At 66.7% G+C, this 54,666-nt stretch carries 61 protein-coding genes and 1 other RNA gene (2 of these 62 only partly in view); 25 read left to right on the forward strand and 37 right to left on the reverse strand.

The window, feature by feature from the left end:
• The 4 genes from glyA to hemA form a co-directional block, all read right to left on the reverse strand.
• A protein-coding gene (glyA, locus tag GYM46_RS16225) for a serine hydroxymethyltransferase (RefSeq protein WP_008261195.1) crosses the window boundary here: on the reverse strand, positions 1-383 show its 5' portion. The gene continues 901 nt to the left of window position 1, outside the view; only the first 383 of its 1,284 coding nucleotides appear in the window; its start codon is at positions 381-383; the stop codon falls past the left edge of the window.
• Positions 384-471: 88 nt separating this feature from the next.
• Positions 472-873 carry a hypothetical protein gene (locus tag GYM46_RS16230; RefSeq protein WP_040349519.1) on the reverse strand — a complete coding sequence of 134 codons (402 nt, stop codon included), beginning with the start codon at positions 871-873 and terminating at the stop codon, positions 472-474.
• A gap of 60 nt (positions 874-933) precedes the next feature.
• Positions 934-1,119 carry a DUF6898 family protein gene (locus GYM46_RS16235; protein ID WP_008260590.1) on the reverse strand — a complete coding sequence of 62 codons (186 nt, stop codon included), beginning with the start codon at positions 1,117-1,119 and terminating at the stop codon, positions 934-936.
• A 7-nt stretch (positions 1,120-1,126) separates the two neighbouring features.
• The gene (hemA, locus tag GYM46_RS16240; RefSeq protein WP_040350067.1) at positions 1,127-2,353 is read right to left on the reverse strand and encodes a 5-aminolevulinate synthase; all 1,227 of its coding nucleotides are present in this window, start codon (positions 2,351-2,353) and stop codon (positions 1,127-1,129) included.
• Positions 2,354-2,606: 253 nt separating this feature from the next.
• Here hemA and GYM46_RS16245 point away from each other — a divergent pair, with 253 nt between their 5' ends.
• The 4 genes from GYM46_RS16245 to GYM46_RS16260 are packed head-to-tail and all read left to right on the forward strand — an operon-like array spanning position 2,607 to position 4,617.
• A complete protein-coding gene (locus GYM46_RS16245) occupies positions 2,607-3,452 on the forward strand; it encodes a thymidylate synthase (protein ID WP_040350066.1) in 846 nt (281 codons plus the stop codon).
• Positions 3,452-3,763, forward strand: a complete 312-nt coding sequence (locus GYM46_RS16250; RefSeq protein ID WP_008264359.1) for a phosphoribosyl-ATP pyrophosphohydrolase — start codon at positions 3,452-3,454, stop codon at positions 3,761-3,763. Before GYM46_RS16245 ends, GYM46_RS16250 begins: the two co-directional genes overlap by 1 nt.
• Complete coding sequence (locus tag GYM46_RS16255) at positions 3,760-4,287, forward strand: dihydrofolate reductase (protein ID WP_008264016.1); 528 nt, start codon at positions 3,760-3,762, stop codon at positions 4,285-4,287. The genes GYM46_RS16250 and GYM46_RS16255 overlap by 4 nt, the downstream gene beginning before the upstream one ends.
• 9 nt (positions 4,288-4,296) lie before the next feature.
• Positions 4,297-4,617 carry a YbjQ family protein gene (locus GYM46_RS16260; RefSeq protein ID WP_008259471.1) on the forward strand — a complete coding sequence of 107 codons (321 nt, stop codon included), beginning with the start codon at positions 4,297-4,299 and terminating at the stop codon, positions 4,615-4,617.
• A gap of 35 nt (positions 4,618-4,652) precedes the next feature.
• On the opposite strand, the gene GYM46_RS16265 is transcribed toward GYM46_RS16260, so the two are convergent.
• Together GYM46_RS16265 and GYM46_RS16270 are read right to left on the reverse strand one after the other, a co-directional pair.
• Positions 4,653-5,750, reverse strand: a complete 1,098-nt coding sequence (locus tag GYM46_RS16265) for an NADH:flavin oxidoreductase (RefSeq protein ID WP_008264060.1) — start codon at positions 5,748-5,750, stop codon at positions 4,653-4,655.
• Between the two features lie 78 nt (positions 5,751-5,828).
• Entirely contained in the window at positions 5,829-6,905 is a 1,077-nt protein-coding gene (locus GYM46_RS16270; protein WP_156796427.1) for an Mrp/NBP35 family ATP-binding protein, read from the reverse strand.
• Positions 6,906-6,958: 53 nt separating this feature from the next.
• Between GYM46_RS16270 and miaA the strand changes: the two genes are divergently transcribed.
• From miaA to GYM46_RS16285, 3 genes are all read left to right on the forward strand, one after another.
• A complete protein-coding gene (gene miaA, locus GYM46_RS16275; RefSeq protein WP_050771628.1) occupies positions 6,959-7,852 on the forward strand; it encodes a tRNA (adenosine(37)-N6)-dimethylallyltransferase MiaA in 894 nt (297 codons plus the stop codon).
• A gap of 10 nt (positions 7,853-7,862) precedes the next feature.
• Positions 7,863-8,230, forward strand: a transfer-messenger RNA (tmRNA) gene (gene ssrA, locus GYM46_RS16280).
• 89 nt (positions 8,231-8,319) lie between these two features.
• A complete protein-coding gene (locus GYM46_RS16285) occupies positions 8,320-8,790 on the forward strand; it encodes an SspB family protein (protein ID WP_008262374.1) in 471 nt (156 codons plus the stop codon).
• 4 nt (positions 8,791-8,794) lie between these two features.
• On the opposite strand, the gene GYM46_RS16290 is transcribed toward GYM46_RS16285, so the two are convergent.
• Positions 8,795-9,151: a RusA family crossover junction endodeoxyribonuclease gene (locus GYM46_RS16290; protein ID WP_008262420.1), complete on the reverse strand. Its 357-nt coding sequence runs from the start codon at positions 9,149-9,151 to the stop codon at positions 8,795-8,797.
• Positions 9,152-9,256: 105 nt separating this feature from the next.
• On the opposite strand from GYM46_RS16290, the gene fumC reads away from it, so the two are divergent.
• On the forward strand, positions 9,257-10,648 hold the full coding sequence (fumC, locus tag GYM46_RS16295) for a class II fumarate hydratase (RefSeq protein ID WP_008260151.1): 1,392 nt from the start codon (positions 9,257-9,259) through the stop codon (positions 10,646-10,648).
• 4 nt (positions 10,649-10,652) lie between these two features.
• Positions 10,653-11,390 (forward strand): AAA family ATPase, encoded by a 738-nt coding sequence (locus GYM46_RS16300; RefSeq protein ID WP_008259977.1) that lies wholly within the window; start codon positions 10,653-10,655, stop codon positions 11,388-11,390.
• A gap of 2 nt (positions 11,391-11,392) precedes the next feature.
• Here GYM46_RS16300 and GYM46_RS16305 read toward each other — a convergent pair whose 3' ends face one another.
• Positions 11,393-11,779, reverse strand: coding sequence for a YccF domain-containing protein (locus GYM46_RS16305; RefSeq protein WP_008263259.1), 387 nt, complete (start codon positions 11,777-11,779; stop codon positions 11,393-11,395).
• A 229-nt stretch (positions 11,780-12,008) separates the two neighbouring features.
• On the opposite strand from GYM46_RS16305, the gene GYM46_RS16310 reads away from it, so the two are divergent.
• Complete coding sequence (locus tag GYM46_RS16310; RefSeq protein WP_008263692.1) at positions 12,009-13,253, forward strand: patatin-like phospholipase family protein; 1,245 nt, start codon at positions 12,009-12,011, stop codon at positions 13,251-13,253.
• A gap of 2 nt (positions 13,254-13,255) precedes the next feature.
• A complete protein-coding gene (locus GYM46_RS16315) occupies positions 13,256-13,432 on the forward strand; it encodes a DUF4169 family protein (RefSeq protein WP_008264174.1) in 177 nt (58 codons plus the stop codon).
• 4 nt (positions 13,433-13,436) lie between these two features.
• Here GYM46_RS16315 and GYM46_RS16320 read toward each other — a convergent pair whose 3' ends face one another.
• Complete coding sequence (locus GYM46_RS16320) at positions 13,437-14,327, reverse strand: DMT family transporter (protein ID WP_008262741.1); 891 nt, start codon at positions 14,325-14,327, stop codon at positions 13,437-13,439.
• Positions 14,328-14,434: 107 nt separating this feature from the next.
• On the opposite strand from GYM46_RS16320, the gene GYM46_RS16325 reads away from it, so the two are divergent.
• Genes GYM46_RS16325 through GYM46_RS16335 form a run of 3 tightly spaced genes read left to right on the forward strand, consistent with a single transcriptional unit; the run spans position 14,435 to position 15,817 of the window.
• Positions 14,435-14,851, forward strand: a complete 417-nt coding sequence (locus tag GYM46_RS16325) for a YbaY family lipoprotein (RefSeq protein ID WP_008263177.1) — start codon at positions 14,435-14,437, stop codon at positions 14,849-14,851.
• On the forward strand, positions 14,848-15,072 hold the full coding sequence (locus tag GYM46_RS16330) for a ribbon-helix-helix domain-containing protein (RefSeq protein ID WP_008260896.1): 225 nt from the start codon (positions 14,848-14,850) through the stop codon (positions 15,070-15,072). Before GYM46_RS16325 ends, GYM46_RS16330 begins: the two co-directional genes overlap by 4 nt.
• A gap of 25 nt (positions 15,073-15,097) precedes the next feature.
• Entirely contained in the window at positions 15,098-15,817 is a 720-nt protein-coding gene (locus tag GYM46_RS16335; RefSeq protein WP_008262204.1) for an SIMPL domain-containing protein, read from the forward strand.
• On the opposite strand, the gene GYM46_RS16340 is transcribed toward GYM46_RS16335, so the two are convergent.
• Positions 15,798-16,052, reverse strand: a complete 255-nt coding sequence (locus GYM46_RS16340; protein ID WP_040349516.1) for a hypothetical protein — start codon at positions 16,050-16,052, stop codon at positions 15,798-15,800. The genes GYM46_RS16335 and GYM46_RS16340 overlap by 20 nt on opposite strands.
• Before the next feature lie 121 nt (positions 16,053-16,173).
• Here GYM46_RS16340 and GYM46_RS16345 point away from each other — a divergent pair, with 121 nt between their 5' ends.
• The 3 genes from GYM46_RS16345 to GYM46_RS16355 all read left to right on the forward strand — a co-directional run bounded on the left by GYM46_RS16345 (position 16,174) and on the right by GYM46_RS16355 (position 19,966).
• Positions 16,174-18,531 (forward strand): ATP-dependent helicase, encoded by a 2,358-nt coding sequence (locus GYM46_RS16345; protein WP_008259571.1) that lies wholly within the window; start codon positions 16,174-16,176, stop codon positions 18,529-18,531.
• An 81-nt stretch (positions 18,532-18,612) separates the two neighbouring features.
• Entirely contained in the window at positions 18,613-19,704 is a 1,092-nt protein-coding gene (locus tag GYM46_RS16350; RefSeq protein WP_040349515.1) for a PLP-dependent cysteine synthase family protein, read from the forward strand.
• Between the two features lie 79 nt (positions 19,705-19,783).
• Complete coding sequence (locus GYM46_RS16355; RefSeq protein ID WP_008259491.1) at positions 19,784-19,966, forward strand: DUF3606 domain-containing protein; 183 nt, start codon at positions 19,784-19,786, stop codon at positions 19,964-19,966.
• A gap of 59 nt (positions 19,967-20,025) precedes the next feature.
• On the opposite strand, the gene lpdA is transcribed toward GYM46_RS16355, so the two are convergent.
• From lpdA to lipA, 14 genes are all read right to left on the reverse strand, one after another.
• The gene (lpdA, locus tag GYM46_RS16360) at positions 20,026-21,432 is read right to left on the reverse strand and encodes a dihydrolipoyl dehydrogenase (RefSeq protein ID WP_008262870.1); all 1,407 of its coding nucleotides are present in this window, start codon (positions 21,430-21,432) and stop codon (positions 20,026-20,028) included.
• 2 nt (positions 21,433-21,434) lie between these two features.
• Complete coding sequence (locus tag GYM46_RS16365) at positions 21,435-21,914, reverse strand: glutathione peroxidase (RefSeq protein WP_008258900.1); 480 nt, start codon at positions 21,912-21,914, stop codon at positions 21,435-21,437.
• A gap of 15 nt (positions 21,915-21,929) precedes the next feature.
• Positions 21,930-23,225: a pyruvate dehydrogenase complex dihydrolipoamide acetyltransferase gene (locus tag GYM46_RS16370; RefSeq protein WP_008261675.1), complete on the reverse strand. Its 1,296-nt coding sequence runs from the start codon at positions 23,223-23,225 to the stop codon at positions 21,930-21,932.
• On the reverse strand, positions 23,222-24,592 hold the full coding sequence (locus GYM46_RS16375; protein ID WP_008263423.1) for a pyruvate dehydrogenase complex E1 component subunit beta: 1,371 nt from the start codon (positions 24,590-24,592) through the stop codon (positions 23,222-23,224). The genes GYM46_RS16370 and GYM46_RS16375 overlap by 4 nt, the downstream gene beginning before the upstream one ends.
• Positions 24,593-24,595: 3 nt before the next feature.
• A complete protein-coding gene (gene pdhA, locus GYM46_RS16380; protein WP_008260859.1) occupies positions 24,596-25,624 on the reverse strand; it encodes a pyruvate dehydrogenase (acetyl-transferring) E1 component subunit alpha in 1,029 nt (342 codons plus the stop codon).
• 133 nt (positions 25,625-25,757) lie between these two features.
• Positions 25,758-26,057 (reverse strand): FtsB family cell division protein, encoded by a 300-nt coding sequence (locus GYM46_RS16385; protein ID WP_035305970.1) that lies wholly within the window; start codon positions 26,055-26,057, stop codon positions 25,758-25,760.
• 139 nt (positions 26,058-26,196) lie between these two features.
• Positions 26,197-27,474, reverse strand: coding sequence for a phosphopyruvate hydratase (gene eno, locus GYM46_RS16390; RefSeq protein WP_008261858.1), 1,278 nt, complete (start codon positions 27,472-27,474; stop codon positions 26,197-26,199).
• Between the two features lie 89 nt (positions 27,475-27,563).
• The gene (locus GYM46_RS16395) at positions 27,564-28,181 is read right to left on the reverse strand and encodes a hypothetical protein (protein WP_008259143.1); all 618 of its coding nucleotides are present in this window, start codon (positions 28,179-28,181) and stop codon (positions 27,564-27,566) included.
• A 109-nt stretch (positions 28,182-28,290) separates the two neighbouring features.
• The gene (gene rpmF, locus GYM46_RS16400) at positions 28,291-28,473 is read right to left on the reverse strand and encodes a 50S ribosomal protein L32 (RefSeq protein WP_035305966.1); all 183 of its coding nucleotides are present in this window, start codon (positions 28,471-28,473) and stop codon (positions 28,291-28,293) included.
• A gap of 145 nt (positions 28,474-28,618) precedes the next feature.
• Positions 28,619-29,143 carry a GNAT family N-acetyltransferase gene (locus GYM46_RS16405; protein WP_008263049.1) on the reverse strand — a complete coding sequence of 175 codons (525 nt, stop codon included), beginning with the start codon at positions 29,141-29,143 and terminating at the stop codon, positions 28,619-28,621.
• A complete protein-coding gene (locus GYM46_RS16410) occupies positions 29,140-29,700 on the reverse strand; it encodes a sugar O-acetyltransferase (protein ID WP_008261857.1) in 561 nt (186 codons plus the stop codon). The genes GYM46_RS16405 and GYM46_RS16410 overlap by 4 nt, the downstream gene beginning before the upstream one ends.
• On the reverse strand, positions 29,697-30,812 hold the full coding sequence (locus GYM46_RS16415) for an NAD(P)/FAD-dependent oxidoreductase (RefSeq protein ID WP_008260324.1): 1,116 nt from the start codon (positions 30,810-30,812) through the stop codon (positions 29,697-29,699). Before GYM46_RS16415 ends, GYM46_RS16410 begins: the two co-directional genes overlap by 4 nt.
• Positions 30,809-31,261, reverse strand: a complete 453-nt coding sequence (locus GYM46_RS16420) for a type II toxin-antitoxin system RatA family toxin (RefSeq protein ID WP_008260691.1) — start codon at positions 31,259-31,261, stop codon at positions 30,809-30,811. The genes GYM46_RS16415 and GYM46_RS16420 overlap by 4 nt, the downstream gene beginning before the upstream one ends.
• Positions 31,262-31,268: 7 nt before the next feature.
• Complete coding sequence (lipA, locus tag GYM46_RS16425) at positions 31,269-32,231, reverse strand: lipoyl synthase (RefSeq protein ID WP_008262283.1); 963 nt, start codon at positions 32,229-32,231, stop codon at positions 31,269-31,271.
• Positions 32,232-32,402: 171 nt separating this feature from the next.
• Here lipA and GYM46_RS16430 point away from each other — a divergent pair, with 171 nt between their 5' ends.
• Positions 32,403-33,956: an AMP-binding protein gene (locus GYM46_RS16430; protein ID WP_008263671.1), complete on the forward strand. Its 1,554-nt coding sequence runs from the start codon at positions 32,403-32,405 to the stop codon at positions 33,954-33,956.
• Positions 33,957-33,961: 5 nt separating this feature from the next.
• Here the strand turns inward: GYM46_RS16430 and ygiD are convergent, their stop codons facing one another.
• The 4 genes from ygiD to GYM46_RS16450 all read right to left on the reverse strand — a co-directional run bounded on the left by ygiD (position 33,962) and on the right by GYM46_RS16450 (position 36,714).
• Positions 33,962-34,720 (reverse strand): 4,5-DOPA dioxygenase extradiol, encoded by a 759-nt coding sequence (gene ygiD / locus GYM46_RS16435; protein WP_008263011.1) that lies wholly within the window; start codon positions 34,718-34,720, stop codon positions 33,962-33,964.
• 4 nt (positions 34,721-34,724) lie between these two features.
• Complete coding sequence (gene wrbA, locus GYM46_RS16440; RefSeq protein WP_008258668.1) at positions 34,725-35,327, reverse strand: NAD(P)H:quinone oxidoreductase; 603 nt, start codon at positions 35,325-35,327, stop codon at positions 34,725-34,727.
• A 95-nt stretch (positions 35,328-35,422) separates the two neighbouring features.
• The gene (locus GYM46_RS16445) at positions 35,423-35,881 is read right to left on the reverse strand and encodes a hypothetical protein (RefSeq protein ID WP_040349512.1); all 459 of its coding nucleotides are present in this window, start codon (positions 35,879-35,881) and stop codon (positions 35,423-35,425) included.
• On the reverse strand, positions 35,857-36,714 hold the full coding sequence (locus GYM46_RS16450; RefSeq protein ID WP_040350061.1) for a D-alanyl-D-alanine carboxypeptidase family protein: 858 nt from the start codon (positions 36,712-36,714) through the stop codon (positions 35,857-35,859). The genes GYM46_RS16445 and GYM46_RS16450 overlap by 25 nt, the downstream gene beginning before the upstream one ends.
• 136 nt (positions 36,715-36,850) lie before the next feature.
• Here GYM46_RS16450 and GYM46_RS16455 point away from each other — a divergent pair, with 136 nt between their 5' ends.
• From GYM46_RS16455 to GYM46_RS16465, 3 genes are read left to right on the forward strand one after another with little or no spacing between them, the layout of a single operon-like run.
• Positions 36,851-38,218, forward strand: coding sequence for an MFS transporter (locus tag GYM46_RS16455; RefSeq protein WP_008260614.1), 1,368 nt, complete (start codon positions 36,851-36,853; stop codon positions 38,216-38,218).
• On the forward strand, positions 38,215-39,009 hold the full coding sequence (gene mazG, locus GYM46_RS16460) for a nucleoside triphosphate pyrophosphohydrolase (RefSeq protein WP_083793354.1): 795 nt from the start codon (positions 38,215-38,217) through the stop codon (positions 39,007-39,009). The genes GYM46_RS16455 and mazG overlap by 4 nt, the downstream gene beginning before the upstream one ends.
• Positions 39,010-39,017: 8 nt before the next feature.
• The gene (locus GYM46_RS16465) at positions 39,018-39,674 is read left to right on the forward strand and encodes an HAD family hydrolase (protein WP_008259060.1); all 657 of its coding nucleotides are present in this window, start codon (positions 39,018-39,020) and stop codon (positions 39,672-39,674) included.
• A gap of 3 nt (positions 39,675-39,677) precedes the next feature.
• Here the strand turns inward: GYM46_RS16465 and GYM46_RS16470 are convergent, their stop codons facing one another.
• From GYM46_RS16470 to dusB, 7 genes are all read right to left on the reverse strand, one after another.
• Entirely contained in the window at positions 39,678-41,318 is a 1,641-nt protein-coding gene (locus GYM46_RS16470) for a Na+/H+ antiporter (protein WP_008263971.1), read from the reverse strand.
• A 3-nt stretch (positions 41,319-41,321) separates the two neighbouring features.
• The gene (hflX, locus tag GYM46_RS16475) at positions 41,322-42,635 is read right to left on the reverse strand and encodes a GTPase HflX (RefSeq protein WP_008264273.1); all 1,314 of its coding nucleotides are present in this window, start codon (positions 42,633-42,635) and stop codon (positions 41,322-41,324) included.
• Positions 42,636-42,881, reverse strand: coding sequence for an RNA chaperone Hfq (hfq, locus tag GYM46_RS16480; RefSeq protein WP_003164861.1), 246 nt, complete (start codon positions 42,879-42,881; stop codon positions 42,636-42,638).
• A gap of 106 nt (positions 42,882-42,987) precedes the next feature.
• Positions 42,988-43,851, reverse strand: coding sequence for a D-amino-acid transaminase (locus tag GYM46_RS16485; RefSeq protein ID WP_008261518.1), 864 nt, complete (start codon positions 43,849-43,851; stop codon positions 42,988-42,990).
• Positions 43,851-45,257 (reverse strand): sigma-54-dependent transcriptional regulator, encoded by a 1,407-nt coding sequence (locus tag GYM46_RS16490; protein ID WP_008261747.1) that lies wholly within the window; start codon positions 45,255-45,257, stop codon positions 43,851-43,853. The genes GYM46_RS16485 and GYM46_RS16490 overlap by 1 nt, the downstream gene beginning before the upstream one ends.
• A gap of 10 nt (positions 45,258-45,267) precedes the next feature.
• Complete coding sequence (locus GYM46_RS16495; RefSeq protein WP_008264243.1) at positions 45,268-47,535, reverse strand: sensor histidine kinase NtrY-like; 2,268 nt, start codon at positions 47,533-47,535, stop codon at positions 45,268-45,270.
• Entirely contained in the window at positions 47,532-48,587 is a 1,056-nt protein-coding gene (gene dusB / locus GYM46_RS16500) for a tRNA dihydrouridine synthase DusB (protein WP_035305946.1), read from the reverse strand. Before dusB ends, GYM46_RS16495 begins: the two co-directional genes overlap by 4 nt.
• A 93-nt stretch (positions 48,588-48,680) precedes the next feature.
• Here dusB and GYM46_RS16505 point away from each other — a divergent pair, with 93 nt between their 5' ends.
• On the forward strand, positions 48,681-49,835 hold the full coding sequence (locus GYM46_RS16505) for a bifunctional 2-C-methyl-D-erythritol 4-phosphate cytidylyltransferase/2-C-methyl-D-erythritol 2,4-cyclodiphosphate synthase (RefSeq protein WP_008258691.1): 1,155 nt from the start codon (positions 48,681-48,683) through the stop codon (positions 49,833-49,835).
• Position 49,836: 1 nt separating this feature from the next.
• Here GYM46_RS16505 and GYM46_RS16510 read toward each other — a convergent pair whose 3' ends face one another.
• Positions 49,837-52,131, reverse strand: a complete 2,295-nt coding sequence (locus tag GYM46_RS16510; protein ID WP_008260149.1) for a spermidine synthase — start codon at positions 52,129-52,131, stop codon at positions 49,837-49,839.
• Here GYM46_RS16510 and GYM46_RS16515 point away from each other — a divergent pair.
• Together GYM46_RS16515 and GYM46_RS16520 are read left to right on the forward strand one after the other, a co-directional pair.
• Entirely contained in the window at positions 52,130-52,663 is a 534-nt protein-coding gene (locus tag GYM46_RS16515) for a CinA family protein (RefSeq protein WP_008261161.1), read from the forward strand. The genes GYM46_RS16510 and GYM46_RS16515 overlap by 2 nt on opposite strands.
• Positions 52,660-52,902 (forward strand): sulfurtransferase TusA family protein, encoded by a 243-nt coding sequence (locus GYM46_RS16520; protein ID WP_008260929.1) that lies wholly within the window; start codon positions 52,660-52,662, stop codon positions 52,900-52,902. Before GYM46_RS16515 ends, GYM46_RS16520 begins: the two co-directional genes overlap by 4 nt.
• Here the strand turns inward: GYM46_RS16520 and GYM46_RS16525 are convergent.
• Positions 52,899-53,756 carry a YihY/virulence factor BrkB family protein gene (locus tag GYM46_RS16525; protein ID WP_156796544.1) on the reverse strand — a complete coding sequence of 286 codons (858 nt, stop codon included), beginning with the start codon at positions 53,754-53,756 and terminating at the stop codon, positions 52,899-52,901. The two genes, GYM46_RS16520 and GYM46_RS16525, sit on opposite strands and share 4 nt — an antisense overlap.
• A 289-nt stretch (positions 53,757-54,045) precedes the next feature.
• On the opposite strand from GYM46_RS16525, the gene GYM46_RS16530 reads away from it, so the two are divergent.
• Positions 54,046-54,666, forward strand: the 5' portion of a protein-coding gene (locus tag GYM46_RS16530) for a diguanylate cyclase domain-containing protein (RefSeq protein ID WP_040349508.1). Its footprint extends 687 nt past the window's final position; only the first 621 of its 1,308 coding nucleotides appear in the window; its start codon is at positions 54,046-54,048; the stop codon falls past the right edge of the window.

Consider the following 54,666-nt stretch of genomic DNA (forward strand, 5'->3'; position numbering starts at 1 on the left):
GCCAGGTCCATGCCCAGGAATGTGTCTCCGGGCTGCAGCAGGGTGAAGAACACCGCCTGGTTGGCCTGGGCGCCCGAGTGGGGCTGCACATTGGCGAAGGCCGCGCCGAACAGTTTCTTGGCCCGTTCGCGCGCCAGATCCTCGGTCACATCGACGAATTCGCAGCCGCCGTAATAGCGACGACCAGGATAGCCCTCGGCGTATTTGTTCGTCAGAACCGAGCCCTGCGCGTCCAGCACCGCCTGGGAGACGATGTTCTCCGACGCGATCAGCTCGATCTGCTCCTTCTGCCGCCCCATCTCGCCCTGAATGGCCTTGAAGACGTCCGGATCGGCGTCGGCCAGGGTCTTGGTGAAATAGGCGTCATGGGTGAAGGCGGTCACGTCGGAATCCCCGCGTCTGAGAAGGCCGCCTATCTAGGCCGCAGCGCGCCGAACCACAATATCTTGTGGTGAGCCCCCTTAGTCAGGCTCAAACGCCCGACGGAGGAAGGCGTATGAACCGCGCCGTAGCGTCGCCGTCCGTGGTCGCGCGAACCTCCACACTACAGGGACGGCAGCTCTTGCGATCAATCAGAACGGCTGGCCCCTCGAACAAGGCCAGCGATCCGTTGGGCAGATATTGCTGCACACGGACGGACGAGCCCATTTCGACAATCTCGAAACCTAAGTCCGGATCAAACTTGCGATTGGGGCGCGGATCGTTCGCCACCGCAACTTTTGCGGTTTCGATGAAGTCACAGCGCCTGACCTCCGGCCCTGTGCAGCCCGGCGCGGCATGGTCGGCTCCGGTCAGAAGCACCAGGCCGCCGAGCATGGCGAAGATCGAAAAGGCTCCGAACCCCAGAACCGCCGGTCCGCCTGGTTGCAGCATGATCGCCTCCCACGACACGCAGGAAATCACCGTTCGACGTTAAAGTCGATCTAGGGCGCCTTATCGACCTGTCTCTAAGGCCCGCCTCAACTTCGCGATCGCTACGCGCTCGACGGCCTTGGGCTCGTTGACCGGTCCCATGGCGCTGACCTCGCGGCCGGTGGCCACATGGATGGCCGAGCATTTGATATAGGGGCCGTTGCGCACGGTCTCGACGATCACCTCGCCGAGGTCGTCGTCCGCCACGTCTGTCTCAGGCCGCCACCGACCGGCGCGCCACATTGCAGTGGGCGAACAGGCGGTCCATCGCCTGGACGACATGGTCCATCATCTCGTCCGTGTGGTTCGGCGAGGGCGTAAAGCGCAGCCGCTCGGTCCCCTTGGGCACGGTCGGATAGTTGATCGGCTGAACATAGACGCCGTACTCGTCCAGCAGCATGTCCGAGATCATCTTGCAGTGGACCGGATCGCCGACGTGCACCGGCACGATATGGCTTTCGCTGTCCATCACCGGAATCCCGGCGGCGGCGAACCGCGCCTTCAGCGTCGCCGCCCGTTCCTGATGCTGTTCGCGCAGTTCGGGATGGGTCTTCAGGTGCCGCACTGACGCCAGGGCCCCCGCCGTCAGGGCGGGCGGCAGGCTGGTGGTGAAGATGAAGCCCGAGGCCCAGCTGCGCACGGCGTCGATGATCACGGCGTCGGCGGCGATATAGCCGCCCATGACGCCGATGGCCTTGCCCAGGGTGCATTCGATGATGTCGATCTGGTCCAGCACGCCGTCACGCTCGGCCACGCCGGCGCCGGTTTCGCCATACAGGCCCACCGCATGGACCTCGTCCAGATAGGTCATGGCGCCGTATTTCCTGGCCAGGGCGATGGTGCCGGCCAAGTCGGCGATGTCGCCGTCCATCGAATAGACGCTCTCGAAGGCGACCAGCTTGGGCGCTCCGGCCGGAGCGGCGGCCAGCAGGGCCTCCAGATGGGCCAGGTCGTTATGCTTGAAGATGTGCCGTTCGCCGCCGCCCTGGCGGATGCCGGCGATCATCGAGGCGTGGTTCAGCGCGTCTGAGAAGGTGATGAGGCCGGGCAGGATCTTCTGCAGGGTCGACAGGGTCGCCTCGTTGCCGACATAGCCCGAGGTGAACAGCAGCGCCGCCTCCTTCTGGTGCCAGTCGGCCAGCTCGGCCTCCAGATCCACCGCCGAGCGCGTCGTGCCCGAGATATTGCGCGTGCCGCCGGCGCCCGCGCCCACGGCGTCGATCTCGTCCTGCATGGCCTTCAGCACGACCGGGTGCTGGCCCATGCCCAGATAGTCGTTCGAGCACCAGATGACGACGTCCTGCTCGGACCCGTCCTCGCGGCGGCGCACAGCCTGCGGGAATTGCCCGCGAACGCGCTTCAGGTCGGCGAAGACGCGATACCGTCCTTCGCTGCGCACCTGCTCCACCGAGTTTTCAAAGGCGGCCTTATAGTCGAACACGATATTCGTTCTTTCGCTTATGGCGATCTCTGTCTTTTCTTTGCGCCCGACACCGAAGCTTGTCCATGTCCTGAGCATGGACAAAACGACCTAAAACCTTCATTGATAACGGTTCTCAGGTTTCGTCGGCAGGGTGTTCGACATTTGAAGCCGTCCAGCGACCGATTCGATTCCTGTGGACGCCCGACCGCCGCAACCGATTTGCCCGGTCACGAATCGAATTCTGGGGCAGTTTGAGGTCATGACCGTTCAGATGATCCAGGCCGACCTCCAGGCGCGCAGCGCAGACGCGCCCGCCGACCATCCGGAGCGGCAGTATCTGAACCTGCTGCGCGACATCCTGGACAACGGCGTGCGCCGCGACGACCGCACCGGCACGGGGACCCTGGGCGTCTTCGGCCGCCAGATGCGGTTCGACCTGTCGAAGGGCTTCCCCGTCCTGACGACCAAGAAGCTGCACCTGCGGTCGATCATCGTCGAACTGCTGTGGTTCCTGCGCGGCGAGACCAATATCGGCTGGCTGAAGGACAACGGCGTCCGCATCTGGGACGAATGGGCCGACGCCGAGGGCGAACTGGGTCCAGTCTACGGCAAGCAGTGGCGGTCGTGGACGGCGCCGGACGGCCGGTCCATCGACCAGATCGAGAAATTGGTTCACGGCCTGAAGACCAACCCCAACAGCCGCCGCCACATCGTCACCGCATGGAACCCCGCCGACGTCGACGACATGGCCCTGCCGCCCTGCCACTGCCTGTTCCAGTTCTTCGTCGCAGACGGCAAGCTGAGCTGCCAGCTGTACCAGCGCAGCGCCGACGTCTTCCTGGGCGTGCCCTTCAACATCGCCTCCTACGCCCTGCTGACCCTGATGCTGGCCCAGGTGGTCGGGCTGGAGCCCGGCGACTTCGTCCATACCTTCGGCGACGCCCACCTGTATCTGAACCATCTGGAACAGGCCGAGCTCCAGCTGACGCGCGAGCCCCTTCCTCTACCCGTCATGCACATCGCGCCCAAGACCGACCTGTTCGCCTTCGAACTGTCGGACTTCACGCTTGAGGGTTACGAAGCCTGGCCGCACATCAAGGCCGCAGTGGCCGTTTGATGGACCTCAAGTCGCTGCAGGCCGCCGTCCTGCGCATCTCGGACATCTACGCCGCCGAACACCAGATCGACCGCGACCGCGACTGGGCGCTGCTGAAGCTCCAGGAAGAGCTGGGAGAGCTGACGGCCGAGCATCTGCGTCTGTCCGGCCGCGCGCGAGGCACGCCCGACGCTGACGCCTTGGGCGACGAAGCGGCCGACGTCCTGGGCATGCTGCTGATCTATTGCGCGGGCGCAGGCGTTGATCTGGAAACGGCCATGCGGCGCAAATGGCTCAAATGGCTCGAACCCCAGACGGAAGACACGCCATGAGCATTCCCCTGATCTCCCTGGTCGTCGCCCGCGGGCGCAACGGCGTCATCGGCCGTGACGGCGACCTGCCGTGGCGGCTGCGCTCGGACCTTCAGCGGTTCAAGGCCATCACCGTGGGCAAGCCCTGCCTGATGGGCCGCAAGACCTGGGAGAGCCTGCCGCTGAAGCCCCTGCCCGGCCGGTTGAACCTGGTGCTGACCAAGGACGAATCCTACGAGGCCGACGGCATGTCCAAGGGCGCCCTGGTCTGCGCCACACTGGATGAGGCGATCGAGATCGCGCGGGAGACGGCCGAGGAGGACGGCGTGGACGAGATCTGCGTCATCGGCGGCACCGCCCTGTTCGCCGCCGCCCTGCCCCGCGCGCGTCGCCTCTATATCACCGAGGTGGACGCCGCCCCCGAAGGAGACGCGGTCTTTCCACCGTTCGACGAAACGGCCTGGACCGAGGTATCGTCGGAGTCGCATCCGGCAGGCGAGAAGGACGATCACGCCTTCACCTTCCGGGTGCTGGAACGCCGCTAGGAGAAGTCAATGTACGTCACCACCACCAACGACCTGCCCGGTTTCCGCGTCACCCGCCATATCGGCCTGGTGCGCGGCGTGACGGTGCGCTCGCGCAACGCCATTTCCGACGCCATCGGCGGGGTCCAGTCGATGCTGGGCGGCCGGGTCGGCGCCTATGTGAAACTGGCCGAGGCCGGGCGTCAGGAAGCCTATGACGAACTGGTCAAACACGCCGAGGCCTACGGCGCCAACGCCATACTGGCCGTTCGCTACGACGCCACCGAGATCATGCCCGGCGTGACCGAGGTGCTGTGCTACGGCACGGGCGTGATCGTCGAGCCGGCCTGACCTCCGCAGAGACCGGACCGGCTCGATTTCATCGATTAGGACAGGCTCATCAGGGCCGAACGTTCGAAGTTCTGAAGTTCGTCGGTGCGGCCCTCGCGGATCTTGGCCGCCCATTGCGGATCGGCCAGCAGAGCGCGGCCGACAGCCACCAAGTCGAATTCCTCGTTCTCCAGTCGGCGCAGCAGACCGTCGAGTGACGCGGGTTTGGACCCCTCGCCGCCAAAGGCCGCGATAAACTCGCCGTCCAGGCCGACCGAGCCCACAGTGATGGTCGGCTTGTTCATCAGTTTCTTGGTCCATCCGGCGAAATTCAGGTCCGACCCCTCGAACTCCGGCTCCCAGAAGCGGCGCTGCGAGCAGTGGAAGACATCCACTCCCGCGTCTGACAGCGGCGTCAGCCATTCGACCATCTGGTCGGGCGTTTCGGCGATCCGGGCCGCGAAATCCTGCTGCTTCCATTGCGACAGGCGCAGGATGACGGGGATGTCGTCGCCGACGCCTTCACGCACCGCCTTGACCACCTCGGCGCCGAACCGGGCGCGGTCGGCCATGGTCGGGCCGCCCCAGCGGTCCTCGCGCACATTGACGCCGCCCCAGAAGAACTGGTCGATCAGATAGCCGTGGGCACCGTGGATCTCAACGGCGTCAAAGCCCAGCTCCCGCGCCGCGCGCGCCGACCGGCCGAAGGCGGCGATGGTGTCGGCCACGTCCTCTTCCGTCATGGGTTCGTACTTGGCCTTGCCCGGCGCCGTCAGGCCCGACGGACTGTCCACCTTGCCCAGCGGCGCCCAGGCCTCGCCCTGGCCACGCGCGGAGCCGACATGCCAGATCTGCGGCGCGATCAGCCCGCCGGCGGCGTGGACCTCGTCCACCACCGTCTTCCATTGCGGCAGGGCGTCGCCGTGGAAGACCGGAACATTGGCGTCGTTACGCGCGGCAGGCCGCTCCACCACCGTGCCCTCGGTGACGATCAGCCCCACGCCGCCTTCCGCCCGGCGGCGATAATAGCCGGCGACATCGGAGGTCGGGATGCCATTGGGCGAGAAGGACCGCGTCATGGGCGCCATGACGATTCGGTTGGGCAGGGTCAGCCCCTTGACGGTGAAGGGGCGAAACAGGGCGTCGACGCTCATCGGATCTCCTTGGGTATCGGTAAGACCCAAGGTGGCGAATAGGGTTGCGTTTGAAAACCCCCGCCGTGGGGATATTTTCTAAAGCCCCAGCGCAGCCGCGATACGGTCAGCGACGATAGCGAACCGGGCGGCGATATCTCCCGACGGATCGGCGGCGACCGTCGGGACACCGGCGTCGCCCCCCGCTCTCAATGCGGCGTCCAATGGCAGATCGCCCAGGAACGGGATAGCCAAGCGCTCGGCCTCGGCCTTGGCGCCGCCCTGACCGAAGACGGCCCCGCTCATATTCTCGATCAGGCCGAGGGTCGGCACATTGACCCGCTGGAACAGCGTATGCGCCCGCCGCGCATCGGCCAGGGCCACTTCCTGCGGCGTCGAGACGATGACGGCGCCGTCCAGCGGAGTCTTCTGGATCAGGGTCAGTTGCACGTCGCCGGTGCCGGGGGGCAGATCAACCACCAGCACATCCAGCGGCGCCTCAGCCGTGCCCCAGCGGGTCTGGGTCAGCATCTGCGTGATCGCCTGCGACGCCATCGGCCCGCGCCAGATCATGGCGTCGTCCATCTTGGTCAGGAGGCCGACCGACATGGCCTTCATTCCATGGGCGACATGCGGAACAATGGCGCCGTCCTCATAGGCGGGCTGACCGCTGATCCCCAGCATGGTCGGCAGCGACGGCCCATAGACGTCAGCGTCCAGAATTCCGACCGACAGGCCGCGCGACGCCAGAGCGACGGCGAGGTTCACCGCCACCGTGGACTTGCCCACCCCGCCCTTGCCGCTGGCGACGGCCAGGACGCGACGGACATGGGCCGGACGGTCGGTGGGGACCGGCGCCTTGGCTCGCCCCTGATCCACGGCGGCCTTTGAAAGGCCAGCGGTGCGCGCCGCCGGCTTGGCGAGTCCGGGTTTGGCTTCGGCCGTCAGGATCACCGACACGCGGTTCATGCCGGGAAGGACCTTCAGCGCGGCCTCGGCCGCGTCGCGAACGGGCGCATAGGTCGCGACCAGGCTGCGATCCACCTCAAGAGCGAAGCCGGCGCGGTCCTCAGCGACCACCAATCCCTGCACGAGGCCCGAGGCGAACAGTCCCTGACCGGAGACCGGGTCCATGACGGCGTCGAGGGCGGCGATGACGGCGGAACGTTCGACCAAGGCGGTCTCCAGAAGACTTGCAGGCGACAAGGGCCGCGTTCTATCGCCCATGGATGTCGCCTGCGAGCCTCCATTTGTCCCAGCCGCCTTCAGTCACCCTGATCGCGGGTCCGACCGCCTCGGGCAAGTCGGCCCTGGCGTTGCAAATGGCGCGCGAGACCGGCGCCGTCATCATCAACGCCGACAGTCAGCAGTTATACGCCGACCTGCGCGTCCTGACCGCCCGCCCGTCGCCTGAAGACGAGGCCCAGGCCGATCACCGGCTGTATGGCGTCGCCGATGCAGCGGACGCCTGGTCGGTGGGAAAATGGAGCCGCGCGACCCTGAATCTGCTGGATATCGCACGCGCCGACGGGCGGCCGGCGATCCTGGTCGGCGGCACCGGCCTGTATTTCACTGCCCTGACACGCGGACTGGCGGACATTCCCCCTGTGCCTCAGAGCGTCCGTGACGCGGTCGAGGCGGACTATATGGCGCAGGGCGAAGCCGCATTCCGCGCCCGTCTCGCTGAAATCGACGCCGAAGCCGCCCGTTCCATCGAACAGGGCGACCGCCAACGGCTGGTGCGCGCCATGAGCGTCCATTCGGCCAGCGGCCGCGCCTTGAGCGACTGGAAGGCGGACACTCGCCCCCTGCTGACGCCGGGGTCATGGAGGGGACGGGTCATCGAGCCGGACCGTGCGGACCTCTACGCCAACTGCGACCGGCGTGTGGATGTGATGATGGAGAACGGCGTGCTCGACGAGGTGCGCGCCCTGACTGCGCGGAATCTGTCCCCGACCCTGCCCGCCATGAAGGCGGTCGGGGTGCGCGAATTGGCGGCGTATCTGGCCGGAGAGGTCGGTCGGGATGAAGCGATCGACGCCCTGAAACAGGCGACCCGAAACTACGCCAAACGCCAGCTGACCTGGTTCAGGAACCAGACCCCGGGCTGGGCGCGGGTTTGAAACGCACGCGGCGCTTGGAAAGCGTCCGCGCAACGCCTATATTGGACCTGTCCGGTTTCGGCCGGACTATAGCGATAAACGCGCTTGTAATAAGCGGACCGGACCCGGGTGCGATTCCCGGCGGCTCCACCAACCTTCTCCCCGCGTTATCGGCGGAGGCAGCATGGGGCCGACTAGCATCGACGGACGTGTAAAGAGGATTGCTTTCGCTCGTCCTGGCCCACCGTATCGGGCCATTTTCTAACTGCGAACGATAACTTCGCTGGAGAAGTCGCTCTCGCCGCGTAATGCGGTTCGGGTGATTTCGAATCTTAAGTCCTAGGGGTTCAGATCCTTGGGCGGGGCCTGTCGGGAGCCTGGCAACAGAATCCCGGCGTTTCTTCCGCACATACTGTCCGTTTACCCTATTCGCATCTTTCGCGGCGGGACCGGCGACGCTATCAGTCGCGCTGAATTGCGAGGTGACGATGACCGACCAGACCCCTCCGGTCGATGAGATGCAGTATGAGCGGCTGGCGCACGAGGCGTTGCGCGGCGTGATCCGTTCTGCGCTCGACCATGTTCTGGCCGAAGGCCTGCCGGGCGCCCACCACTTCTACATCACCTTCAAGACCCGCGCCGCCGGGGTCAGCATCCCGCCGGACATGCTGGCCAAATACCCGGACGAGATGACGGTGGTGCTGCAACATCAGTACGAGGACCTGCAGGTCGAGGCCGACCGGTTCTCCGTCAAGCTGCGGTTCGGCGGCGTGCCGCGCACCCTGGCCATGCCCTATTCGGCCGTGACCCGATTCTACGACCCCAGCGTCCAGTTCCTGCTTCAGTTCGATGAACCCGAGATCGTCGAGGCGGTCGAAGAAGCGACGCCGCCCGAGGATCCAACGCCGGGCTCCGACGGCCCCAAGGTCGTGTCGCTGGACCAGTTCCGGAAAAAGTGACGGCTCAGTCTCGACGGGGATAGGAGCGGATCATGATCCGCTCCCTCTCGCCCTCGCGTCGCTCGACCAGCAGGCGGGCGACCTGGGCGTCGTCGTGGAACAGATAGCCCTTGATGGAATCGAGCAGGGCCTTGGCCAGGTTGTCCAGATCCATCCACGGCGGCTCGCCCACATGCTCCATTCGGATCTCGACGACATGATCGCCCCAGGACGGGCGTGACGCCCATTCCTTGCGCATGAACTCATAGACCAGCGGCTTGTAGTATTTGGCCTGGGTGGTCAGGCCGTCGATGACGATCTCGACCGCCTCGCCGTCCTCGCGCGCCCGCACCTTGCCCGTCCCTATCCAGCCGGCGGTCATGCCACGTCTGCCGATGTGAGGATGTCCGCGCTCTTCTTGCCCTGCATGACCGCCGTGCTACACCCGCGCGCACACAATCGCCACGCCTGAGAGACGAGTCCGCCCATGAGCAACGTCCGTATCGAAACCGACACCTTCGGCCCCATCGAGGTCGCCGCCGACCGCTACTGGGGGGCCCAGGCGCAGCGGTCGCTGGGCAATTTCAAGATCGGCTGGGAGAAGCAGCCCCTGCCCGTCGTGCGCGCCCTGGGCATCGTCAAGCGCGCCGCCGCCGAGACCAACCGCGACCTGGGCAAGCTGGATCCGGCCCTGGCTGACGCCATCATCAAGGCCGCCAACGAGGTCATCGAAGGCAGGCTGAACGACCACTTCCCCCTGGTCGTCTGGCAGACGGGGTCGGGCACCCAGTCGAACATGAACGCCAATGAGGTGATCTCGAACCGCGCCATCGAAATCCTGGGCGGCGAGATGGGCTCCAAAAAGCCGGTCCACCCCAACGACCACGTCAATATGAGCCAGTCGTCGAACGACACCTATCCGACGGCCATGCACGTGGCCTGCGCGGAACAGGTGGTCAACGACCTGATCCCGGCGCTGAAGCACCTGCACGCCGCCCTGGACGCCAAGGCCAAGGCCTGGGCCCACATCATCAAGATCGGCCGCACCCATACCCAGGACGCCACCCCCCTGACCCTGGGTCAGGAGTTCGGCGGCTATGCGCAGCAGGTCGCCAACGGCATCGAGCGGATCGAACAGACCCTGCCTAAGCTGATGGAACTGGCCCAGGGCGGCACCGCGGTCGGCACCGGCCTGAACGCCCCTATCGGTTTCGCGGAAAAGGTCGCCGCCCAGATCGCCGAGATCACCGGGCTTGCCTTCACCACGGCGCCGAACAAGTTCGAAGCCCTGGCCGCCCATGACGCCATGGTCTTCAGCCACGGCGCGATCAACACCGTCGCCGCCTCGCTGTTCAAGATCGCCAACGACATCCGCTTCCTGGGCTCCGGCCCGCGCTCGGGCCTGGGCGAACTGGCCCTGCCGGAGAACGAGCCGGGCTCGTCGATCATGCCCGGCAAGGTCAATCCGACCCAGTGCGAGGCCCTGACCCAGGTCTGCGTCCAGGTGTTCGGCAACAACGCCGCCCTGACTTTCGCCGGCTCGCAGGGGCATTTCGAGCTGAACGTCTACAACCCCGTCATGGCCTACAACTTCCTGCAGTCGGTCCGCTTGCTGGCCGATGCGGCGATCAGCTTCACCGACAACTGCGTCGTCGGCATCGAGGCCCGCGAGGACAACATCTCGCGCGGCCTGAACAACTCGCTGATGCTGGTGACGGCCCTGAACGGCAAGCTGGGCTATGATATCTGCGCCAAGATCGCCAAGACCGCGCACAAGAACGGCACCACCCTGCGCGAGGAAGCCGTCGGCGGCGGCTATCTGACCGACGCCGAGTTCGACGAGGCGGTGCGGCCCGAGAAGATGATCTCGCCGGGCTGATGCGATGACCGCCCTGGAGCGTCCCTACTGGATCGAGGCTCTTTTCGAGCGCCGCGACGGCTGGGACGCTTCCGTCTATCCCTTCAACCTGCCGGTCGTGCGCACGCTCGACCGGCTGGCCTTCCATCCGAACGTGACCTTTCTGGTCGGTGAGAACGGCTCGGGAAAGTCCACGCTGATCGAGGCCCTGGCGGTGGCCTGGGGGTTCAATGCCGAAGGCGGCGGCCGCGAACATCGCTTTGGCACGCGCGACAGCCATTCCCCGCTGCACCGGTTCGTCCGGCCCGTTCGATCGGCGCAGCGGGTTCAGGACGGCTTCTTCCTGAGGGCGGAGAGCTTCTTCACGGTCGCCTCCTATCTGGAAGACCCCGAGGTCAGAGGCGAACGATACGGCGCCCGCCGACTGCATGAGCAGTCCCACGGCGAGTCCTTCTTCGCCCTGTTCGATAACCGCTTCATCGGCGACGGCCTTTACATTCTCGACGAACCGGAGGCCGCCCTGTCGCCTAGCCGGCAACTGTCCTTCCTCTCGCGTCTGCACGAACTGGTGATGGCGCGGTCGCAGTTGATCATCGCCACCCATTCGCCCATCCTGCTGGGCTATCCCAACGCTTGGATCTATCAGGCGTCAGACCATGGGCTCGAACGGATCGAGTACGAGGATACCGACCATTATCAGGTCACTCGCAACTTCCTTACTCGTCGCGAGATGATGTTGGACATCTTGCTGGAACTCGATTGAGCTCAGGGCTTGTCGCGGATCGTTCGTCCCACCGGCGCCAGGGCCAGCTTGGCCAGCTCCAGGTCCTTCAGGGCGAAGGGGATGCCGATGATGGATACGAACTCGGCCACCGCGATGATCAGGTGCGAGAGGGCGATGTACCAGCCGGCCACGACGAACCAGACGACGTTCAGCACCAGTCCCAAGCAGCCCGCCACCGGATGGGTGTCCTGCCAGACGATCTCCCGCCCGAACGGCCAGAAGGAATAGCTGGCGATCCGCCAGGCCGCGAAACTCCACGGCAAGCCGACGATGGTCAGGGCCAGGATCGCACCGCCCAGCAACCACAGCAGACCCGACAGCCAGCCGCCAAAAATGAACCACAGGATATTCAGGATCAGGCGGACCATCTCAGCTCTCCGGCAGGCGTGGCCATACAGATAGCCAAAACGCCCCGCCTGCGACAGCGGGGCATTCGTTAATTCGCTTTCACCCGGCTCTCCTGGCTCAGGGGGACCGGTCACCCGCTCGACGTCAAAACGCAGTGCTTAGAGACCGCCCTTGCACCCCCCGGTGATGACAAGGGGCCCGTCGCAGCGGTATGAACGCTGACGGGGATTTTCAATGAGAACGCATCGGATGAGACGAATCTGTTCGAGTCTGCTGGCGGTCGTCATGGCCTTGTCGGTGGCGTCATGCGGCACCTTGGACCGGCCGACAGGACCGCTGCGCATCGCGGACGGCTCGCTGATACCGGCGCGGGATCCGCGCATTCGCGCCAATGACGCGGCCCGGCTGGCGGCTTTCTCCCAGGAAGTGGGCGAGCGGCTGTCGACGGGGCGGCCCCTTTCGATCCTGGCCCTGTCCGGCGGCGGCGCCAACGGAGCCTATGGCGCCGGGCTTCTGGTGGGCTGGACCGAGCGGGGCGACCGTCCGGTCTTCGACATCGTCACGGGGGTCAGCACGGGCGCTCTCGCCGCGCCCTTCGCCTTCGCCGGGTCCGAATGGGATCCGCAACTGGGCTATGCCTATACGGGAGGGGGCGCCAGCAGCCTGTTGAGCTGGCGCAGTCTGGCGATCTTCCTCTACCCCAGCCTGTTCAGCGCCGGCGCCCTGCGCAAGCTGGTGGACGAGAACGTCACCCTGGACCTGTTGCAGGCCATCGCCCGTGAACACGCCAAGGGCCGCCGCCTGCTGGTGGCCACGACGAACCTCGACAGCGAGGAGACCGTCATCTGGGACATGGGCCTGCTGGCCAGCCAGAACGACGAGAATTCGCGCGCCCTGTTCAAGGAAGTGCTGGTGGCCTCGGCCAGTATTCCCGGCGTCTTCCCGCCGGTCCTCATCGCGGGGCTGCAACCGGACCAAACCGTGGTGATGGAGATGCACGCCGACGGCGGCGTGAACACCCCTTTCCTCGCCATTCCGGAGAACCTGACCCTATGGACCCGCAAGCGCGAAGAGCGGGGCGTCGGCAGCCTGTACGTCGTCGTCAATGGACAGGTCGGTCGCAATGACGGGGTCACCTCGGGCCGGCTGACGGCCATTCTGATGCGAAGCTACGACAGTATGAGCAAGGCCTCGCTGCGAACCCATCTGGCGACCACGGCGGCTTTCGCCCAGCGCAACGGCATGACCATGTCGCTGGCGGCCATCCCCGACAACGTCGAGGCGTCCAGTCTGAAATTCGACCAGCCGACCATGACCGCCCTGTTCAACCTGGGTCGCGAGCGGGGCCGGTCAGCGGACGGCTGGACCCGGCTCGACCAGGCCGCGTCGGGTCCCGTTTTCATTCCCCCCGCTGTCCTTCCGGAGGATCAAGTGCCCGAGGCCCTAAGGCCCAAGGAGCCGGAGACGCCGACTTCCGCCGCGCCGCAGCCCTAGACATGGCCGAGATCATCAATCTGAACCGGGCGCGAAAGGCGCGGACCAAGGCCGAGGACAAGACCCGCGCCGCCGCCAACCGCGCCGCCCATGGCCGCACCAAGGCTCAGAAACAGTCTGCGGACAAGGAGCGCGAGCGCGCCGCCCGGCAGCTCGATGGACAGAAGCTGGACGACTGATCCCCTAGGCCTTCGGCGCGCGGATCAACAGGACCTGGCCGCCCAGCACCAGGATCAGGCCGATCAGCATGGTCACGCCGACATGGGCGCCCTCGAACAGGACCGACATGATGACGGCGATCGGCGGGGTCAGCGCCGAAATATAGCTGGCCAGGGCATAGCCGCGTTGTCGCGCCAAGGTGAAATACAGCCCGAAGGCGATCACCGATCCAAACAGGGACAGGTGCAGCAGAGACAGAATATAGGCCGGGGTCGGCTCGATCCGCCATTCCACGCCGGTCGCGAACCCATAGACCGCCACCATGGCCGTGCCATAGGCCATGGCCCAGGCGGTCGCGGCCATGACCGGCGCGCCGGCCTGTTGGCCGCGCCAGGCGAACCAATTGCCGAAGGCCGAGGCGAGGACGGCGATCAAGGCGAAGACCACGCCCAGAACGGGCGCCACGCCTGCGGAGACGCCTGCCCCCGACAACTGTCCGAACGACAGGACGGCGACCCCGCACACCCCCAGGATCGCCCCCTGCCACGCGCCGGCGGCGGCCTTCTGGCGCTCCAGAACCCGAAACAGGATCAGGTTCACGAAGGCCAGGGCGGCGAAGATGACGGCGACGACGGCCGAGGCCACGCGTTCCTCCGCCGCATAGACGAAGCCGTAGCTGACGGCGAAGACGAAGGCGCCCTGCCCCACGGCGGCCAGATGCTGGGCGCGGGTCAGGCGCAGCGGACGCCGCGTCAGGGCGCAGAAGGCGAACAGAACGACCGCAGCCAAACCGAACCGCCAGACGATGGAGACGATCGGATCCACCACGCCCAGCTGCAGGGTGATGGCGAACCAGGTCGTGCCCCAGATCAGGGCGCAGATGGCGATGGCGAGGATGGTGATGGGGCGACTCATGGACAGGCTCCGACGGGCGAAGCCCGCTTATCATCGACGTCGCGAAAGCGCCGCTCACGTCTTGCGCCCGAGTATGACAGACTGATTTTCCTCTAGAGGAGACCGCCATGCGTTACGCCCCCCTGATCCTGCCCGCCGGTCTGGTGCTGGCCGCCTGCGCCGTCGCGCCGACCGGTCCGGAGATGAGCGCAGGCACGACCGTCGTGACGGTCACCGCCCTGTACCGCGAGCGAATCATGCTGCCGCCCGGCCATGTGCTGACGGTGCGGGTCGAGGACGTCAGCCGGGCCGACGCCCCGGCCCTGGTCCTGGCCGAGGCCAGCGAGCCCCTGACCGGCGCCCGGCCCTATCGCGTCAGCCTGGGCCTCCCCACGGCCCAGATCGACCCGCGCCATGCCTATGCCGCGCGCGCCGAGATCCGCGACGCCGCCGGCGCCCTGGTCTTCGTCACCGACACCCGTCACGCGGTTCTGACCCAGGGCGCTCCGGCCTTCGCCGAGATCGTGCTGAAGTCCGCGCGGTGAGCGGCCTGGCCAAACGGTCCGTCGTTCTGGCGGGCCACGCCACCTCGGTCGCGCTGGAGCCCGAGTTCTGGGAGGTTCTGGACCGGATTGCTCAGACCCGCAGCCTCAGCAAGGCCCAGCTTCTGGCCGACATCGACGCCGGCCGGGGACGCCGTCCCCTGGCTTCAGCCTGCCGCCTGCTGGCGCTGAACTGGGTGGCGGAGCATGGTGTAAAAGCGTAAACCTTGAGCATAAAAGGAAGCCGCCATGGACAATAGCCGTCTTATTCCCGCCACCGTCATCGGGAGCCTTCTGGCCCTGGGGCTCATCGGCGCCGGCGCCCTGGTCGGTCAGGGCGTGATCCATGCGCGGGCCGGGGACCGGACCGTGACGGTTCGCGGCCTGTCGGAACGCAATGTGAAGGCCGATCTGGCGGTCCTGCCGCTGCGCTTCACCGCGTCGGGCGATGTTCTGTCTGAAGTTCAGACACGCATCGACGGCGACCTGGCCCTGGTGCGGCAGTTCCTGACGGCTCAGGGTTATCCGGCCGACGCCGTCGATCTGGGCCGGCTGGAGGTGGCCGACACGCGGTCGCGCGAATACGCCGCCCAGAACGGCGGGCCGCGCTTCATCCTGGCCCAGACGGTCATCGTCCGCACGAACGACGTCGCCCGGGTTCAGACGACGACCCGCGCCCTGAACGATCTGGTGCGGCAGGGCGTGGTGTTGCAGGACTTCCAGGGTCCCTCCTATGTCTTCACCAAGCTGAACGATGTTCGGCCCCAGATGATCGCAGAGGGCACGGCGGCGGCGCGAACCGGGGCCGAACAGTTCACCAAGGATTCCGGCACCCCGCTTGGCCCGATCCGTCAGGCCACACAGGGCTCTTTCGAAATCCTGCCGCGTGACGGCGCAGGCGGAGACGAAGCCGCCTCGATCGACAAGAAGGTCCGGGTCGTGACCACCATCACCTATGGTCTGAAATAGGCCGGTCGGCCCGCGCCTCGCGGCGTTCCAGCGTCCTCTCCTCGGCGGATTGCGGCCGTTCGATCAACGCCGCGTCGCCGTGGGGATCGTCTGCCGCTTCGGCCATGACGATCCACAGGATGATGAGCGCGAACATGCCGATCATGCCCAAGGCGAAGGCGCGCCAACCCGCCTTCGCAGCCTTGGGGGTGCGATCCGGCGTCTCCTCGATCTTCTGGTCGTCTCGTCCCATCATCCAAGGAACCGGCCTGCGCCGAAGCCAGTTCCAAGGTTTCATTTGGGCGACGGCCCTGACATCGCCCTCCGGTCCCCTTATGTTCCGGTTTTGATTCTGCCTGCCGGATGTCTCAAAGCCTGTGACCGATCTTCCCGCCCCCCGCATCTCCGACCTGGCCCGCGCCCGAGCGCCCGACGGGGCGGGACCGCGCGACTATCTCGAAGGGCTGAATCCGGAACAACGCGAGGCGGTGGAAGCGACCGAGGGGCCGGTCCTGGTTCTGGCCGGCGCCGGCACCGGCAAGACGCGGGTGCTGACCACGCGGCTGGCGCACATCCTGGCGACCGGCCGGGCCAGGCCGTGGGAACTGCTGGTCGTCACCTTCACCAACAAGGCCGCCCGCGAGATGCGCGAGCGGATCACCCATCTGATCGGTCCCTCGGCCGAAGGGTTGCGCTGGCTGGGCACCTTCCACTCCATCGCCGCCCAGATCCTGCGTCGGCACGCCGAACTGGTCGGGCTGAAGTCCAGCTTCACCATCCTGGACACCGACGACCAGGAACGGGTGCTGAAACAGCTGCTGGAAGCCGCCAATATCGACACCAAGCGCTGGACGCCCAAGTCGCTGTCCGGCCTGATCGACCACTGGAAGAACCGCGGCTGGACGCCTGAGAAATTGCCCCCCGGCGAGGATTTCGCCAACGGCAAGGGCCAGGGCCTGTACGCCGCCTATCAGGCCCGCCTGCGCAGCCTGAACGCCTGCGACTTCGGCGACCTGCTGCTGCACAACATCACCATCCTGTCCAAACATGCGGACCTGGCGGACGAATATCGTCGCCGGTTTCGCTACATTCTGGTGGACGAATATCAGGACACCAACGTCGCCCAGTATCTGTGGCTGCGGCTGCTGACGGCCTCGACCGGCAATGTCTGCTGTGTCGGCGACGACGACCAGTCGATCTACGGCTGGCGCGGGGCCGAGGTGGACAACATCCTGCGCTTCGAGCGCGACTTCCCCGGCGCCAAGATCGTCAAGCTGGAGCGCAACTATCGCTCGACCAGCCATATCCTGGGCGCCGCCTCGGGCCTGATCGCCGCCAACCGCGACCGGCTGGGCAAGACCCTGTGGACCGAGGACGACAGCGGCGACAAGGTGCGGGTGCGCGGCGTCTGGGACGGCGAGGCCGAGGCCCGGCTGATCGCCGACGAGATCGAGACTGCGCGTCGTCCCCATGCCGGCGAACCGGGGCTGAAATACAAGGACATGGCCATCCTGGTCCGCGCCTCGTTCCAGATGCGGGCCTTCGAGGAACGGCTGGTCATGCTGGCCATCCCCTATGCCGTCATCGGCGGCCCGCGCTTCTTCGAACGGGCCGAGATCCGCGACGCCCACGCCTATATGCGGCTGATCCAGTCCGAGGACGACGATCTGGCCTTCGAGCGGATCGTCAATGTGCCCAAGCGCGGCATCGGCGACACCAGCGTACAGAAGATCCTACAACTGGCCCGCCAACACGACCTGTCGGCCCTGACGGCGGTGCGCGGCCTGATCAACACCGACGAGCTTCAGGCCCGCACCCGCACCGCCCTGTCCAACTTCGTGCGCGACCTCGACCGCTGGCGCGCCCTGTCCGAGACCACGCCCCATTGGGAGGTCATGGAAACGGTGCTGGAGGAGAGCGGCTACACCGATATGCAGAAGGCCGACCGGACCAGCGGTCAGACCCGGTTGGACAACCTGAAGGAACTGACCCAGTCGATGCAGCAGTTCGAGACGCTGCAGGCCTATCTGGAACACGTCTCCCTGGTCATGGATCTGGAGCGCGCGACCAGCGACGATCCGAACGGCGACGGCGCGGTCCAGATCATGACCCTTCACGGCGCCAAGGGGCTGGAGTTCCCCTTGGTCTTCCTGCCGGGCTGGGAGGAAGGCGTCTTCCCCAGCCAGCGCAGCATCGATGAAAAAGGCGAGAAGGGCCTCGAGGAGGAACGCCGCCTGGCCTATGTCGGCGTCACCCGCGCCAAACAGGACGCCCGCATATCCTTCGCCGCCAATCGTCTGGTCTATGGCCGTTGGACCTCGCAACTGCCCAGCCGCTTCGTTGACGAACTGCCGATCGCCCACGTCGATCCCCAGTCCGACACCGGCTACTACGGCGCCTCCACCGGGATGAAGGAGGCCAAGAGCCGCTGGGACGACGCACCCAGCTTCGGCAGCGGCTATTCCTCGCCCGGCTGGAAACGCGCCCAAAGCTTCACCGCCGCCCAGACGCCGAACAAGATCCCCGCCCGCAAGGCCGTGATCGAGGGCGACGGCCGCCTGATCGCCACCGCCGATCCCAAGTCCGGCTCCGGCTGGAAAAAGGGCGAACGCGTCTTCCACCAGAAGTTCGGCTACGGCCACGTCCGCGTCATCGAGGGCAATAAGCTGCTGGTCGATTTCGAAAAGGCCGGCGAGAAACGGGTGATCGACAGTTTCGTGGAGAAGGCAGGCTAAAAGGGGCGGGCTTCATCCGCCTTTGCCGCCGGCCAAGCTTTGGCCTAAGCCATCGCCTTCCCGTCTACGACCGAGTCCGCCATGTCCGCCCCTGCCCGTCCCACCGTTGATCGCGCCTGGCTTAGCTGGGCCATGCGGCGGATCGAGGCGGACTACAACCGCTCGGCCGACACCCATCTGATCCCGGTGGACATGCCGGCCCTGTCCAACATCGCCCTGTATCTGAAGGACGAATCCAGCCACCCGACCGGCAGCCTGAAGCACCGTCTGGCGCGGTCGCTGTTCCTCTATTCCCTCAGCAACGGCTGGATCGGCGAGGGCATGACCATTGTCGAGGCGTCCAGCGGTTCGACCGCCGTGTCCGAAGCCTATTTCGCCCGGATGCTGAACCTGCCCTTCATCGCCGTGGTGCCGCGCTCCACCGCCCAGGAGAAGATCGCCGCCATCGAATTCTATGGCGGCCGCTGCCATTTCGTGGACGTCCCGGGCCAGGCCTATTCGAAAAGCCAGCGGCTCGCCGACGAACTGGGCGGCCACTACATGGACCAGTTCACCTATGCCGAGCGGGCGACGGACTGGCGCGGCAACAACAATATCGCCGAATCCATCTTCGCCCAGATGCGACGCGAGCCCTGCCCCGTGCCCCGCTGGATCGTGTGCGGCGCGGGCACCGGCGGCACCTCGGCGACCATCGGCCGGTTCGCCCGCTTCAACCGCCACGACACCCGGATCTGCGTCGCCGACCCGGAAGCCTCCGTCTTTCACCGTCACTGGGCCGATGCGACGGTCCAGACCAGCCTCGACCGTCCGTCCCTCATCGAAGGCATCGGCCGCGCGCGGGTCGAACCCTCCTTCATCCCCAGCTTGGTGGATCGGATGATCGTCGTGCCCGACGTCGCCTCCATCGCCGCCACGCGCGTGCTGAGCCGGCGTCTCGGCCGCCCCTGCGGCGGATCGACCGGCACCAACCTGTGGGCCTGCGTCCAACTGGCCCAGGAAATGGCACGCGCGGGCGAGTGCGGCTCGATCGTGTCCATCCTGTGCGACCACGGCGACCGCTACGCCTCCACCTATTTCGACGACGCCTGGATCGCCGCCCAGGGCCTGGACACCGCCCCGTGGGAGGCCCGCCTGGACGCCTTCTTCAAAACGGGCGTCTTGCCCGACGCCTGAACCGCCTGTTTCGTCGGGGCGGACAGGTCTAAGAAGGCCCAAGCGGCCGGACCGGTCAAAACCTCAACAGGAGCCGACCATGGCGGGACTAAAGGACAAGCGCGGCTTCATCGACAAGGACCGCATCGACCTGTCGGAGCGCCAGTCGGTCGAATACTGGATGAAGCGCTGGGGCGTAACCAGGGACCAGATCACCGCCGCCCACCGCAAGGTCGGCCGCATGACCAAGGACATCGCGGCGGAGCTGGGTAAGAAGCGCTGACTGAGTTCACCTGAAGCAAATCGGCCCCGGATTGCTCCGAGGCCGGTTCAGTCTCTGACTCAGATATGCAGCACACGCCCGTAGGCGTCCAGCGCCGCCTCGTGCATGGCTTCCGACATGGTCGGGTGCGGATAGACGATGCCGTGAATGTCCTCTTCCGTCGCCTCCATGGTGATGGCGGTGACATAGCCCTGGATCATCTCCGTGACTTCGTGGCCGATCATATGGGCGCCGATCAGGGCGCCGGTCTTGGCGTCAAAGATCACCTTGACGAAGCCGTCGATCTCGCCGGCGGCCACGGCCTTGCCGTTCACGCGGAACGGGAAGCGGCCGATCTTGACCTCACGCTTCTCGGCGCGGGCGGCCTGTTCGGTAACGCCGACCGAGGCGACCTGCGGCTGGGCGTAGGTGCAGCCGGCGATGGGCGAATTGACGTTCGGGGTCTTGTAGCCGGCGATGAATTCGGCGGCGTGGATGCCTTCGTGCGAGGCCTTGTGCGCCAGCCAGGGCGCGCCGGCGCAGTCGCCGATGGCGAACAGGCCCTTGACGTTGGTCTGGCAGTGGCCGTCGGTCTTGATGTGGCCGCGGTCCAGTTCGACGCCCAGCGCCTCCAGGCCGATGCCGTCGGTGTTGGCGGTGATGCCGACCGCCGAGATGCAGACCTCGGCCTCCAGCGACTCGGCCTTGCCGCCGACCTCGATGTCCACCTTCACGCCGGCGCCGGTCTTGGAGACCTTGGTCACCTTGGCGCCGAGCTTGAACTTGATGCCGCGCTTCTCGAACGACTTCTGGGCGGCCTTGGAGACCTCCTCGTCCTCGACCGGCATGATGCGCTCGACCGCCTCGACGACCGTCACCTCGGCGCCCAGGGCGCGATAGAAGCTGGCGAACTCGATGCCGATGGCGCCCGAGCCGATGACGACGAAGGACTTGGGCAGTTTCTTCGGCGCCAGGGCGTCGCGATAGGCCCAGATCTTGTCGCCGTCGGCCTCCAGGCCGATCTGCGGCAGGGCGCGCGCCCGCGCGCCGACGGCCAGCATGACCGCCTTGGCCTCGACCGTGCGCGAACCGCCGGCCTTCAGGGCGATGACGACCTTGGGCGCCGCAGCGCCCTTCTCCAGCTTGGCCGAGCCCTCGATCACCTCGATCTTGTTCTTCTTCATCAGGAAGGCGACGCCCTTGTTCATCGTCGCCGCGACGCCGCGCGAGCGCTGGATGATGGCGTCGAAGTCAAACGACGCGCCGGACGCCGACAGGCCGTATTCCTTCAGATGGCTCAGGCTCTCGAACTTCTCGCCCGACTTCAGCAGGGCCTTGGTCGGGATACAGCCCCAGTTCAGGCAGATGCCGCCCAGGTTCTCGCGCTCGACGATGGCGACCTTCTGGCCCAGTTGGCTGGCGCGGATGGCCGCGACGTAACCGCCGGGGCCCGAGCCGATGACGACGAGATCGAATTCAGCAGCCATGATCAGATCAACTTCTCGATGTCGGCCTTGATGGCCTCGGGTTCTGTTTGCGGGGCGTAGCGGGCGACCACCCTGCCCTCGCGGTCGGTCAGGAACTTGGTGAAGTTCCACTTGATGGATTGCGAGCCGAGGAAGCCGCGCTTCTGCTGCGTCAGCCAAGCGTACAGCGGATGCCGGTTCGGCCCATTGACCTCCACCTTGTCGAACAGGGGGAAGGTCACGTCGAAACTGGTGGCGCAGAAGGCGGCGATCTCCGCCGCCCGCCCCGGCTCCTGCTCCCCGAACTGGTTGCAGGGAAAGCCCAGCACCTCGAACGGCCGGTCGGCGAACGTCCGGTGCAGCTTCTCCAGCCCGTCATACTGGCCGGTGAAACCGCACTTGGACGCCGTATTGACGATCAGCAGCGCCTGACCGCGAAAACGGTCCAGCGAAACCTCCGTGCCGTCGATGGCGCGGGCGGAGAAGTCATAGACCGAGGTCATGACCTCACCCTCCCCTTACGCCAGCATCGCGACGGGATCTTCGATCAGCGGCTTGAACGCCTGCAGGAAGCGGGCGCCGGTCGCGCCGTCCACAACGCGGTGATCGCAGGTCAGGGTCACGGTCATGACCGTGGCCGGCACGATCTGTCCGTTCTTGACGACCGCGCGCTGCTCGCCCGCGCCCACGCTCATGATACAGCCCTGGGGCTCATTGATGATCGAGGTGAACTGCTTGATGCCGAACATGCCCAGGTTGGACACCGAGAAGGTGCCGCCCTGGAACTCTTCGGGCTTCAGCTTGCGTTCGCGGGCGCGCTTGGCCAGGTCCTTGGACTCGGTCGCGATCTGCGCCAGGCCCTTGGTCTCGGCCTTGCGAATGATCGGGGTGATCAGGCCGCCGTCGATCGCCACCGCCATGGAGACGTCGGCGTTGTGGTGCATGGCGATGCCTTCGGGGGTGTAGGAGGCGTTCGCCTCCGGCACCATCTTCAGCGCCAGGGCCGCAGCCTTGATGATGAAGTCGTTGACCGAGACCTTGATCCCCTGCGGCTCCAGCATCTTGTTCACCTTGGCGCGAACCGCCATCAGCTGGTCGATCTCGCAGTCGATGAACAGCGGGAAGTGCGGCACGTTCTGGATGCTGTCGACCATGCGACGCGCCACGGCCTTCTTCATCCCGTCCAGCGGGATCAGGTCGTAGCTGCCGTCCGGGATCCCCATCTGGGCCAGCGACTGCACCTGACGCGGCGCAATGCCCGAAGTCGCGGCCGCGGCGGTCGTCGCGGCGGCGGGTTGGGCCGCGCCCTTGCCTGCGGCTTCGACGTCGCGCTTGACGATCCGGCCGTGCGGGCCCGTGCCCTTGACCGACTTCAGATCGACGCCGTTCTGGGCGGCGATGCGACGCGCCAGGGGCGACGAGAAGATGCGGTCGCCATTGTCCGACTTCGGGGCGGCCGGAGCCGGCGCGACCGGTGCGGACGCCTTGGGCGCCTCGACGGCGGCGGGCGCGGCCTTCGGGGTCTCCTCAGCCTTGGCGGCCGGCTTTTCAGATTTCTGGGGCGCAGCGGCCCCGCCCTCGTCCTTCAGACGGGCGATCGGGGTGTTGACCTTCACGCCTTCGGTACCTTCGGCGACCAGGATGTCGGTGATCTCGCCCTCATCCACGGCCTCGACTTCCATCGTGGCCTTGTCGGTTTCGATCTCGGCGATCACGTCGCCGGCGGAGACGACGTCGCCCACCTTGACGTGCCACTTGGCCAGGACGCCCTCTTCCATGGTCGGAGACAGGGCGGGCATCAGGATATCAGTCATGCCATCACCTGCTTCACGGCCGCGATGATCTTGTCCACGCCCGGCAGCGACAGGGCTTCCAGATTGGCGGCGTAAGGCAGCGGCACGTCTTCCTGGTGCACCCGCAGCGGCGGCGCATCCAGATAGTCGAAGGCGTGTTCGATGACCCGCGCCACCACCTCGGCGCCGACGCCCATCGGACCCCAGCCCTCTTCGGCCGAGACCAGACGGCTGGTCTTCTTGACGCTCTCGACGATGGTCTCGTGATCCAGCGGACGCAGGGTGCGCAGGTCCACGACCTCGCACTCGATGCCTTCCTCGGCCAGCTTCTCGGCGGCCTGGAGGGCGAAGCCGACCATGCGGCTGTGCGCCGTGATGGTGACGTCCCTGCCTTCGCGACGGACCTTGGCCTTGCCGATCGGCACGACATAGTCCTCGATCTCCGGCACGTCGAACTCGAGGCCGTACATCATCTCATGCTCGAGGAAGACGACGGGGTTCGGGTCGCGGATCGCGGCCTTCAGCAGGCCCTTGGCGTCAGCCGCGTCATAGGGCGCGACGACCTTCAGGCCCGGCACCTGGGCGTACCAGGCCGAATAGTCCTGGCTGTGCTGGGCGCCGACGCGCGAGGCGGCGCCGTTCGGACCGCGGAAGACGATGGGCGCGCGGATCTGACCGCCCGACATGTACAGGGTCTTGGCGGCCGAGTTGATGATGTGGTCGATCGCCTGCATGGCGAAGTTGAACGTCATGAACTCGACGATGGGCTTCAGGCCCGCCATGGCCGCGCCGACGCCCAGGCCGGCGAAGCCGTGCTCGGTGATCGGGGTGTCGACGACGCGCTGGTCGCCGAACTCCTGCAGCAGTTCGCGGCTGACCTTGTAGGCGCCCTGATACTGGGCGACTTCCTCGCCGATCAGGAAGACCTTGTCGTCGCGGCGCATTTCCTCGGCCATGGCGTCGCGCAGGGCGTCGCGGATGGTCGTCTTGACCAGTTTGGCGTCGGCCGGGATTTCCGGATCGCGCAGTTCGACCTTGGGGGTCGAGGTCTGGGTCGGCGCCTTCTCGGGATCGCCGGTCTTGCCTTCGGCCGTCGCCTTGGGCGCATCGGCCTCGGCATCAGCCTTGGGCGCGGGCGCAGCCGCACCGTCTTCGCCGGCCAGACGCGCGATCGGCGTATTGACCTTCACGTTCTCCGAGCCCTCGGCGACCAGGATTTCCAGCACTTCGCCTTCATCCACGGCCTCGACTTCCATCGTGGCCTTGTCGGTTTCGATCTCGGCGATCACCTGGCCGGCCGACACGGTGTCGCCTGCCTTGATGTGCCATTTGGTCAGCGTGCCCTCTTCCATGGTGGGGGACAGCGCCGGCATGAGGATGTCGGTCACGGCTCAGGCCTCCACGTAGACGTCGGTATAGAGCTCGGACGGATCGGGTTCCGGGCTTTCTTGGGCGAATTGAACGGCCTCGGCGACGATGGCCTTGATCTCGTTATCGATGGCCTTCAGCTCGTCTTCCGTCGCATTGGCGGCGGCCAGCAGGGTCTTGATGTGGTCGATCGGGTCGCGGGTCTTCTTGACCTCGTCCACCTCTTCCTTGGTCCGGTATTTGGCCGGATCGGACATCGAGTGACCGCGATAACGGTAGGTCTTGACCTCGAGGATGTAGGGCCCCTCGCCGGCGCGGGCGCGCTCGACGGCCTTCTTGACCGCATCACGCACGGCCAGAACATCCATGCCGTCCACCTGCTCGCCCGGAATGCCGAAGCTGGCGCCGCGCTGGCTGAGCTGGGTCGTGGACGACGAGCGCTCGATGCTCGTGCCCATGGCGTACTGGTTGTTCTCGATGATGTAGATGGCCGGCAGCTTCCACAGCTGGGCCATGTTGAAGCTCTCGTACACCTGCCCCTGGTTCGAGGCGCCGTCGCCGAAATAGACGAAGGCCACCGAATCATCGCCGCGGTACTTGCCGGCGAAGGCCAGGCCCGTGCCCAGCGACACCTGGGCGCCGACGATGCCGTGACCGCCGTAGAAGCCGGTCGGCACGTCGAACATGTGCATCGAACCGCCCTTGCCGCGCGACGAACCGCCGATGCGGCCGGTCAGTTCGGCCATGACTTCCTTGGGGTCCATGCCGGCGGCCAGCATGTGGCCGTGGTCGCGATAGCCCGTGATGATCTTGTCGTGGCCCTGCCTGACGCTCTCCTGAACGCCGACGGCCACGGCTTCCTGACCGATATACAGGTGGCAGAAGCCCCCGATCAGACCCATGCCGTACAGTTGGCCCGCACGCTCCTCGAAGCGGCGGATGAGAACCATCTCGCGGTAAAAGCGGAGGAGGTCCTCCTTGGACGCCGAAGGCGTGTTTGAAAGCTTGTCAGGCGCAGTGGTCTGAGCGGCTTTGGCTGGGGCTTTCGCCATCCGGCATCTCCCGGCTAGGCGTCGGGAAGCGACGCCTTCTTATCGTTACGGAAGGGGGCTTTAGCAGCCTTCCTTCCCGGAACGCAAAGGGGTGCGGGCTCGACTGTAACAATAGTTCAAGCGGCGAAGGTTTTCATCCCTGAACGGGTTGCGCCGGAACGCGGATCACATAGTCGCGCGGGTCCGAAAAGCCGAGAACGGCGCGTGCGCGCTCCTCCAGCAAGTCCTTCGACAGGCTGTCGGTGCGGAGATAGCGCACCCGCGTCTCAAGGTCGCGGCGCTGTTCTGTGAGATGGGCGAGCTGGTTCTCACGCCGCCCCATCAGGGCGTCACGCGACGATCCGCTCAGCAGGCCCCGTTCGCCCGTCAGAGCCTGAACGCCCAGATAGGCGAGCAGCAATAACAGGGCGAGGGACAGGCGGTAAGGTTTCATCCGTTCGGGCACGACCGACGCTCCTTCTGAGCGCGAAAAACACAGTTCAGGAACCGTGCCCGAAAATGCCTAACAAAATGTAGCTTGACCGTAAGGAAGTCGACGAAGAACGCTGATTCTTCGCCGACAATTCACAGGTTTAGCGCAGCAGCATGCCGTCGCCGAAATAGACGGCCTGGTCGCCCAGCATCTCTTCCAGGCGCAGCAGCTGATTGTATTTCGCCACCCGGTCCGAGCGGGCCAGCGAGCCGGTCTTGATCTGCCCGCAGTTGGTGGCGACGGCCAGGTCGGCGATGGTCGAATCCTCGGTCTCGCCCGAACGGTGGCTCATCACGGCGGTGTAGCCGGCGCGGTGGGCCATATCGACGGCGTCCAGGGTCTCGGACAGGGTGCCGATCTGGTTGACCTTGATCAGGATGGAGTTGGCCAGGCCCTCGCCGATGCCTGCGGCCAGACGCGCGGGGTTGGTCACGAACAGGTCGTCGCCGACCAGTTGGACCCGGTCGCCCAGACGCTCGGTCAGCAGGCGCCAGCCGTCGAAATCGTCCTCGGCCATGGCGTCCTCGATCGAGACGATCGGGAACCGCTCGCACAGGTCCACCAGATAGGCGGCCATGCCCTCGGCGTCGACGGTCTTGCCTTCGCCCGCCATGACGTATTTGCCGTCCTTGAAGAACTCGGTCGAGGCGACGTCCAGACCCAGGTGGAAGTCCTCGCCGGCCAGATAACCGGCCGCCTGGCCCGCCTTGGTGATGAAGCTCAGGGCTTCTTCGGCCGAGGCCAGGTTCGGGGCGAAGCCGCCCTCGTCGCCGACGTTGGTGTTATGGCCGGCGTCCTTCAGCTGCTTCTTCAGGGCGTGGAAAATCTCCGCGCCCATGCGCAGGGCGTCGGTGAAGGTCTCAGCCCCGGTCGGCAGGATCATGAACTCCTGGATGTCGATCGGATTGTCGGCATGAGCGCCGCCGTTGATGATGTTCATCATCGGCGTCGGCAGGACGCGAGCCGAGACGCCGCCGATATAGCGGTGCAGCGGCAGGCCGGCCGAAATGGCGCTGGCCTTGGCCGCGGCCAGCGACACGCCCAGGATGGCGTTGGCGCCCAGACGGGCCTTGTTGGGCGTGCCGTCCAGGTCGATCATCGCCTCGTCGATACGGCGTTGATCCTCGGCGTCCATGCCGGACAGGGCGTCGAAGATCTCGCCGTTGACGGCGTCGACCGCCTTCTGCACGCCCTTGCCGCCCCACAGATCCTTGTCGCCGTCGCGCAGTTCGACGGCTTCGTGAGCGCCGGTCGAAGCGCCCGACGGCACAGAGGCGCGACCGAATGAGCCATCATCCAGGATCACGTCGACTTCCACCGTCGGATTGCCCCGGCTGTCGAGGATCTGGCGGGCGACGATGTCGGCGATGTCGGTCATGGCTCGGCTCTTTGGCTCAGGCGGAAAACAGGTCCGAGGGGTTTAGACGTCTCCCCGCGAATCGCCAATGCCTGCGTCGCCCTTGGTCGTCAGGAACAGCCCTCGACCAGTTGAATGGACGGATCCCCGGCGTGGATCATCATCACCTTGCCGTCGGAGCCGACCTCGTAGCGAATCCCGCGCGCGGCCGGATCGGTCACATAGGTCGTCGATCCGCCGCGCGACCAGACGAACAGGTCCTCCGCCGGCGCCGACTGATACTTGTGCGATTGGGCGAAGACGGCGCCGCCATAGGCCTGTTTGATCGCCATGCCCGTGTCGCCGACGCCGAACCCGCGGTCGGTCTTGATCGTCGCGCCGCGCGCGGCGGTGATACGGGTCAGCACGCCGTTCTGGATCATGACGCGCACATCCTTGGGCGCATCGACCGGATGAAACTCGTCGCAGGTCTCCGGATCGGCCCCGCCGACGGCGTTTGGTTGGGAATCCTCGCCCCAGACCTGGACCAGCTCGGCGCGCGTCATGCCGATTCGCGCCGCCCCCAGACCATCGGCCGTCAGGGTCGAAGCATCGGCCGGCGGCGGCGGCGGCGCTTCGGCCGGCGCAGGGGCCGCAGCGGAAGGCGGCTGGGCCACGGGGTCGTCACGGCGTTCGCAGGCGGCGAGTGTGAGCAGCGCAAGTGCGCTGACGGTGGCGAAACGGATCATGGGCGTGCGTCCTTCTGAGAAGCTTCACAGCACAGAACGCACGAAAACGGCGCGCGGGTGACCGCGCGCCGTAATAAACTTCGTCCGGTCGAAACCGGGTCGTGGAAGACTAGTCTTCCTTCGGCGTGATGACCTGGCGACCGCGATAGGTGCCGGTCTTCAGGTCGATATGGTGCGGGCGCTTCAGCTCGCCGGTGTCCTTGTCCTCGACATAGACGTTCGAGCTCAGGGCGTCGTGGGCGCGGCGCATGTTGCGACGCGAGGGGGATACTTTCCGCTTCGGAACGGCCATGTCCGTCTCAATCTTCTAAGTCGGGCGCCGCCCAGAGCCGAAGCCTGATCAAGCGCGAAAACGATAGCGGCGGCCCCGGTCCCTCGTGAGAAGAACGCCGAGCCGCCACGCGAGGCGCGGCTTATGCATGAACCGCACGACGATTTCAAGGCGTCTTGAGCGACTTCCAGCGATCACGGTCCAGCCCGAAGTAAAGACTGTCCATCCAGACGCCCCCAACCTGCCAGGTCCGGCTGGCGGCCCCCGTCTGTTCGAAGCCCAAACGCCCTAACAGTCGAATGGACGCCGCATTGGAGGGGTCCACGTCGGCGGTGATCGCATCGATATCCCGCGTGACCATGACATGATCGATCACGGCGGTCAGCGCCTCCTTCGCCAGCCCTCGCCCCCAATAGTCGGGATGCAGGATGTAGCCGATCTCTGGCAGCCGCCAGAACCCCGCCTTGCCGATGACTCGACCTTGCGCCTCAATGACGAAATCGTCGCTGGTTTCCGGGGCGGCGGCGATCATGCTCTCCAGCCACTCCGCCGTCTTTTCCCTGGCCGCATGCGGCGTGGTCGACCACCACCGCATCGCTTCCGGAGATGAAAGGACCTGATGCAGATCATCGACATCGTCCGGCCTCGCCCGTCGCAGAATCAGGCGCGGCGTGACGAGTTGAGAGATCATTGCACGGCGTTCCGCGTCAGGTGTTTGACCACCTTGGCCGGGTTGCCGACCACGACAACGTCGGGCGGCACGTCCCTGGTCACGACGCTGCCTGCTCCGACGACGGCGCGATCGCTGATCGTCACGCCCGCCAGAACGATCGCCCCGCCGCCGATCCACACATCGTCGCCGATCGTGATCGGTCGAGCGGATTCCAGCCCTCGCCGCTCGACGGCGTCCAGCGGATGTTCCGGCGTCAACAACTGCACCCCTGGTCCGGCCTGAAAATTGTCGCCGATTCGGATTTCGGCGCAGTCCAGAAAGACGCTGTTGGCGTTAACGAAGGCGTTCGCTCCGAAATGGATATTGACGCCATAGTCGCAGAAGAAGCCCGGCATGATGATCGCCCTGCCGTCGGCCGCACGCACCAGTTCATTGACCAGGACGCGGCGCTTGTCGCGATCCGGCTCTGTATTGATGGCGATGGTCAGGCCCACGGCGCGGGCGCGGCCGTCGCGCAGGTCCGGGTCGCCCGGATTGTACGGCAGGCCCGCCAGCATCTTCTCGCGCTCGGTCACGACGGGCTCGTCAGGGTCTTGGCCACCGCCTCGCCTATCGCCAGCGAACTGGTCAGGCCGGGGCTTTCTATGCCGAACAGGGCCATCAGCCCCTCGATCCCGTGGTGCTCGACGCCGTGCAGTTGGAAGTCCGGCTGCGGTTCGCCCGGACCATGCAGCTTCGGCCGGATCCCGGCGTAGTCGGGCGTCAGGGCGCCGTCGGGCAGGCCAGGCCAGAAGCGGCGGATATAGGCGGCGAACACCTCCGCCTTGGCCGGATCGACCGAATAGTCCTCGGTCTCGACATAGGCCAGGTCCGGGCCGAACACGGCCTGCCCGCCCAGATCCTTGCGATAATGGGTGCCCAGGGCGCCGGGAATCGGCGGCGGATAGATCAGTCGGTCGAACGGCGCCTTGCCGACCAGCCTGAAGTAGACGCCCTTGCCGAAATGGCCGGCGGGAATGTCGCCGGCCGGATAGCCCTCGACGGCCGCCGCGACAGCCTGCGCCGACAGGCCAGGCGCCGTCACCAGCAGGCGGCTGGAGACCTCCATCGCCCCCTCCCCGCCTACGCGGATCGTGAAGCCGCCGCCCGGCAGGGGGTCTGCGCCTTCGAACGGGGCCGAGACCACCACCGATCCGCCCGCATCCTCGATCTCGCCCTGCAGGGCCAGCATATAGCCGTGGCTGTCGAACAGGCCGCTCTCGGGCGACAGGATGGCGGCGTGGGCGTTCAGCTCGGGCTCCAGCGCCCGCGCCTGAGCGCCGGTCAGGTGCGCCAGTCCCTCGACCCCATTCGCCGTCGCCTGTTCGAAGATGGCCTCGATCCGCTGGACCTCGGCCTTTTGCGTGGCCACGACCAGCTTGCCGCACTTCCGATGGTCGATCTTGCGGCTGGCCAGGAAGTCGTAAAGCGCCCGCCGCCCCTCGACGCAGAACCGCGCCTTCAGCGAACCCGACGGATAATAAAGGCCGCCGTGGATGACCTCGGAATTGCGCGACGAGACGCCCTGGCCGATGTGGCCTTCCTTCTCCAGCACCAGCACCGTCAGGCCCCGTTTCGACAACGCCCGCCCGCAGGCCAGGCCCACGGCCCCGGCGCCCACGACGGTCGCGTCGAAATCGAAACTCATCGGCCGCCGTACCTCCGCTTCGCCTCGCCCTCGAAACAACCGATCAGCTTTTCCACCGCCCGGTCGAAATTGGCCGACAGCATCAGGTCCAGCATCCGCGACTTGAAGGCGAAGTCGATCATGAACTCCAGCCGCGCGCCGTCGGGATGCGGGAAAAACTCCCACCGGTTCTTCAGATGTTTGAACGGCCCGCGCAACAGGCCGACCTCGACCTTGGGCGCATTGCGATCATGCCGGACCCAGGTGGAGAACCGCTCCTTCAGGAAGGAGAAGCCGACCCCGGCCTCGGCGTCCAGCACGGAGACGCCCTCGCCTTCGGCCCGCTCGTTCCAGACCCGCATCGACGTGACCCAGGGCACGAAGTCGGGATAGGCGCGCACGTCGGCGACCAGATCGGCAAGCTGTTCGGGCGCATAGGGAAGGATGCGCGTAACGCGGTGGACGGCCATTCGAACCTTAGCGGCGCAGCTGCGCCTCGCGCGCGGCCTTCAGCCGGGCGAAGTCGTCGCCGGCGTGGTGCGACGAGCGCGTCAGCGGCGACGAGGACACCATCAGGAAGCCCTTGGCCCGGGCGATCGCCTCATAGGCCTTGAACTCTTCCGGCGTGACGAACCGGTCGATGGCGGCGTGTTTGCGCGTCGGCTGCAGGTACTGGCCGATGGTGATGAAGTCGACGCCGGCGGACCGCATGTCGTCCATCACCTGCATGACCTCTTCCTTGGTCTCGCCCAGGCCGACCATGATCCCGGACTTGGTGAACTGTTCCGGGTCGCGTTCCTTGACCATCTGCAACAGGCGCAGGGAATGGAAGTAGCGGGCGCCGGGCCGGATCTTCAGATACAGGCGCGGAACAGTCTCGAGGTTGTGGTTGAAGACGTCGGGCTTGGCGTCGATCATCACTGCGGCGGCGCCGTCCTTGCGCAGGAAGTCGGGCGTCAGGATCTCGATGGTCGTCTTCGGCGCCTGAAGGCGAATCTGGCGCACCACTTCGGCGAAATGGGCCGCGCCGCCGTCCGCCACGTCGTCGCGATCGACCGAGGTGATCACCACATGGTTCAGGGCCATCTGCGACACCGCAAGCCCGACCTTGCCCGGCTCCTCCGGGTCCAGCGGCTGGGGCAGGCCCGTCTTGACGTTGCAGAAGGCGCAGGCCCGCGTGCAGGTGTCGCCCATGATCATCAGGGTGGCCTGCTTCTGGCTCCAGCACTCGCCGATGTTCGGACAGGCCGCCTCTTCGCAGACCGTGTGCAGGCCCTTGGAGCGGACGATGTCCTTGGTGGCGTTGTATTCCCCCGAGCCCGGCGCCTTGACGCGCAGCCAGTCGGGCTTTTTCAGAACCACCGACTCCGGGCGGTTCTGTTTTTCGGGGTGGCGCAGCTCCGACGGCTTGCGCTGAAGGGTGTCGATCAGGGTGACCATGGCCGGTATTTCGGCCTTCCGCGCCCCGATGGCAAGCCACGGCCGGTTACAGATGATGGCGCGCTTGGGAACTCACGCCGCGTAACCTATCTTTTCAAGACACCGTCGCGTCATTAATGACGGACGCCCGACAACAGAGAGGGCCTCTCGCGCCCTCCGCAGGAGACGCGTTTGCGCCAGGCCCTGGATTCCTCGCTGTACGACACCACGCTGATCGACGCGCTGATCGACGCGCGCGCCCGGTTCGGGGACAAGGAAATTCTGGAGGACCAGGATCGCCACCCCCTCACCTACACCGGCTTGATCCGCGCCGCCTTCGTCCTGGGGCGCAAGATCGCGAACATGACCGATCCGGGCGACCGGGTCGCCATCCTGCTGCCGTCGTCGATGGGCGTCGTCGTCACCTTCTTCGGCCTGCACGCCCACGGCCGCGTACCGGTCATGCTGAACTTCACCGCGGGCGAGACAAATCTGAAGGCGGCCATCAAGGCCTCGGGCGTCAAGAAGGTCCTGACCGCCAAACGCTTCATCGATCAGGCCAAGCTGGACGACCTGATCGTCGAGCTGAAGACGGTGGCCGAGGTCGTCTGGCTGGATGACGTACGCAAGACCATCGGCCTGGCCGACAAGCTGTACGGCCTCAGCGCCGGCGTTGCGCCCAAGCGGTTCCGCGTCAAGACCGACCCGGACGCGCCCGGCGTGGTCCTGTTCACCTCGGGCAGTTTCGGAACGCCCAAGGGCGTGGTGCTGAGCCAGAGGAACCTGGTCGCCAACGCCCGTCAGGTCGCGGCCCATATCGACCTGCTGCCGGAATGGGTGATGTTCAATCCCCTGCCCACCTTCCACTGTTTTGGGCTGACCGGCGGGGTCATCCTGCCGCTGCTTCAAGGCTTGAAGGCCTTCCAGTATCCGTCGCCGCTGCACGCCAAACAGATCACCGACCTGCTGCCCCAGGTGAAGGCCTCGATCCTGTTCGCGACCGACACCTTCCTGAACCAGTATGGTCGCGTCGCCGAGGCGGACGACTTCGCCACCCTGAAGTTTGTGGTCGCCGGCGCCGAAAAGGTGCGCCAGGAAACCCGCAACCTGTTCAACTCAAAATTCGGCGGCGTCGAACTGCTGGAGGGCTATGGCGCGACCGAAGCCTCGCCGGTCGTCGCCGTCAATCACCCGGATCGCAACGCCCCCGGCACGGTGGGCCAGATTCTGCCCGGCATCGACTGGAAGCTGGAGCCGGTGGAGGGCATCGCGGACGGCGGCCGCCTGTATCTGCGCGGCCCCAATGTGATGAGCGGCTACGTCACCTCGGCCGAGCCCCTGGAATGGTCCCCGGTCGAGGACGGCTGGCTGGACACCGGCGACATCGTCGATGTGGACGCCGAGGGCTATGTCACCATCAAGGGGCGCGCCAAACGCTTCGCCAAGATCGGCGGCGAAATGGTGTCGCTGACGGCGGTCGAAGGCATCGCCGGCGCGGTCTGGCCCGACCAGCGCCACGCCGTCGTCTCCATTCCCGACACCCGCAAGGGCGAAAAACTGGTCCTGGTCACTGACCACGCCGCGGCCGAGGTCGCGCCCCTGGCCGAATGGGCCCGCTCGAACGGGGCCCCCGAGCTGATCGTGCCCAAGAAGATCGTCAAGGTCGCCGAGGTTCCAGTCCTGGGCAGCGGCAAGACGGACTATGTCGCGATCCAGAAAATGGTCGAGGCGGAAAAGGCGGCCTGACCGCCCTACCCGATCCGCACCCCCGTCATTGAAATCGACCCGCCGTCGATGCTGTCGTTGAAGAAGGACACCGGCTCGCCCGCCGCCTGCTGGGCGGCGATATAGAGCACCGGCAGGTAGTGTTCGTCAGTCGGCACGCTCAGCTGGGCGTCCTCAGCCAGGCCGACCCAGTCGATCAGGGCTTCGTGGTCGCCGACCACAAAGGCCTGTTTGACAGCCTCATTGAACCCTGTCGCCCAGCTATAGGGCTCGGCCCCCGTCTCGCGCTTCCAGGTCCGCAGATTGTGGACGAAGTCGCCCGAGCCGGCGATGACGATTCCCTCGTCCCGCAGCGGCCGCAGGGCCTTGGCCAGTTCATAATGCTGGCGCGCCGTCAGTTCGCGATTCAAAGACAGCTGCACCACCGGCACGTCGGCGTCCGGCCACACATGGCACAGCACCGACCAGGTCCCGTGATCCAGGCCCCATTGTTGCGTCTGGACTGCCCCCGTCAGCTCCGCCACCCGAGCCGCCAGTTCGGGCGAGCCCGGGGCGGGATACTGAAACGCGTGAAGCTCAGGCGGAAAATTCCCGAAATCATGGATGGTTTCGGGCCGTTCCTGCGCCGTAACGCCCAGCCCGCGCGTCTCCCAATGGGCGGAGATCATCACCACCCCCTTGGGCTTGCCGATGTCTTCACCCAACCCGCGCCAAGCGGCCCCGAAGGGACCGCCAAGCGCGTTCATGGGCGAGCCGTGGCCAAAGAAAACGGCGGGCTGGCGCATCGGATCAGCCGAACTGCTTCTTGGCGATCTCGGCGATGTGCTTGCCCTGGAAGCGGGCGCCGTCCAGGTCGATCTGGCTGGGCATGCGCGAGCCGTCGCCCTTGGTCAGGGTGGTGGCGCCATAGGGGCTGCCGCCGACGATCTCGTCCATATTCATCTGGCCCTGGAAGGCATAGGGCAGGCCGACCACGATCAGGCCGTGATGCATCAGGGTCTGAACCAGGCCCATCAGGGTGGTTTCCTGGCCGCCGTGCTGGGTCGCGGTCGAGGTGAAGGCGCCGCCGACCTTGCCCACCAGGGCGCCGTTGAACCACAGGCCGCCGGTCTGATCGAGGAAGTTGCGCATCTGCGAGGCGACGGTGCCGAAGCGGGTGCCGGCGCCGATGATGATCGCGTCATAGTTCGCCAGATCCTCGACCTTGGCGATGGGGGCCGCCTGATCCAGCTTGTAGCCCGACGCCTTGGCCAGTTCGTCCGGCACCAGTTCGGGCACGCGCTTGATGTCGACGACGGCGCCTTCGACTTCGCGCGCGCCTTCGGCGACGGCTTCGGCCATGGCTTCGATATGACCGTAGGTGGAGTGATAGAGGACGAGAATCTTGGGCATGGGGAGGCTCCATTGAATGATAGGCCGTCATTCGCAACAACGACCGTTGCTAACTTGGCGTGTCCATCCTGCCCTTGCAAGCCCTCGGGCGGGTTTCACCGCACGAAGGGACAAACCGCATCATAGAATGCGCGGGTCCCGGGCGTTTCGCCGCCGCGCAGGCCGTGAAAACGATGCTCCATCACCATGGCCTGCTGCTCGATATTCAGCGAATCCCAGCGGCAGTCCGGATCGGCTGAATAGGCGTAGGCGGCGGCGCTGTCGCCCGCCTTCAGCTTGGCGAACAGCAGATTCACCCCCTGCTGCGCCTGCCAGACATGGGTCAGTTCGTGCACCAGCACGCCTTGAATCTGCTGCGACGCCTGGCCGAAGTCCGTCTGAAACGCCCGTCTGGGCCAGACGATCCAGTCGCGCCCGAACCAGCGGCCGGCGACGAAGGCGCGCCCGAAGGGCCAGGCGATCAACCGGATTCGATCCAGACGAAGCGCCGAACCGAACGCCTCACGCGCCAGGCTGGCCTCCCCTTCGGTCAAGGCGCGAATGATGGATCCCACGGTCGCACATACTCCCAATGCCAGGGCTCATAGACATAGGGTACGAACCCGAACCGCCCGGCGTTGGCGACCAGCCAGCGATAGGTCGCCGACCGCGCCATATGTTCGCGGCTGGCGGCCGCGGTCGAATCGACCCCACGCCCCGGCGCCTGACCGACATAGAGATCGACCGCCGTCCCCGTCCGATGCGGCGAACAGACGGCGCGGCGCAGGCCGTCGCAATTGCCCTGCTGGGCGCAGCGCGCGGCGTCCGCCTCTGGATCGCGGAAGCCGGAAAAAATTTGCAGCAGTTCGGGATCGGCCGCGACCTCGGGAACCTCGGCGCGGGCGGCGGCGACCATCCGGCGATAGGCGTCCAGAACGTCGCGTCGCAACAGGCGCGTCAGCCGGTCAGCGTGTTCCTCGGATTCGACCAGATAGCCCAATTGGTTGATCGGCGGCGGGTCGGGGCATTCCTGGCGGGTGCGGGCCATGACGAACGGTCGACGCTCCTGCCACAGCCCCCGCAGGACCTGAAAGGTCGACGCATCGAACAGGCCGGTCGGCGCTAGGCCATGGGTCTGCTGGAAGCCCGCTAGTTGCGAGGCGAAGATCGGCGTGCCCGGACCGCAAGTCGTGTGCAGTTCGCGCTGGATCAGGGGAACATAGGTCCGCCACCCCCATTCGGTCGCCCCGAACGGGGTCCATTCCATCGCGTAAGCCGAGGCGGCGTTGACCAGGGCCTGTCCGCCCCAGACGTCGGCATTGGTGTGACAGGGTCCAGCCGCACGCGCGCCGCCGGCCGCAGCCAGGACGAAACAGACCGACAGAAAGGCAATAAGGTTTCGCCACATGCCGAACAGCAAGCCCCAAGCCGGTCGCTGGAGCAAGCACAGAGAGACCGCAGCGCCCAAATCCGACTCCGCGTCCGTCCGTAAAGCTGCGATGGTGAACCGGCCCGACTCATCCGGGCTGTTCCGGACCCGCTGCATGACCGTCGCCGCCGCGCCCCGTCGCTCCAACGCCGTGCTCGCCGCCTTCTCCGGCCCCTGCCTGCCGCTGGCGGCCTTCGGCGTCGCCCTGCCCGTCACTCTGCCGGAATTCTACGCCACCTACGTCGGGCTCGAGCTGGGCGTGGTCGCGGCCGTCTTCATGGCCGTGCGTCTGATCGACATCGTCTTCGACCCCTTCATCGGCTGGGGCATGGACAAGACCAGGACCCGGTTTGGCCGCTACCGCCCCTGGATGGCGATCTCGACGCCGATGCTGATGCTAGCCGCCTTCATGATGTTCGTCGTGGTCCAGCCCGGCGCGCCGCCTCTCTATCTGTTCGGCTGGCTGCTGTTCCTCTACCTCGGCTTCTCCATCGGCACCCTGGGCCAACTGGGCTGGGCCGCCGTCCTCGCGCCCCAGTATGATCAGCGCAGCCGCGTCTACGGCTGGTGGCAGGTGTTCAACATCATCGGCGTCGTGCTGATCCTCGTCTTGCCGACCATCGTGGTGAAGACGGGCATCGGCGACTACGCCGACGGCGTGCGGATCATGGGCTGGGCCATCGTCATCGCCCTGCCCGTCACCATCGGCCTGGCCATGTTCGTGGTGCCCGAACCAGTGACCAAGGGGGACCAGCCGCATGGAAGCCTCGGCGCCTATCTGTCCCTGCTGGGCCAGAAGACGGTGCGGAAACTTCTCATCTCGGACCTGCTGCTCGGCGTGGCGCCCGGCATCACCGGTTCGCTGCTGTTCTTCTTCTTCGGCCAGGTCCGGGGCTATGATCACACCCAGGCCGGTCTGTTCATGCTGGTCTATTTCATCGCCGGCCTGTGCGGCGCGCCCTTCTGGGCCTGGTTCGCCACCCGTGTCGGCAAGGACCGAGGCCTGGCCGTGGCCAGCCTCGTCTCGGCTGTCCTCTATGTCGGCGCCACGCTCGTCCCCGGCGGCAACTTCGCCCTGACGGCCGTGGTCATGTTCATAGCGGGCCTGCCCTATGCCGCCGGCCTGTTCCTGACCCGCGCCATGATGGCCGACGCCGGCGACGAGGAGCGGTTCAAGACGGGCGTCGATCGCACCGGCCTGATGCTGTCCATCCTGTCGGCGACGACCAAGATCGGCCACGTCGCCGCTCTGATCCCCTATTTCATCCTTCAGGAGGTCGGCTTCCGCGCCCTTCCGGGCCCAGCGGGCAACAGCGAGACCGCGCTGCTGACGCTGCAGATCCTGTTCATCGCCGTGCCCGGCGTACTGCTCGTCCTGGCCGGCTGGGTGCTGAAGGACTATCCGCTGACCCAGGCCCGCCACAACGCCATCCGTGAGAAGCTTGATGCGCGCGATGCCGAACCGACGGCGGTGCGCCTGTGAGACTGATAGACCGCCTGCTCGGCGTCATGGAACGGCTGCGCGACCCGGACGGCGGCTGCCCCTGGGACGTGGAGCAGACCTTCGCCACCATCGCCCCCTATACGATCGAAGAGGCCTATGAGGTCGCCGACGCCATCGAGCGCAACGACCTGAACGAGCTGAAGGGCGAACTCGGCGATCTGCTGTTCCAGGTCATCTTCCATGCCCGCATGGCCGAGGAACAGGGCTTGTTCGCCTTCGACGACGTAGTCACGGCCATCGCCGACAAGCTGGAACGCCGCCACCCCCACGTCTTCGGCGACGAAGCCCAGCGCACCTCGAAAGAACAGACCGTCGCCTGGGAAACCATCAAGGCCGCCGAGCGCAAGGACCGCAAGAAGCCCGGCGCCCTCGACGACGTCCCCGTCGGCCTGCCCGCCCTGACCCGCGCCGCCAAACTGACCAAGCGCGCCGGCCGCGTCGGCTTCGACTGGCCCTCGACCGACGAGGTGTTCGACAAACTGGCCGAAGAGGTGGCGGAACTGCGCGTCGAGATCGCGGCCGGCGACATGGCCAAGGCGCGCGAGGAGATGGGCGACCTGCTGTTCGTCGTGGCCAACCTGGCCCGCAAGCTGGACGTCGAGCCCGAGGACGCCCTGCGCGCCACCAACGCCAAGTTCGTGCGTCGCTTCGGCTTCATCGAGGCGGAACTGGCCAAGGACGGCCGCACGCCCGACCAATCGACGCTGGAGGAGATGGACCGCCTCTGGGACGCCGCAAAGGTCGCCGAGAAGGCCGGCTCCCCATCCTGAGCCCGCGCATGCCCTACGACCTGATCATCTTCGACTATGACGGCGTCGTCGCCGACAGCGAGGTGCTGAACAGCACCGTCATGGCCGAGCAATTGACCGCCATCGGCCTGCCGACCAGCCTGGACGACGTCTTGGCCGCCTATACGGGCAAGCGCTGGCGCGACAACCGGCCGGCGGTCGAAGCCGCCTTGGGCCGGCTCTGCCCCGAGGACTTCCACACCACCTGGTTCGCCACCTGCCGCGCCCGCGCGCCGATCCATCTGAAGCCCGTCCCCGGCATGATCGACTTCGTCGCCACCCGGTCCGAGGCCCGCTGCATCGCCTCGTCCAGCGGCCCTGACTGGATCGGCGTCGGCCTGGACCTGTTCGGCCTGACCGATCATTTCGACGGCGCCGTCTTCACCGGCCTGGTGGTCGAGCGCGGCAAGCCGCACCCCGACATCTTCCTGCACGCCGCCGAAAACATGGGCGTCGATCCGGCCCGCGTTCTGGTGATCGAAGACAGCGAGGCGGGCGTCACCGCCGGGATCGCGGCCGGAATGACGGTGGTCGGCCTGACCGCCGGCGGCCATATCCGCGACGGCCACGCCGAACGCCTGGTCGCCCGCGGCGCCCACCACATCGCCGACAGCTACGCGGCGGTCGCGGCGTTCATGGATCGCTGACCGCTAAAGATACCGCAATTCCTGAAGATCCACTTCACGGATCATCTTGCGCGCGGCGACCTCGTCCAGTTGACGCGCCCGCGCCAACCGCCCCAGTTCTTCTCGCTCGGCCGCCAGACCGGCCAGCCACAGTCGGCGTTCCACCGCGTCGATCTTGCGCGCCACGACCGCGTCGTCCTCGTCGGTGCGGGTATGGGTCTCGATGCGGCGGCGATAGACTTCCATGATCCGGCTGGCGACATCGGAATAGAGATCGGGATTGGTCTTGCCCTCGGCCATGGCGTGGGAGGCGTCCTCGACGGCGCGCAGGGCGGCCGAGGCGGCGGCGACACGCCCGCGGTCCTCCTCCCGTTCCTGCGAGGGTTCCGGTGGCAGTTCGACCCCCTTCATCAGGCGCGGCAGGGCGAAGGTCGCCACCAGCAGCGAGACGATGATCACTCCCGCCGCCAGGAAGATGGCCAGGTTGCGCGACGGCATCGGCGATCCGTCGCCCAGGACGAACGGCAGGGTCAATATGCCCGCCAGGGTGATGGCCCCGCGCACGCCCGCCAGCGACATCACCAGGGTCAGGCGCAACCCGACCTTGGCGGGCGGGCCGCGATGGCGCCGTCGGAACAGGGTCAGCTTCAGCGAGGTCCAGACCCAGACAAACCGCATGACCGCCAGGGCGGCGACGATGGCGAACACATAGACGGCCAGCCACCAGACTTCCGGCCGGCTGGTGCCCCGCACCACCTCGGCCGCCCGCGCCAGGATCGACGGCATCTGTTCGCCCAGGATGACGAAGATGATGCCGTTGGCGACGAACTGGACCGTGTCCCACACTACGCCGCGCCGAATTCGGGTCATGGCCAGGGACTGGCCTCCGATCCCGCCGCCCCGCTCGGTGAAGCTCATGGTCACGCCCGCCGCCACCGCCGCCAGGATGCCGGAGGCGTGCAGTTCTTCAGCGACCAGATAGGCGGCGAAGGGGATCAACAGGCTGACCAAAATCTGCGCCCCGACGTCCTCGCCCCAGCGGCGACTGACGAAACCCTTGGCGTAACTGATGGCCATGGTGACCAGAACGCCTGTCACCACGCCGACCAGGGCCAGCCAGGCGAAGGATCCGATGGCGCTGCCGATCGAGAAGGCGCCGGTCGTGGCCGCAACCACCGCGATCCGCATGCAGGTCAGGCCGGTGGCGTCGTTCAACAGCGACTCGCCCTCCAGGATGTGCATCAGCCGTTTGGGAATCGGCGCCCGGGCGGCGATGGCCTGAACCGCGATGGGGTCGGTCGGCGACAGGATGGCGGCCAGGGCGAAAGCCACCGCCAGCGGCATCTCCGGGATCATCCACCAGATCAGGAAGCCCAGACCGATGACGGTGAACAGGACCAGGCCCAGGGCCAGCTCCAGGATCACCGCCCGGTCGCGGAACAGCGCCTCTTTGGGGATGCGCCAGCCGTCCAGAAACAGCAGGGGCGGCAGGAACAGGAGGAAGAAGATGTCCGGCTCCAGATCCACCGTCGTGCCTGTCGCCAGCACGATGGCGGCCCCCAGGCCGATCTGCACCAAGGGCAAGGCGATGCGCGTGATCCGCGCGACCGAGCCCGACACCACGACGGCCAGAAGCAGCAGCAGGACGGTCTCGATCAGATGCATAGGTCAGTCAGCCAGGTCGGGATACAGACGCTCGAATCGCCCCAAGGCTGCAGGGTGAAGCCTGACCGTGACGTGAGTGCGGCCGGCGTCATCCGTGTCGCGGAAGACCACCCGGCCGTGTTCATACAGCCAGGCCAGGGCCTCGCCCTGGTCGGGCTCCAGCGTCAGCCGGGTCTCGGGATCGTCGTCGATCAGGCCGGCGATGGTCTGGCGCAGGGGTTCGATTCCCTCGCCCGTCCAGGCCGAGACGGCGACCGCCTCGCCCGTTTTCGCCAGACGTTCGGCCTGACCCAGCACGGCCTCACGCGCCTCATCGTCCAGCAGGTCGATCTTGTTCCAGACCTCGAGCACGCGTCGGGTCTTGCCCTCGGGGGTCTCGATCTGTTTCAGCACCGTCTCGACGTCCTTGGCCTGGGCGTCGCTGTCGGCCGAGGCGATGTCGCGGACGTGCAGGATCAGGTCGGCCTCGCCCACCTCTTCCAGGGTGGCGCGGAAGCTCTCGACCAGTTCGTGCGGCAGGTCGGAGATGAAGCCGACGGTGTCCGCCACGATGGCCGGCCGGCCCTGCGGCAGGCGGATGGTTCGCTGGGTCGTGTCCAGGGTGGCGAACAACAGGTCCTTGGCGAAGACCTCGGATCCCGTCAGCCGGTTGAACAGGGTCGACTTGCCGGCGTTGGTGTAGCCGACCAGGGCGATGGTCGGGAACGGGACCTTCTGGCGCTGTTTGCGGTGCAGACCGCGCGTGCGGCGCACCTCTTCCAGTTCGGCCTTCAGCCGCACGATCCGGTCAGCGATCAGACGCCGGTCCAGCTCGATCTGGGTTTCGCCGGGACCGCCGGTCGAGCCGGTGCCGCCGCGCTGTCGCTCCAGGTGGGTCCAGGTCCGCACCAGGCGCGACCGCTCATAGTCGAGCCGCGCCAGTTCGACCTGAAGCCGGCCTTCCTTGGTGCGCGCGCGGCGTCCGAAGATTTCCAGGATCAGGCCGGTGCGGTCGATGACCTTCACCTCCCACGCCTTTTCCAGATTGCGTTGCTGCACCGGGGTCAGGGCGTCATCGATGATGACCGCCTCCGCATCGGCCGCGCGAACCAGGGCGGCCAGTTCCTCGACCTTGCCGCTTCCGAACAGGGTGGCAGGCGTGGTCCCACGCAGTCGCACGATCTCTTCAGCGCGCACGTCAAGGTCCAACGCGCGGGCGAGGCCCACGGCTTCCTCAAGGCGCTCGCTTGCCAGCCGAGGGCTGTCTGAGCGTCGGTCGGGATGGATGACGACCGCCCGGATCAGCGGGACGGCGTGGTCGATCAGTTTGCTGGTCAATCAGTCTTCTTCGGCGTCGGGCTCGTACAGTTGCACGGGCGCGGACGGCATGATGGTGGAGATGGCGTGCTTGTACACCAGCTGGGACTGGCCATCGCGGCGCAGCAGCACACAGAAGTTGTCGAACCAGGTCACGATACCCTGCAGCTTGACCCCATTGACCAAGAAGATGGTCAGCGGCGTCTTGGTCTTGCGGACCGAGTTGAGGAAGGTGTCCTGAAGGTTCTGACGTTTGTCTTGCGACATGGCAGGTTTTTCCTGTTCTTTGTTGTTCGTCGCCGAGGGAGCGGCGTCGGGGCCGGATGGCGGCCGGAAGCGACCTTAAACGCCGCCTCCGTGCTCCGGCAACGCCCTAAATGGCGTCTCGGCGCGCCTGATCAAGATAGAGCTGACGCAGCTTCAGCGTAATCGGTCCCGGCCTGCCGTCGCCAATCTTCGTTCCGTCAATCGAGATCGCCGGAGTGACGAAGGCGCCGGCGGCGGTGAAGAAGGCTTCCCGCGCCCGCTTGGCCTCCTCGACGCTGAACGGACGCTCGTCCAGTTCGACCCCATGTTCCTTGATCAGCGCCATCAGGCTGGTGCGGGTGCAGCCTTTGAGGATGTTGGCCTGGGTGTCGCGGGTCCGCAGCTTGCCGTGCTCATCCACGATCCAGGCGTTGGTCGAGGAGCCCTCGGTCACCAGCCCCATATCGTCCACCAGCCAGGCCTCATAGGCGCCGGCCTCGCGCGCGGCCTGTTTGGCCAGGATGTTGGGCAAAAGCCCGACCGTCTTGATGTCGCACCGCCCCCAACGGATGTCAGGCTGGGTCAGGACGGCGACCCCTTTCTGCGCCTGCGCCTCTCCGCGCGCCGGCGAGATCGACTTGGCGGTGACGATGACGCTCGGCGGCGTGCCCGGCGTGGGGAATGGGTGATCGCGGCGCGCCGTGCCGCGCGTGACCTGTAGATAGACGATGCCGTTCCTCACCCGATTGCGACGGACGGTTTCGCGCAGCACCCGCGTCAGGGACGCGACCGACATCGGAATGTCGATGCGCAGTTCGTTCAGGCTGCGGTGCAGGCGCGTCATATGGCCGTCGAAGTCCGCCAGCCGTCCGTCGAACACCGACCAGACCTCATAGACCCCGTCCGCGAACTGGAAGCCGCGATCCTCGATATGGACCACGGCCTGGCCATGCGGGCTGTAGGTTCCGTTGACATAGGCGACGCGGGACATCAGGCCGGATCTTCCTCTTCTCCACCGCGGGCCGGCGAGACCCCCAGCGACTTCAACTTACGGTGCAGGGCCGAGCGTTCCATGCCGATGAAGGCGGCGGTGCGCGAGATATTGCCGCCGAACCGCATGATCTGGGCCGCCAGATACTCCCGCTCGAACACTTCCCGCGCCTCGCGCAGCGGCAGGGCGATGGTGCGTTCGGCCCCCAGGTTCGAGGAGCCTCCGTTCGACGTCGCCACCTCCTGCGGCAGCATGTCGGCGGTGATCGGTTCGTTCGGATCACCGGTCGCCAGGATCAGCAGCCGTTCGATGTTGTTGCGCAACTGGCGAATATTGCCCGGCCAGGGATGGACTTGCAGAACCGCCACGGCGTCATCGCCGATGATGCGGCGCGGCAGGCCTTGCGAGGCGCTGATCGTGTCGACGAAATATTCCACCAGTTCGGTGATGTCCTCGCGCCGTTCCGACAAGGCCGGCACCCGGATCGGCACCACGTTCAGACGGTGGAACAGATCCTCGCGGAACCGACCCTCGGCGATCTCGATCTTCAGGTCGCGTGAGGTCGAGGTCACGACCCGCACATCGACCTGCACGTCCTGTTCGCCGCCGACGCGACGGAACCGCTGATCGACCAGCACGCGCAGGATGCGGCTCTGGCTCTCACGCGGCATGTCGCTGATCTCATCCAGATACAGGGTGCCGTTATGGGCGCGTTCGAACACCCCGATCTTGCGCGGACGGCCGTCCTGGCCTTCCTCGCCGAACAGTTCGACGTCCAGCCGCTCCGGCGTCATCCCGGCGGCCGAAATGGCGACGAACTCGGCCCGGGCGCGCGGGCTGGCCTCGTGGATCTGACGCGCGACCAGCTCCTTGCCGGAACCGGCCGGGCCGGCGATCAGGACCCGGCTGTTGGCCTGGGCCACCTTGGCGATGGTGCCGCGCAGCGCCTGGGCCGCCTGGGACCGGCCGATCAGACCTGACGGGGTCATCGTCTGGGCCCGCAGACGGCGGTTCTCGCGCTTCAGCGTCGCCGCCTCGATGGCCCTTTCGACCACGACCACCAGTCGGTCAGACTTGAACGGCTTTTCGATGAAGTCATAGGCGCCGCGCTTCAGGGCCGTCACCGCCGTCTCGATATTGCCGTGCCCCGAGATCATTACCACAGGCAGGTCGGGGTCGATCTCCTTGACCACCTCCAGCAGCTCCAGCCCGTCCAGACCGCCGCCCTGCATCCAGATGTCGAGGATCGCCAGCGACGGCTTCCTCGCGCGGATAGCAGCCAGGGCCTCGTCGGAGTTGGCGGCTACGCGCACGGCGTGCCCCTCGTCCTCGAGCAGGCCCGAAACCAGATCGCGGATGTCCGCCTCGTCATCGACGACCAGAATGTCGGAACCGGTAGGTCGCATCTTGCCTCGCTTATTCGGCGACGACGGTCTGGAGCTTGCGCTCCGTCACGTCGCCGGTCTTGCCGTGGGGTTTCAAGGGAAAAATCAGGCACACCCGCGCGCCGCGCAGGGTCTCGGCGTCGGCCAGCTTCAGCTCGCCGCCGTGGTCCTCGCAAATGCGTTTGACGATGGCCAAGCCCAGGCCCGTGCCCTTCTCGCGCGTGGTGACATAGGGTTCGGTCAGACGGTCGCGGTCCTTGGCCGGCAGGCCGACCCCGTCGTCCTCGACCACGAAGGTCGCCGTGCCGTTTTCAACGACCAGGGAGGCGATTATGCCCTCGGCCTCTGACGCCGCGTCTTCCCCGGCCGCCAGACGGCGAGCGGCGACGGACTCGCCTGCGTTCTTCAGAATATTGATCAGGGCCTGGCCCACCATGCGGGCGTCGCAACGCAGCGTGGCCTTGGGCAGGGGCTCGTCCATATCCACGACGATGTCAGCGGCGGCGACCCGCTGGGCAAACACGGCCTCGCGCAGCATCTCCGCCGGATTGGCCGAGCCGAAGCGCGGCGCCGGCATACGGGCGAAAGACGAGAACTCGTCCACCATCCGGCCAATATCGCCGACCTGACGGATGATGGTGTCGGTGCAGCGGTCGAAGATCTCGACCTCGTCCACCTTGTCGCGATATTTCCGTTTCAGCCGTTCGGCCGAGAGCTGGATCGGCGTCAGCGGGTTCTTGATCTCGTGGGCGATACGACGGGCCACGTCGCGCCAGGCGGCGTTGCGTTGAGCGGTGACCAGCCGGGTGATGTCGTCGAAGGTCAGGACCATCTCGCCGCCCTGCCCGCCCTCGATCCGGACCCGCAGTCTCTGGGTCTCGCCGCCGCGGCTGACATCGATGTCTTCTTCGATATGGGCCTCGACCCGGCCGACCAGGTCGCTCAGCTCGGGCGAAAGCGCTGCCAGTTCGTGGCCCAGAACCTCGTCTTCTTCGATGTGCAGCAGTTGCAGAGCGCTGTCGTTGATCGCCGAAACCCGCCCACGCCGGTCCAGGCCGATAACCCCGGCGCTGACGCCCGACAGCACGGTCTCGATGAACCGGCTGCGGTTCTGGGCGTCGTCGCTGGCCGCCTTCAACGCGGTCTGTTGCGCCTGAAGATCACCGGTCATGCGATTGAAGGCGTCGGAAAGCAAAGCGATTTCGGCCGGGGCGCCCTGGCTGTCCACACGGGCGCTGAAATCGCCGCCCGCCACCTGGTCCGCCGCCTGCACGAGACGCCCGATCGGGGCGGAGATGCTGCTGGCCGCCGACATGCCCAGCCATACGGCGCCGACCAGAACCAGCAGCGCCGTCTCCAGATAGCTGAGGATGAAGGCCGACTGGATCCGCGACCGGCTTTCCTGGGCCTCGCGATAGGCTTCGATCGACTGGATGGAGGCGTTCATCCGCGCGACCAGCCCATCTTGCAGGGGCCGCACCAGATAGAGATAGGCGTCGCCATAGGCCGGCAGGGCGATGATGGATCGAACCGTGTCGGGGTTCTGCGTCACGTCGGTCGGCGGTTCTCCACCTTGGGCCGCGTCCTCCAGATAGGTCCGGGGGGGCGCCAGATAAGGCGGCGCGTCGGGCCGTTCCGCGCGCGCCAGAACCTGGCCGTCGCCATTCAGGATGTAGATGGCGGGATAGCCGAAAATCTCCCCGACCTGGGCGAGGGCGTCATTGAACTGGATCCGGTCGTCGAACAGGCCGCGTGCGCTATCCAGCTGATCGGAGATCGTCACCAGATCCGCGTCCACCGTCGTGGCGACATCCCGGATATAGGCGCGCCCGACCACAGCGCCGTTCTCGACCGAAGCCTGGACATTCTGGCTGAACCACTGGTCGACGCCCCGCGTCACCAGCAGGCCGAACACCAGGGCGATCAACACCGCCGGAACGACGGCCACCATGGAGAACAGGGCGACGAACCTCAGGTGCAGCCGCGACCCCGCGTCACCCGTGCTGCGCGCCAGGGCCAGGACCCGTCGCCCGACGATAAAGGCCAGACCCGATATCAGCGCCAGATTGGCCAGCAGGACGAACAGCACCGCCTGGCTGGTCGATCCCCGCGCCGTGCCGGATGTCGCACCGGGCGCCGCCGCCACCAGCCAAACCGCCGCGGCGGTTATGACGACCGCGATGAAATAGGCGAACCCGAACCCCGCCCGGGCGCGTTCCGCGTCGAAACGCCCCCAGAACGACTCATCCACCGACACGGTGTCGGTTGAAGAGGCCGCAGGTGAAGGCGTATCCGTCATGCCACAGCAGTGTCCACTAACTGTGGCTCATCTTCAACATCCGACTTGTTCATCTTCGGCAAAATTTCGCGCCAAAGATCCGCCATCGCCGCCTCGACGGCCAGAGGCTCATCCAGACGGCAAATTATTGCCTTTGCCTCGCGGCGGTGTTGCGGATCAGCCGGCCAGGGCGCCTGCTCAATGTACCAGCCCAGGTGTTTGCGGAACATACGCAGCCCCAGCGGGAGTCCGTAGAATTCCACCGATGCCCGCAAATGCTCGACGACAATCCCAAGTCGCGCCTCTGGCCCCGGCTCATCCAGCGAAACCCCGTCGATCAGCGCCCGCTCCAGGTGGGCCGCCAGCCATGGCCGTCCATAGACGCCCCGCCCCAGCATCAGGCCGTCGGCGCCCGATTGGGCCAGGGCCTGGCGGGCCGCTTCCGCCGTGGTGATGTCGCCGTTGACGATGACCGGTATGCCGACCGCCGCCTTGACCTCGCCCACCGCCGCCCAGTCGGCCACGCCGGTATAGAACTGCTTGCGCGTGCGGCCGTGGACCGTCACCGCCCTGACCCCGATCTCTTCAGCCCGCTTCGCCAGTTCGGCCGCGTTGCGGCTGTCGTCGTCCCAGCCCAGCCGCATCTTCACCGTCACCGGCCGGCTGGTCGCCTGGACCGCCGCCTCCATGATGCGACAGGCCAAATCCGGGGTCCGCATCAGGGCCGAGCCGGCGGCGGAGCCTGTGACCTCCTTGGCCGGACAGCCGAAGTTCAGATCGACGATGTCCGCGCCCGCCTTTTCCGCCATCCGCGCGCCCTCGGCCATCTGGCCCGGATCGCGCCCGACCAACTGGATCACCGTCAGCGGCAGGCCGGCGCCCACCGCCGCGCGTCGCACCACGTCGGGGCGTTCGCGCGCCAGCTCCTTGGCCGCCACCATCTCGGTCGCCACATAGGCCGCGCCCAGCCGCGAGGCGAGCACGCGGAACGGCAGGTCGGTCACGCCCGTCATGGGCGCCATCAGCACCTGGCCGGGCACGGTCACGTCGCCGATCTGTAAAGTCTTGGCCATTCGCGCCTTTCGCAGCATCCAACACCCCCTCGTCAAGCCTGACGGCGGCGGATTGATGTTTCGTCGCGCGACGGCGCGCTCTAGAAGGCCGGCATGAGTTTCTCGGGCATCATCGTCGCGGCCGGATCCGGTTCGCGCGCCGGCGGCGACAAACAGTGGCGCGCCCTGGGCGGCAAGCCCGTGCTGCGCTGGTCGGCTGAGGCGCTGCTGAACGCCGGCGCCGACGAGCTGGTGGTCGTGGTGGCTGCCGGCGCCGAAGACCGCGCGGCCGAAACCCTTGCCGGCCTGTCGAACTGGCGGACCGTGGCGGGCGGCGCCGTCCGAGCCGAGTCGGTCAGCGCGGGTCTTGCGGCCCTCACCAGCGGCCCCGACGGGCCGGTGTTGATCCATGACGCCGCCCGCCCTCTGCTGGACCGCGCCGTCATCGACCGGCTGATCGCGGCCCTGGACCATGCCGACGGCGCCCTGCCCGCCCTGCCCGTGGCCGACAGCCTGCGGCGCGGCGCAGACGGTCTGATGGCGGGCGTGGTCGAACGCGACGGCCTGTGGCGGGCCCAGACGCCTCAGGCCTTCCGGCGCGATACGATAGAGGCCGCTTACGCCGCCTGGACCGGAACCGAGGCACCGACCGACGAAGCCGCGGTCGTCCAACGCCACGGCGGCCGCGTCGCCCTGGTCGAGGGCGATCCCCGCCTGATGAAACTGACCTATCCCGAGGATTTCGCCATGGCCGAGGCCCTGTTGTCGCAACAGACCCGCTACCAGACCCGGATCGGCTCCGGCTATGACGTCCACCGCTGGGGTCCGGGCGGTTCGGTCTGGCTCTGCGGGATCGAGGTGCCGCATGACCAGACACTGATCGGCCATTCCGACGCGGACGCCGGTCTGCACGCCCTGACCGACGCGCTTCTCGGCGCCATCGCCGAGGGCGACATCGGCGATCACTTCCCGCCGACCGATCCGAAGTGGAAGGGCGCGTCTTCCGACCTCTTCCTGCTGCACGCCGCCCAGCTTGTCGCCGCGCGCGGCGGTCGGATCGTCAATGTTGACGTCACCCTGATCTGCGAACGCCCCAAGGTGAAGCCGCACCGCCAGGCCATGCGCGAACGGATCGCCGGCCTTTTGGCGCTCCCGCTGGACGCCGTCAGCGTCAAGGCCACCACGACCGAGGGTCTGGGCTTCACCGGCCGGGGGGAAGGCCTGGCCGCCCAGGCGGTTGCGACGGTCGAGACGCCCGTTTCCGCCTGAACTACCGGACCGCGTACTGCATCTGGCGGACCAGGGCTCCGAACAGATTGACATAGTCGTCGGTCCACGGCCGCACCCCGGTCGCCTCCAGAGTGCGCCAGCGCGGATCCTGGCGATAGGGCGCCAGGGCCGCCTCGCTCTTGCCGACGATCAGCGCCTCGGTCGAGGATTCAGACATGGAGGCGGCGTCCCGCCGTTCGATATAGATCTGATGCAGGGCCGGCGCCTTCAGGGCCGCCGCCGCCGCCTCGGCCGGCAGGGTGATCTCCAGGTTCCGGTTCGACAGGTGCAACACCACCACCCCCTCGGGCTTCAGCAGGCGCAGGTAGCCGGCGATGGCCTCGACCGTCAGCAAATGGGTCGGCACCGCATCCGACGAAAAGGCGTCGATGATCAGCAGGTCATAACTGCTCGGCGCTTCCCGTCCCATCGTCAGCCGCGCATCCCCCAGAACCGTCCGGACCGGTCCCTCGGCGCAGCCGTTGATGAAACTGAACCAGCGCGGGTCGCGCGACAGGCGGTCCACCATCGGATCGATCTCGAAGAAGCTCATTCGGTCCTGGACCCGCTTGTAGGCGGCCATGGCCCCGGATCCCTGCCCCACCACGCCGATGACGGCCCCATCCGGCCGTCCGGCTTGGGTCATCAGGGCCGCCTGACCCAGTGGGGTGGAGGTGGCGTAATAGAGGGTCGGCATGCAGCGATACCGCGCCGCCTGCGCCTGGGCGCCGTGCAGGGTGGTGCCGTGCATCAGCACATGGACCGGTCCATCGAGGCCTTCGATCGGCGTGCTGGCCACCCGCATCACCCCGAAGAAGCTCCGCTCGGTCAGCACCCAGTCATAACCGCGCGCCACATGATAGCCGGACCAGACCATGGCCCCGATGACCACGGTGAACATCATCGCCCGATCCCTCAAAAGGAAGGCGAACAGGGCCGCCACGCCCAGCACCGCCTGGGCGATCCGCACCAGCTCATGGTCCGGCAGGACAGCGCGGATGTCAGGCGCATAACGGACCAGGGCCAGGCCCAGCGGCCCCGCCACGGCGATCAGCACGCCGACGACGCAACAGATGATCTCCCACGATCGCATCTCGCGCCGCCCCCAGGGCCGCAACAGGCCTACGGCCACCAGGATCAGTGGATATTCCCACACCATGTCGAACACGACGGGCGCGATCAGGGCGTTGAACACCCCGCCCAGCACGCCCCCCAGCGACAGCAGCAGATAGAATTCCGTCAGCCGGCCCGGCGCGGGACGACGCTCAGCCATCCGTTGGTGGCACATCAGGGCCGTGAAGAAGAAGGCCGTAAGATTGACCCCGAAGACGAACAGCCACTCCGTCGTCCGGAACGCCGCCAGGGCGGCGCAGGCCGCCAGGGTCCCCGCCTGGATCGCCAGGGTCAGATGCAACGGGATGATCGGCCGCGCCTGGAAGGCGATGACGAAGGTCAGCAGATAGAGCGCCAGCGGAATGACCCACAGGAAGGGCGCAGAGGCCACGTCGGTCGACAGGTGCGCCGTCACTCCCAGCATCAGGCTGGACGGCGCCGCCGCCAGCAGGATCAGCAGCCCCTTCTCGCGCCAGGCGATGCGCGGTCCGGCCGCCAGCGGGGCGGGCTCGGCCGCAACAGTCTCCCGCCGACGCCAGACGACAAGGCCCAGCCCCACAACCATCAGCACGAACAGACCGTAGCCGAGACTCCACCCCCACCGCTGCGCCGACAGGCTGACCAGGGGCTCGATCAGGACCGGATAGGCCAGCAGGGCCAGAAAACTGCCCAGGTTCGAGGCGGCGTAGAGCACATAGGGATCGCTGCGCCCCGCCCGCCCGGCGCTGGCCCGCGCATACCAGGCCTGCAACAGCGGGGCGGTCGCCGACAGCACGGCGAACGGCGCCCCGAGCGACAGGGTCAGGGTCGCCAGCATCCACAGGGTCGGCGCCGAGGGATCAGGATCGCCCAGCAGGCCGCTGATCCGCAGCGGCAGGAACAAGGCCGCGATCAGCAGCAGACCCAGATGGACCGCCACCTGTCGCTGCATCGATCCGATTCGTTGCAGCAGATGGGCGTAGCCATAGCCGGCCAGCAGCGCCGTCTGAAAAAAGACCATGGCCGCATTCCACACCGACGGCGATCCCCCCAGGGTCGGCAGGATCAGCTTGGTCGCCATCGGCTGCACCACGAAGACCAGACAGGCAGAGGTGAAGACGGCGACGGCGACGGCGAACAGGATCGCGGTCGCGCGGGCGGGCCGGTCGAGGGGGAGAACAGGAGCCTCGGCGACATTGGTCATGGCTCTGGTTAGAGCGGGACTCGCGGCCTATGAAAAGATCATGTTCCCCGAAGACATTCAGCGCCTGGCGCAACAGATCGTCGCAACCGCATCCACGCGGGGGCTGATGCTGGCCACAGCCGAAAGCTGCACCGGCGGTCTGGTCGCCGCCGCCCTGACCGCCGTTCCCGGCACGTCCGCCGCCCTGGACCGGGGCTTCGTCACCTACAGCAACGACGCCAAACAGCAGATGCTGGGCGTGCCCGAGGCCACGCTGATCGCCCACGGCGCCGTGTCCGAACCGACCGCGCGGGCCATGGCCCAGGGCGCCGTCGCCCATTCGCGCGCCGCCGTCAGCGTGGCCGTCACCGGGATCGCCGGCCCCGGCGGCGGCTCGGACGACAAGCCGGTCGGACTGGTCCATTTCGCCGCTCAGGGACCCGGCGGCCTGATCCATCGCCAGGAACGATTCGGCGACATCGGCCGCGACGCGATCCGTCTGGCCAGCGTCCGGATCGCCCTGTCCCTGCTGGCCGACCGCCTGGCGTCGTGACCGACCTCCAAGAGGTTGAAGCCTCCGTCGTCGATGCGCGCGGCCACGTCTGCCCGACGCCCAGCCTTCGATTGATGAAGGCGATGGAGGGCGCTGCGCCGGGGCGTCGCTTCATCCTGCTGGCCACCGACCCGATGGCGCGGATCGACGTGCCCTTTCTGATGACCCAGAAGAACGGCCGCGTGATCGCCGCGGACGAGGTGGACGGCGTGATTCGCCTTACGGTCGAGGCGGGTTAGGAGCGCGACCGGCGACTGGCCCGCCGCTCCGACAGATCGACCACATCGGCGGGAACCGTCGGGGTTTGAGCCTTGGCGGCTGCATCGGCCTTGGCCGCAATCTCCATCTCGGTGGCGAAGGCGCCGCCGTAGAAGATGGCGTTGACGTTCCACGACAGCCAGATCAGCAGCACCACCACCGCGCCCACAGACCCGTAGGTCGCTCCCAGGGGCGCGATCTGCTCCACATAGATGGCGCAAAGCCAGGACGAGATCACCGACATCAGGGTGGCCACCAGCCCGCCGGTGATCGCCGGCAGCCAGGCGACGGGCGACCTGTGGCTCATGGCGTAGCGGTACAAAAGGGTCAGGCCGACCGCGAGGCCAAGCGCCGGCAGGAAGGCGTCCAGCGGCAGCAAACCGCCATCGAACTGGTCCGTCATCGGCGACGCCGTATGGGCCAGGATTCGGGCCGTCACCACAGCGCCTGACACGACCGTGAAAAGCGCGAAGGCGAAGACGGCGACGAAGAAGGCCAGAAGGTTGAACTTGAAGAAGCCGTGCGGCTCGGTTTCATCATGAATGAGATTAAGGCCCGCCAGCAAGGCCTTGAATCCACGATGGGCAGCATAGGCGCCGACGAACAATGCAAAGGCGCTCTGGGTCGAGATCGTCCGCGCAGAAGCATTGCTCAACCGGGCGATCTCATCGCGGAATATCGTCTGGGCCGCCCGAGGCAACAGGTCCGAAAGGGCGGCGGCCTGAGCGCTGACCTCATTGATCGACAGACCCAGCTTGTAGAAACCGATCAGAATGGCGATGGCGGGAAACACGGCCAGAAGGGCGAAGAATGACACGCCGCCGGTGTAGAGCATGACGTCACGCCCCCAGCTGCGGGTGAAGGCGCGCACCGAAAGACCGCTCCAGAATCCAGGCGCCTTCAGTACCGATCGGGTCAGGTGATCACTCAAGCCGGTTCCCACAACCGTTGAACAGGCGGCGAAACCTAGACCATTCCATCGGCAAGGAAAACACCATCCGCGCGAGCCCCACTTTTCCCCGTCGCCCCACGCCAAGACATTGCTTCGTTAAGGGACGCATCGCTATGGTCCCGCGGCCTTCAAGGGGCTATGGGCGCTGCGACGTCCGGGGGAGACGACCAACTTGGCTTTCGATGCGCGTGTATTGATCCTGGCGGCCCAGGACGGTCGGCTCGGGCCGCTGGTGGCTGGGCTGGACGCCCTCGGCTGGACCACCGTCACCGCTCGCGACCTGACGTCGGCCGAGGCTGTCTTGCAGGACTTCCCGCTGGACGCCGCCGTGGTCGATTTCGATTCGCTCACCGACGACGTCGTGGCGCGGCTGCGGTCTGCGGCCGAGCCGCGCAGTCTGCCGATCATGGTTGTCGGCGCGCCGCGCGGTTCCGTCATGGACGCGGATCTGGCCGTGACGCTGCCGCCCCACCCCGCCCAGGCGGCGCTGAGGCTGGAGCAGATGACCCGCGCCGCGATAGCCGAAGAAGAATTCCATCTGCGCCGCGCCACCTTCGCCGCTCGCGGCATTGATCTGGAGGCCGGCGGCGGCGAACGGGCGCCGCTGCGCGTCCTGGCCGCCGGCGTGGCCGAGCGCCGGTTTCTGGCCCTGTCCAACGCCCTCACCGCCTCCGGCGTCGAGGTCGTCGCTGCGCCCACCCCCTACACCGCTTTCGACTATCTGCACGAAAGCCCGTTCGACGCCGCCGTCCTGTGGGGCGCCAAGGACCATGCGCCCGCCCTGTCGATCGCC

Origin of the sequence: Brevundimonas mediterranea (assembly GCF_011064825.1) — a bacterium.
Lineage (GTDB): Bacteria > Pseudomonadota > Alphaproteobacteria > Caulobacterales > Caulobacteraceae > Brevundimonas > Brevundimonas mediterranea_A.

Excerpts from the sequence above, each read along its gene's own strand:
- GYM46_RS16230 (WP_040349519.1), bottom strand. The coding sequence starts at position 873 with ATGCTGCAACCAGGCGGACCGGCGGTTCTGGGGTTCGGAGCCTTTTCG.
- GYM46_RS16245 (WP_040350066.1), top strand. The coding sequence starts at position 2,607 with ATGATCCAGGCCGACCTCCAGGCGCGCAGCGCAGACGCGCCCGCCGAC.
- GYM46_RS16250 (WP_008264359.1), top strand. The coding sequence starts at position 3,452 with ATGGACCTCAAGTCGCTGCAGGCCGCCGTCCTGCGCATCTCGGACATC.
- GYM46_RS16255 (WP_008264016.1), top strand. The coding sequence starts at position 3,760 with ATGAGCATTCCCCTGATCTCCCTGGTCGTCGCCCGCGGGCGCAACGGC.
- GYM46_RS16260 (WP_008259471.1), top strand. The coding sequence starts at position 4,297 with ATGTACGTCACCACCACCAACGACCTGCCCGGTTTCCGCGTCACCCGC.
- GYM46_RS16265 (WP_008264060.1), bottom strand. The coding sequence starts at position 5,750 with ATGAGCGTCGACGCCCTGTTTCGCCCCTTCACCGTCAAGGGGCTGACC.
- miaA (WP_050771628.1), top strand. The coding sequence starts at position 6,959 with ATGTCGCCTGCGAGCCTCCATTTGTCCCAGCCGCCTTCAGTCACCCTG.
- GYM46_RS16285 (WP_008262374.1), top strand. The coding sequence starts at position 8,320 with ATGACCGACCAGACCCCTCCGGTCGATGAGATGCAGTATGAGCGGCTG.
- GYM46_RS16290 (WP_008262420.1), bottom strand. The coding sequence starts at position 9,151 with ATGACCGCCGGCTGGATAGGGACGGGCAAGGTGCGGGCGCGCGAGGAC.
- fumC (WP_008260151.1), top strand. The coding sequence starts at position 9,257 with ATGAGCAACGTCCGTATCGAAACCGACACCTTCGGCCCCATCGAGGTC.
- GYM46_RS16300 (WP_008259977.1), top strand. The coding sequence starts at position 10,653 with ATGACCGCCCTGGAGCGTCCCTACTGGATCGAGGCTCTTTTCGAGCGC.
- GYM46_RS16305 (WP_008263259.1), bottom strand. The coding sequence starts at position 11,779 with ATGGTCCGCCTGATCCTGAATATCCTGTGGTTCATTTTTGGCGGCTGG.
- GYM46_RS16310 (WP_008263692.1), top strand. The coding sequence starts at position 12,009 with ATGAGACGAATCTGTTCGAGTCTGCTGGCGGTCGTCATGGCCTTGTCG.
- GYM46_RS16315 (WP_008264174.1), top strand. The coding sequence starts at position 13,256 with ATGGCCGAGATCATCAATCTGAACCGGGCGCGAAAGGCGCGGACCAAG.
- GYM46_RS16320 (WP_008262741.1), bottom strand. The coding sequence starts at position 14,327 with ATGAGTCGCCCCATCACCATCCTCGCCATCGCCATCTGCGCCCTGATC.
- GYM46_RS16325 (WP_008263177.1), top strand. The coding sequence starts at position 14,435 with ATGCGTTACGCCCCCCTGATCCTGCCCGCCGGTCTGGTGCTGGCCGCC.
- GYM46_RS16335 (WP_008262204.1), top strand. The coding sequence starts at position 15,098 with ATGGACAATAGCCGTCTTATTCCCGCCACCGTCATCGGGAGCCTTCTG.
- GYM46_RS16340 (WP_040349516.1), bottom strand. The coding sequence starts at position 16,052 with ATGATGGGACGAGACGACCAGAAGATCGAGGAGACGCCGGATCGCACC.
- GYM46_RS16350 (WP_040349515.1), top strand. The coding sequence starts at position 18,613 with ATGTCCGCCCCTGCCCGTCCCACCGTTGATCGCGCCTGGCTTAGCTGG.
- GYM46_RS16355 (WP_008259491.1), top strand. The coding sequence starts at position 19,784 with ATGGCGGGACTAAAGGACAAGCGCGGCTTCATCGACAAGGACCGCATC.
- lpdA (WP_008262870.1), bottom strand. The coding sequence starts at position 21,432 with ATGGCTGCTGAATTCGATCTCGTCGTCATCGGCTCGGGCCCCGGCGGT.
- GYM46_RS16365 (WP_008258900.1), bottom strand. The coding sequence starts at position 21,914 with ATGACCTCGGTCTATGACTTCTCCGCCCGCGCCATCGACGGCACGGAG.
- GYM46_RS16370 (WP_008261675.1), bottom strand. The coding sequence starts at position 23,225 with ATGACTGATATCCTGATGCCCGCCCTGTCTCCGACCATGGAAGAGGGC.
- pdhA (WP_008260859.1), bottom strand. The coding sequence starts at position 25,624 with ATGGCGAAAGCCCCAGCCAAAGCCGCTCAGACCACTGCGCCTGACAAG.
- GYM46_RS16385 (WP_035305970.1), bottom strand. The coding sequence starts at position 26,057 with ATGAAACCTTACCGCCTGTCCCTCGCCCTGTTATTGCTGCTCGCCTAT.
- eno (WP_008261858.1), bottom strand. The coding sequence starts at position 27,474 with ATGACCGACATCGCCGACATCGTCGCCCGCCAGATCCTCGACAGCCGG.
- GYM46_RS16395 (WP_008259143.1), bottom strand. The coding sequence starts at position 28,181 with ATGATCCGTTTCGCCACCGTCAGCGCACTTGCGCTGCTCACACTCGCC.
- rpmF (WP_035305966.1), bottom strand. The coding sequence starts at position 28,473 with ATGGCCGTTCCGAAGCGGAAAGTATCCCCCTCGCGTCGCAACATGCGC.
- GYM46_RS16405 (WP_008263049.1), bottom strand. The coding sequence starts at position 29,143 with ATGATCTCTCAACTCGTCACGCCGCGCCTGATTCTGCGACGGGCGAGG.
- GYM46_RS16415 (WP_008260324.1), bottom strand. The coding sequence starts at position 30,812 with ATGAGTTTCGATTTCGACGCGACCGTCGTGGGCGCCGGGGCCGTGGGC.
- GYM46_RS16420 (WP_008260691.1), bottom strand. The coding sequence starts at position 31,261 with ATGGCCGTCCACCGCGTTACGCGCATCCTTCCCTATGCGCCCGAACAG.
- lipA (WP_008262283.1), bottom strand. The coding sequence starts at position 32,231 with ATGGTCACCCTGATCGACACCCTTCAGCGCAAGCCGTCGGAGCTGCGC.
- ygiD (WP_008263011.1), bottom strand. The coding sequence starts at position 34,720 with ATGCGCCAGCCCGCCGTTTTCTTTGGCCACGGCTCGCCCATGAACGCG.
- wrbA (WP_008258668.1), bottom strand. The coding sequence starts at position 35,327 with ATGCCCAAGATTCTCGTCCTCTATCACTCCACCTACGGTCATATCGAA.
- GYM46_RS16450 (WP_040350061.1), bottom strand. The coding sequence starts at position 36,714 with ATGTGGCGAAACCTTATTGCCTTTCTGTCGGTCTGTTTCGTCCTGGCT.
- GYM46_RS16455 (WP_008260614.1), top strand. The coding sequence starts at position 36,851 with ATGACCGTCGCCGCCGCGCCCCGTCGCTCCAACGCCGTGCTCGCCGCC.
- GYM46_RS16465 (WP_008259060.1), top strand. The coding sequence starts at position 39,018 with ATGCCCTACGACCTGATCATCTTCGACTATGACGGCGTCGTCGCCGAC.
- GYM46_RS16470 (WP_008263971.1), bottom strand. The coding sequence starts at position 41,318 with ATGCATCTGATCGAGACCGTCCTGCTGCTGCTTCTGGCCGTCGTGGTG.
- hfq (WP_003164861.1), bottom strand. The coding sequence starts at position 42,881 with ATGTCGCAAGACAAACGTCAGAACCTTCAGGACACCTTCCTCAACTCG.
- GYM46_RS16485 (WP_008261518.1), bottom strand. The coding sequence starts at position 43,851 with ATGTCCCGCGTCGCCTATGTCAACGGAACCTACAGCCCGCATGGCCAG.
- GYM46_RS16490 (WP_008261747.1), bottom strand. The coding sequence starts at position 45,257 with ATGCGACCTACCGGTTCCGACATTCTGGTCGTCGATGACGAGGCGGAC.
- GYM46_RS16495 (WP_008264243.1), bottom strand. The coding sequence starts at position 47,535 with ATGACGGATACGCCTTCACCTGCGGCCTCTTCAACCGACACCGTGTCG.
- dusB (WP_035305946.1), bottom strand. The coding sequence starts at position 48,587 with ATGGCCAAGACTTTACAGATCGGCGACGTGACCGTGCCCGGCCAGGTG.
- GYM46_RS16505 (WP_008258691.1), top strand. The coding sequence starts at position 48,681 with ATGAGTTTCTCGGGCATCATCGTCGCGGCCGGATCCGGTTCGCGCGCC.
- GYM46_RS16515 (WP_008261161.1), top strand. The coding sequence starts at position 52,130 with ATGGCTCTGGTTAGAGCGGGACTCGCGGCCTATGAAAAGATCATGTTC.
- GYM46_RS16510 (WP_008260149.1), bottom strand. The coding sequence starts at position 52,131 with ATGACCAATGTCGCCGAGGCTCCTGTTCTCCCCCTCGACCGGCCCGCC.
- GYM46_RS16525 (WP_156796544.1), bottom strand. The coding sequence starts at position 53,756 with ATGCTCTACACCGGCGGCGTGTCATTCTTCGCCCTTCTGGCCGTGTTT.